The sequence below is a fragment of the Campylobacter sp. BCW_6468 genome, from assembly GCF_001762865.1.
GTDB lineage: Bacteria > Campylobacterota > Campylobacteria > Campylobacterales > Campylobacteraceae > Campylobacter_D > Campylobacter_D jejuni.
Map to the genome: position 1 here is coordinate 1 of NZ_MJXQ01000033.1, position 57,671 is coordinate 57,671.

Genomic DNA, 57,671 nt, shown 5'->3' on the forward strand with positions numbered 1-57,671 from the left:
TACGGTTTGAACTGATTCTTTAACGGCTTGATTGTCTTGTTCTAAGCCTCTTTTAGTAGCAAGAATGTTTTCATTGATAGCATTTGAGATTTGTCCAAATTCATCATTGCTTTTTACTTCTATAGTAGAAACATTTTTTGTTTTATAGTTGATAAAATCAAAGAATGAAGTTAAACCTGTTTGGATAGCTGCAAGTGGGGAGAGGTATTTTGATACGATGAAATAAAGGAGGATGATGCTAATAGATATCATAACAATTAAGGCTATAACTTGAATAAATGCAGCTTTATAAATAGGTTTATTTATAATATCAGCGCTTTCGGTAATACAAGCTGTATAAGCAAAGACTTTAGTACAAGCTCCAAGTCTTTCTTCATTATTTAGCTTATAAGAGAAGAAGTTGTTGTCACCATGAGCTTTATATGCATTTAGAACAGGAGAATGATCAATGGATGGATTTAATAATTCTTTATTGGTTGCTGCAAATATTTTATTTTTTTGATCAAATAAAAAAGTATTTCCAGGAGTGTTTGCAACTAAATTTTGCAAATCTTCTGATGGTATATCGACACCCAGTACTCCTATGATTTTGCCATCTTTATAAATAGCTTTAGAATACGTTATTACATATTGTTTTAAAATTGTATCTAAATATGCTGGTGTAACAAAAATATCATTTGTTTTTAAAGCTTCTTGATACCAATCTTTTGTCTTTATATCTAAATCATCACGTAATTCAGGCATTTTTGCATCATTAGATTTTTGACTAAGTAAAACTTTTCCATTGTTTAAACCTAAATAAACATTTAGTGCATTTATACTATGACGATAATATTTCAATATTGGACCAACATTGTTAATAATATTTTCTTCAGTGATTAAAGATTGATAAGGTAAGTTCGCGATATCTTTTTCTAAAGCTCTAGTAAAAGATTGATTTGTGGAACGGAAATCTTCAACGGTAGATTGTGTGACTTTAAGTAGATCAGTTTGATTTTTAAGAGTGCTTTCATATAGTGAGGTTTTTGTAAAATAAAAACTTACAATACCTAGAACAATTAAGGCAAAAATTGCAATTAAATTTGCAATGAGAGAAAGTTTGATTTTAATACTATTCATTATTTTCCTTTTAATTTTTGTTATTTTTAGTATAAAACTAATAATTTGGCTATTATTTTATCACAAAAAAATAAAAATAAATTTTTATTTTTATTTTAAAAAGGAGAAAATATGGCTTATACTATGAAAAGAGGTAGAAAAAGAAACAAAAATTAGTGCTCATACTTTAAGATTTTGGGCTAAAAAGGTTTGTTTCCTTTTGTTCAAAAAGATGAAAATAGTGTGAAATATTTTTCAAAAAGCGATATAGAATGGGCAAAATGGATAGAATGGTTTCGAATTTCAGGTATGCCAATAGAACAAATCAAACATTATATAAAACTTTGCTCTTTGGGTATAAAAACTGCCAAAGAGAGACAAGAGATGTTAAAGCAAACAAAGAAAAAATTACAAAACCAGATTAAAACATTAAAAGAAAGTGAAAAAGTTTTAAGCAAAAAGATAAAAATTTATGAAGAAATGCTTGCAAATGAAGTCGATGGGTTTAATCTAGAAAGCAAGGACTATCAACCTTGCGATAAGTTTTGTAAAGAATCATGAGGCTTGATTCATTTTTTTAGAATTTAAACTTTTGCCTAATGCCCATTTTACAAGTAAGATAAGTACAGGAACTTCTACTAAGGGGCCTATAATGCTTGCAAAAGCTTGTTCTGAGTGAAGCCCAAAAGTAGCAATACAAATGATTATAGCTAATTCAAAGTTATTTCCACTAGCACTAAAGCATAAAGAACAAGTTTTAGGATAAGAAAGATGATTTTTCTTAGAAATAAACCAAGTTAGAAAAAACATGAAGATAAAATACAAAGTCAAAACAAAGGCTATTTTTAAAGCTTCTAAAGGCAGGTGAAATACTTCATTTGCTTTGTAAGAACACATAATGATAATAGTTGCTAGCAGGGTGATAAGAGTTATAGGGCTGATTTTAGGTAAAAAGGTATTTTCGTACCATCGTTTGCTTTTGTATTTTAAAAGTAGGGTTCTTGTTATAAAGCCCATTAAAAAAGGAATTCCTAAATAAATCAAAACATTTTTACTTAGAGCTGAAAAATCTATATCTAAACTTGTAGCTAAAGTGCTTTGACCTAGTAATTTTGGTAAAAAATCCAGATAAATATAAGCCAAAGTGGAAAAAAATAAAATTTGAAAAATGCTATTCATCGCTACTAAAGCACTGGTGTATTCTCTATCACCTTTTGCTAAATCGCTCCATACCACCACCATTGCGATACATCTTGCCAAGCCGATGATGATAACTCCTTGCATATATAAAGGCTCGTCTTTTAAGAAAATAAAAGCTAAGATAAACATAAGCAAAGGGCCTATAAACCAATTTAAAATCATAGAAAGCAAGATAACTTTTTTAGAATCAAATACCTTTGAAAGCTTTGCATAATCAACCTTAGCCAAAGGCGGATACATCATCAAAATAAGACATAAAGTCAATACTACATTTACAGACTTGTACTCAAATAAATTCCAAAATAAAGCGATATTGGGGAAAATGATACCTAAAATTAAACCCAAAAAAATAGCTAAAAATATCCAAAGCGTGAGAAATCTATCGATAAAACCTAACATGTAAAGTCCTTAAGAGAATTTGTCTTTATGGCTTGTAAAAGAGCTGTTATTTTATAATCTAAAATTTGAATTATTTTCCTAAATTCATCATCATAACTTCCGCTAGGATCTTTTAATCCAAAATCAAAATAATACCTTGATTTTAAGCTAGGACAAGCCACGCCACAACCCATACTTACGACTATGTCTAAATTTTGAGGCAAAGAATCAATGAGTTTAGAATAATGCTTTTTCATATCGATTTGATAAATTTCACGCATAAGTCTTATAGCCTGTGAATTTACACCCTTAGAAGTGTCGCTTCCTGCGGAAAATACTTCGATATCTATGCCCATTTTTTCAGCTTTATGCCTAGCTAGTGCTTCTGCCATTTGAGAACGGCAGCTATTGTGAATACAAATAAATGCAAGTTTCATTTATCGTTCTCGCAAGTGTTTTGTTCTAAAACTATGTTGTCAATATCTAGATTTTTAATATTTTCAAAAAGGTCAGAATGCAGTTTTAAAAGCTCATTGTTGATACCATAATACGCCCAAGTTCCCTTACGCTTGACATATAAAAATCCTGCATCTTTTAAAATTTTTAAATGTCTTGAAAGTCTTGATTGACCCATGTTTAAGAGCTCTTGTAGATCACAAACACAAAGTTCTTTGTATCTTAAAAGATGATGCAAAATCAAAACCCTACTTTCATCATTGATTGCTGAAATAATGGTTAAAAATTTTTGCATTTTATTTCCTTAAATTAAATTAATAAAAATTCCAAAAGATATAGCCACGCCTAAAATAATCATAACAAATAAAAATAAAAATTTTATTTTAAACATTTGTTTGAGTAAAATAAGCTCAGGTAAAGAACATCCAGCACCAGCGATTAAAAAACTCATAATCACTCCTTGGGAAATTCCCATTTGCAAAAGTGCTAAGCCTATAGGAATAATAGTTTCTACTCTTAAATAAAGGAAAATTCCTAAAAAAGCCGCTAATACAATGCTTAAAATTTCATTCCCATTTAGGTATTTTTGTAAAATTTCTTGAGGAATGAAACCATGAATAAAAGCACCGATAAAAACTGCCACAACGATATAGGGTAATAATTTTTTATAATTTTTCAAACTTTCTTTGAATAATTCTTTATAGTTTATCGTTATATTTTTAGGCTTATCTTGAGTATTTGCACAGCATGATTTTTGTTTAAAAATAAAATTGCTAGGATTGTGAGTGGTTTGGGTAAAAATATTTGATTTTGTATTTTTAGGGATATGTTTTAAAAAACTCTCTTCCTTAAATTTGGAAAAAACAAAAGAAACAATAAATATCAAAAATACCAAAAAAACCACATAAGTCAAACTTAACTTTAAACCAAAAGTTATAAAAAGCATGGAAAAAATGATAGGATTAATAAGAGGTGAAGTAAAAAGATAAGCTAAAGCTACGCTAAGTTTTACTTTCGCTTCCAAAAAAGCTCTTAAAAGCGGTATGGTAGAACAGGAACAAAATGGCGTTAAAGCACCTAAAAATATAGCTTTAAAATAACTTGAAATTTTATCACCAGCAAGTTGTTTTTTAAAAATTCCTTCGTATTTTTGATTGATAATAGAAACTAAAAAAGAAATAGCTATAAAAAGTACAGAAAGCTCAGTAAATAGATATAAAAACTCTTTGAAAGTATTTAAAAAAGACTGCATTTTTTATCCTTTTAAAAATATTTCCAAAAATATAACATATATAAATTAATATATCAATATATATTGATATATTAATTTATATATGTTATATTAATTTGTTTCTTAAACGATATTTTATAGCTATTTCCCTAATTCTCAAGACTTTTTAAGATGGATTCTAAACTATTGCCTAAAGATATAAGTAAGTATTCAACTATTGGAGGAATTTCTGCGTAAACTTTGCGTTTGATCAGAAATTTAGAACCAGTATGTTTTATACGCAATAACTCTAAAATGAATGAATTTTTACCTCAAGCTAAAATAGCGCAAAAAGATCTTTTTGAGCTTGATTTTAAAGATCTGATAGATTTTGATATTATTATCGACGCTTTTGGAGAATGGGAAAAATTAAGCTTACATAAAAAGCACATAGAATGCTTGAGTAAAATTTTGCAAGGAAGCAAGGCTAAATTATTTGTTATATGGGGTATTGGAAGTTTGTATATGGATGAAAATCATACTACAAGACTTATGGATATACCTGATTTTCTTAAAGAGTATTTGGATATAGCTAAAGCAAGTGCAGAAGTATTGGAAATTTTTACGTAATGAAAAAGGCTTTAAATGGGTATATGTGAGCACATCTGCTATTTTTCACCAGAACTTCCAAAAACCAATCATTATAAAATCATAGGTGAAAAATTTGAAATTAATGCCAACAATGAAAGTAAAATCAGCTATAGTGATTATGCTAGTGCTATGATAGACATAGTGCTTAATTCTTGCTATGAAAACACACGCATTGGAGTAATAAGCCTATAAATAAAAGATGCTTTATGCTTTTAAGGCATCTTTTATTTCTTTTAAATGCTTATTTTGAAGTTTCAAATTTTTCTAAAGATTTTATTTAATATAGATAAATATTTTTATTTTAGGTTATTGACTTAGACCTACTCTCATCTTTTATACTTTTAAAAATATTAATTGAAAGGATAAAATGAAAAATTTAAATAAAGCTTCAAGTACTCAAATTATTCTAGTATTTTGTTTAGGGGTATTTGGGATTTTGAGCACAGAACTAGGGATGATGGGTATAATTCCTATTGTTTCTCAAAATTTCAGTGTAAGTATTTCAGATGCGGGTTGGTGTGCGAGTATTTTTGCACTCGTGATAACTTTTTGCGCCCCTATTGTCCCGCTGCTTTGTGCAAATTTCAATCCTAAAAAACTTATGCTTATTTGTTTAGCTGTGTTTATCTTAAGCTCGTTAACTTCTGCTTTTGTGAGTGAATTTTGGCAATTGCTTATTTTAAGAGCTATTCCTGCTTTTTTTCATCCTATTTATATAGCTCTTGCTCTAAGTATGGTTGCAAATTTGGTCGAAGATAAGAAAGAAATTCCAAAAGCTACAGCTAAGATTTTTGCAGCAGTTAGTGCTGGAATGGTTTTGGGTGTACCTATGACTAGTTATTTTGGTGGAAATTTTAGTTTTAAAATGGCAATGTTATTTTTTGTATTTTTAAATACCTTATCTTTTATAGCAACTTTATTTTTTGTTCCTGATTTTAAAAAAGTAAATTCTGTAAAAATAAGCAAACAATTGCTTATTTTAAGATACCCACTTTTATGGATTAGCATACTTTGTGTTATTTGTATAAATGCTGGAATTTGGGGTTTTTACTCTTATTTTTCTGATTTCTTACATAGTGTAGGAAAGATGAATTTTACTTTAATTAGTATTGTATTGGCTATTTATGGTTTTTCAAATATTATAGGCAATTATATAGCCGGAAAGACCCTTGTTAAAAACGCAAATTTTACTTTGATTTTAACACCTTTAATTATGATAGGATTTTATATTTTACTTTTTAGTTTTTATAGTGAAATTATACTTATAATATTTGCCTTTATATTAGGAATTTTAGCAGGTGTGATGAATAACGGCACGCATTTTATGATAAGTTATCCCTTTCCAAAGGCTGCTAATTTTAGCAATGGACTTTTTATAAGCGTGGCCAATATAGGATTAAGCACCGGAACTGCTATTTGTGGACTTGTGATTTCTTTGAGCGATACGCGTTATATTATCGTAAATACTATTGTTTTGTTGATTTTATGAATTATCATGATTTTTGTAAGAAGTAGGATAGAAAAAATGAAATTAAGATTTTAAATTTTTACTTGACTTAGAGTAGCTCTCATGTTTTATAATACTAAAAAATGAGGTAAAATGCAAGAATTAGAAAAAGCAGGAATTCATGGAAGTTTTAAAGGTGATAGTAAATTTTTTAGCAAAAATGTAAAAGTTTCTATGATGTTTAAATCAAATGAGTGGAGAAATTTTAGTGGGGCTTTAGTTGAATTTGAAGTCAGTGCTAGAAGTGCATGCCATACTCATCCTCAAGGACAAACCTTAATCGTAACAGAGGGTGAAATCATCACAAAAGTTCCAGGCCAAAAAGCCTTTATAGCTAAAAAAGGCGATGTCATAAGCTGTCCTATAGGAGTAAAGCATTTTCATGGTGCAACTAATACAAGTAGTGGAGCACACATAGCACTTACAGGCGAGAAAGAGGGTAAAAATGTAGAATGGCTTGAGCTTGTTAGCGATGAAGAATATGAAAATGCCTTAAAAGAAGCAAGAGAGTAAAGAAATTTGTAAATAAAACATAAAAATTTTATAAAAACTTTTATGTTTTTTTGGAGTATTTTAAATGCTCTTTTTTCACAAATTTTAAAAACCACAAAGGATAAAACCATGCAATTAAGACAAAAAGCAAGAGAAAATTTTGAAAAACTCTTAGGAGAAGTAAAAAAGGATCAACTTTTTGCAAGTGATGAAAGACACTACTACGCAAGAAAATCGCAAAATAAAAGGTAGGGAAATACAAAATACTATTTTTGGTGAAGCTAATATCACTAAAATGATAGAATCTACCCCAGAAGATAAAGCTTTTATAAATGATTTTTTGAGTGCGAATTGTTTTGGAGACTACTATACACGCATGGGGCTTGATCTAAAAACTAGGGAGCTTTTAACCCTTGTATATCTTATCTCACTTGGTGGGCTAGACAATCAAGTAAAAGCTCACATACAAGGCAATCTTAACATGGGGCAAAGTAGAAAAGATTTGCTAAATATCATTGCAGCTCTTATTCCATATATTGGCTATCCAAAGGCTTTAAATGCCCTAAATTTGCTTGATGATATTAAAAAGTAGAATGCAAGCAATAAATATTTATTGTAAATTGAGCTTAGAAGTTATTTGTAAATTAGTTTTTATCAAAAAACTTGCAATCATTTTAGTATGCTTTTAAGCTCATTTAGATATTCTTGTTGTATTTTTAGATTTTCTTCTAAAGAATTTAAAATCTCTTCACTAGTTTTTAGGATTTTTTCTTCTTTTACATTTGGATTTTTAGCACTTAAATCATAATTTCTTTCTTCAAGCTCTTTTTTGCTAACAAGCCAAGAATTAGCAGTGATTTTTCTTTCTTTGTAGCACTTTAGAAATTCTTTAAAATGTGTGTATTCTAAAGGCTTATTTTTAGTAAGTTTATAAGGTGGTATAAGCTCGTAGTAATAAACTCCATCGCCTTCACAAATACATTTTTTACCTTTAGAGAAAAAAAGCACATTAGTCTTAACAGCACTATAAGGCAAAAATACCCCACTTGGCAAACTCAAAACGCATTCTAAATTAAAATCATCTAGTAAATCTTTTTTTACACTCACAAAGGCATTTGAATTTTGAAAAAGCACACCTTCAGGCACGATGATCGCACATCTTCCATTGTTTTTTAAAGATCTTAAAATGTGTTGCAAAAACAAAAGTTCAGTAGCGTTTGATTTTATAGGAAAATTTTCTTGAATTTGTTCTTTTTCTTTACCTCCAAAAGGTGGATTTGCAAGTATTACTTCGTATTTTTCTTGTTCTGTTATATCTGTGATTTTTTTACTTAAAGTGTTTGTTTTTATGATATTTGGACTTGAAATTTCATGTAATATCATATTCATAACGCCCATTGCATAGCTAAGCGGAGTTTTTTCTTTACCAAAAAGAGCATCATTTTTTAAAAATTCAAGCTCTTCTACGCTTAAATTTGCTTTTTTGCCTTTGGTTCTGTCTTTATATAAAATATGTAAAAAACTCTCAACTAAAAATCCACAACTACCACAAGAAGGATCATAAATTCTTTCTTTTGGTTTAGGATCTATTACTTCCACCATAGCCTTTATCAAAGGACGAGGGGTGTAAAATTCTCCACTATTTCCACCATCGCTACCCATATCTTTTAAAAGCTTTTCATAAACTTCACCTAAGGCAAATACTTCATCTTCTTTATTAAAACTAATCTCATCAATGATATTTATCGCTTCTCTTAAAGTATGTCCATTTGCTATGCGATTGTCTATAAATTCAAAAATTCCACCGATTTTATACTCTATACTTTTAAAATCATCATTATTTTTAAAATTTTTAAGATAAGGAAAAAGCTCTTTATTTACAAATTCAAGCAAATCCGATCCACTTAAAGCATTTTTTACATCAAGTTTGCCATCTTTTTTAGGCGCTGCCCAAACACTCCAGCTAAATTTTTCTTCTAAAATGCTTTTATAATCTTTGCCATCTAAAAACGCTAAATCTTTTAAATTTGTCTCATAATCATCTAAAAATTTTAAAAAAAGTATCCAGCCAATCTGCTCTGTATAGTGCATAGCACCACTTATGCCATCATCTCTTCTTAGAATATCTGTGATTTTATCGATTTTATTTTGCATTTAAAAAATTCCTTTTCTAAAAAGTCTTAAAAGTTCTATATTTATATAATAATTACTTCTACCCATTTTAATACACTCTAATATTCCTAAATTTTCACAAATTTTAAGATATTTTGAAGCACTTTGTCTTGAAATGTCTAATTTTTTTATTAAAAAATCTATCTTTGTATAAGGATGAGAAAACAAAAGCTCCACAAAATCTTTACTATAAAAATTCGTTTTATTTTGTAAAATTTCACCTACATTAGACATCATTTTTTCTATCTTAATGATAGTTTCAATAGTTTTTGCAGCGGTTTGCTCTATGCCTTTAAGTATGTATTCTATCCACTTTAAAATATCCCCTTCATCACGCACTTTTTGCAAAAGCTTATAATACTCATCTTTATTTTTTACTATATAAGCACTAAGATATAAAATAGGAAAATCCAAAAGTCCTTTATATACTAAATAAAGTATATTTATAATCCTACCCGTTCTGCCATTGCCATCATAAAAAGGATGAATGCTTTCAAATTGATAATGTATAATTGCCATCTTTACTAAAAAATCAAATTCATCTAAACTATCATCGTTAATGTATAGTTCTAAATTTCCCATAAGTTCTTGTATATCATTAGGATTTTGGGGTGGTATGTGTTTTATTTCTCCTGTAATAGGATTTTTAAGCATAGTTCCACTTTGTTTTCTAAAACCTGCATTATTTCTTTCTAATCTTTTTTGAATTTCTAAAATATGTGCATTTCTTAATAACTGCTCTTTTTTTAATAACTCATATCCTTTTTTCAAAGCACTTTCATAATCTTTCACTTCTTTTGCTGCTCTTGTGAGTTTGTTTTCATCAACATCAGATAAAAAAAGTTCATCATGTGTTGTGATGATATTTTCTATCTCACTCGAATCTTTTGCTTCTTGCAAAATCAAAGCATTGATTAAAATACTTGGATTTGGTATGCTTTTACTAAGTCCATTTAACTCTGCTAATTTTCTAGAAGCTTTAATGATAAGACTATAAATATTTGCATTTAATTCTATATTTAAAGGCAATTTTTGAGGTATAAATTCTTTCATAATTTTCCAATATGTTAATTTTTTCTAAAAATTTTAACATTATAAAAAAAATATGTTAAAAAAATCAAAAATTTTTAACATATCAAGCCAATGTGTTAAAATTTGGCAAATTTTTTAACATTATAATTCTCCCTTAAAAGCTTTATCAAGCAAGGATTGCTTAAGCTCTTCATAATCTTTTAGTTCTTTAGTGTAAAGCTCTTTTAAAGCCTTTGTCTTTTCAAAGACAGAATCTAAATGCGAAGCGATTTGCTCTTGCTCTTTGAGTGGGGGTAGTGCAACAGGGCATTTTTCTAAAATATTTAAATTTAATTTTGCAGTATGTGTTCCACCACCAACTTTGTTATTATTAATCCACCCTTCAATAAAATAAGAATTTAAAAAATAAACTAAATAATCACTTATAATTTTAACTTTTGGTTTTAAAAGTCCTAAGCTAACGAAAATACTAAATTCAAATTCTAAAGAAATTTTTATAGCTTTTCCTAAAGTTCCAATACGACAAATTAAAATATCTCCAAATTCAGGTTTAGCTCTTTTTATGAGCTTGTTATGCTCTTCTAGTGAAATGTATTTGACATCGCTTAAATCAAAAAAACCTTTAGAAATATTTTTAACGGATAAAAAAGGAATTCCTGTTTCTATATAGTTGGGTGTTTTATGTGTCCCATCTGTAATAAAACATATTTCTCCTAAACCTTTCCATTTCCAAGATTGTGGGAGTTGATAATTTTCTTTAGTATTATCGTTAAGTGGATTAAAGGCTTTTTGTAAAGCACTTTGCATAAGCTCATCAATATTTGCTAAATTTTCTTTTGCTTTTTTGATATTTTCATCAATCTTACTAAAAGCAAAATCCAAAATCCCCACTATCCTTTCTTGCTCTTTGAGCGGCGGTAACGGAATTTCGATTTGTTTAAGAATTTTTACACTAGCTATATTTTTGATTGCTGAACCTAAGGTGGATTCTAAAATTTTCTCTTGCATTATTGGAGAATTAAAATAATAAATAAAATAACTATTTAAGATTTTTATATTATTAAGCCTTATTTTTAAAAGTGCTTGATTTATAATCCCCATTTCTGTATCTTTGGGTAATTCTACTATTTTTCCCAAAGTTCCAGAACAGCTAATTAGTAGGTCGCCTTCTGTTGCCTTAAACGCTTCTAATTCTTGAAATTTTTCATGCGAAATAAAATATCTTTTCCAATGTGGATCATTGTTTATAGGATTATATTGTTCAAAAATTCTAATACCCTTTTCTACAAAAAAGCTTTTTTTTAAAGCACTTCCAAATGGCCCTCTTTTTATAGAGTATTTATCACTTGATAATATTTCACCAAGTGTTTCCATTTTCCAACCCTGCGGTAAATTTGTCATTTTATTTTCCATGTTCATACAAAGTATAATCATAATCAATACATACAAGATAAAAAGTACTATTTTTTCTATATCCACATGCTCTATAATCTTTAAAACGAAAAATATACATTGTTTTTTGATTTAGATCATTAAAGGTTGTATAAACATTCTGTCTTAAATTACGTAACTTATCTATTTTAACGATTTCAAATCCATAATTTATATTATGTCTTAAATTATTTATTTCTTGCCAAGTTTTTTTACATAAAAAATCAAAAAGTTTTAGCAATTCAGTATTATAATATTTTTGATTTATTTCATTGTATTTATCATGTTTGTCAGTTAGACATAACCCGTATGTATCACATTTAATAACTTTTTGAAGAGAAATCAATACAAGATCACTATCTGTTTCCGAAATTTTTTTTAAATTAGCAAGACTTGAATTAGTATTTTTAATTTTCTTCTTCATCTTCTATATAATTTTTGAAATATTTTCTTATTTTTTCTTTAGAAATAATGTTCTTTTGTTCATCAGTTTTATATTTTTCATCATATGTTTCAAGCCAAGGTAATTCATTATGAGTTTTATCTCTTAATTTCCAAGCAGAATATTGCCCCATTAACTCATAAACTTCATCAATAATTTCTTTTTCTTCCAAAGACATATTTTTTAACTCTTGCTCGTTAAGAGTATTTTCTTCATTAAAATGTATTGTATTACCTTCAAGATTTTTAAAATGATCATAAACTTCTTTTACTACAGGACCATGCTCCCAAGCTCTTATTTCTTCATCAAATAATGGTTTATCATAAATAGCTGAATAATATCCTTGCGAATAATATAATAATTTTTGTAATTTTAGTTTTGACAAACTATTACTTTCATCTTTGTTTTTTTGCTCATTTATAGTGATAAGATATTTCGCTACATCTATTGCTTTCATTGTAAGTCCTCTATAAAATTTATATATTATAATAAACTTACCATTATTTATCCTTTAATTTAAATAAATCTCCCTTTGTAAATCATCAAAGCTTTGTTTTAGAATTTCTAAGCCACCAAATTCATCGGCCAATTCTCTTACATTGCCTAAAGAACTAAGCTCTATAAGCGGTTTTAAGCCATCATCAAAATCTTTTATACCGTATTCTTGATATCTATTTAGTAAAAATTCTATAAATTTTATAGCCTTTTCTTTTTGAAAGCGTTTTAAAAACTCACCATTTTCTACTTGTAAAACACGCTCTTGCCTTGTTTTTATCTCGGCATTAAAGCTTAAATGCGCTAAAACATCATATATATCACAATCTTTTTGAAAAATTTCTCTTAGATCTTTTAAAGCATCTTCATCTACTCCATCATTTGCAAGGGCTTTTAAAAATCTTTCTCTATTTTTTTGATCACTCCAAATTTCACGCAATTTTGCTTCATCATCATAATACTCACCAAGCTTTCCTATCAAAAATTCCAAAAACTCCTTAGTGCTAAGTGGCTTACCTTGTGCTCCTATATAAGTAGTTGTGATATCTAAAACCTTAAGTTTTGTGCCTTTTAAGTGTATGGTTACGCTCTTTTTTTCTCTACTTTCTTCTTTTGTTTGTTTTATATGCTCTTTAGTGATTTTTTCTTTTTCATCTTGCTCTTTTAATTCTTCTATTTTTTCACCATCCCATTTTGGATCATAAAAAAGTTTAGTCGCACCGACAAAATCAAGTATAGTAAAAAAGTCTTTACCTTCATAAACCCTAGTGCCACGCCCGATAATTTGCTTAAATTCAACCATAGAACCTATATTTGCTAGCAATACTATATTTCGCACATTTTTTGCATCCACTCCAGTTGTGAGCATTTTAGAGCTAGTAAGTATGACAGGATAGCTTTTATCATTATCTTGAAACAATTTTAGATAATCAAGCCCTATTTTACCTTCATCACTCGTAACTCTTACACAATAATCATCTCTTTTAACGCTTTTATATTTATCTATAGCTCTTTTTACTTCATTTGCATGAGCTTGATTTGCACAAAAAATTATGGTTTTATCCATAGGATTTATAAACTCTAAAATTTTCTTAGCGATAAAGTCATTATAGTTTGGTAAAAAAATATTTTTTTCAAATTCACTTTGTTTATAAAAGCCTTTTTCAAGCTCACCTTGTATCAAATCATCAGGATTATAGGTATAACCATCACTCAAAGTTGTTTTTATGAGTTTGACTTTATAAGGGGTTAAAAATCCATCTTCAATACCACTTTTAAGACTATAATCATAAACACTCTCACCAAAATACTCATAAGTGTCTATATTTTCTTCTTTTTTTGGAGTAGCGGTTAAACCAAGCTGAGTCGCATAAGAAAAATACTCAAGTACAGCTCTCCAGCTTCCTTCTTCGTTTGCTCCACCTCTGTGGCACTCATCTATGATGATAAGATCAAAAAAATCTTTTGGGTATTGAAGATAAAATTTGCTCTCTTGTTCTTCTTGGGTGTTTTCTTGTTCTTTTGAATTTGCAGCTAAGCTTTGATAAATTCCAAAGAAAATATTTGCATTTGTTATGATTTTTCCATCATTTTTCTTTATTTCTTCAGCACTAATTGCCTTACAATCACTTTCTATAGGATTAAATTCTCCTAAGGCTTGATCTCTTAAGCTTACTCTATCACATAAAAATAGTATTTTAGGCTTTTGATCTTTGTTTTCTTTATTCCATCTTGCCTCTAACAAACGATAGCATAAATTAAAAGCTATGGTTGTTTTTCCTGTACCTGTAGCAAGAGTGAGTAAAATTCTATTTTTGTTATTTATAATGGCTTCTATGACTTTATCTATTGCTATTTTTTGATAATATCTTAATTCTTTTTGCGGTATATACATTGGCTTTTGTGTTAAAAGTCTATATTGCCATTCTTTTAAATTACCAAAAATTCTATCAAAAAGTTCTTTAGGACTTGGAAATTTATCTATGTATTCACCACTATGACTTCTCATATCGTATTCATAAATTTTTTCTCCATTGCTACTATATACAAAAGGCACATTTAAAATTTTTACATATTCTATGCCTTGAGATAAACCATCTAAAGGATCTTTACTAAATTTTTTAGCTTCTATTATAGCAAGGTTGTTTCCTTCATATCTAAGCAAATAATCTGCAAATTTTCTTTGTGCTCTTTTACCACCTAAAAGCTTTCTACCATCTGTAAAATAATAATTTCTTTTTATATTTTCTTCATTCCAAGAACTATCATAAAGCTTTGCATCTATAAATTTTACTCTAGTATCATCTTCTGAATACAAATTTTGCATTTTTACCCCAAAGTGAAATTAAATTTTATAATTATAGCATTTATACTAATTTTTAAAAAATTATTTTCACTCTTGACTTATAGCTACTCTAATGTTTTATAATTATAAAAAATCAAAAAAGGAGCAAAAATGCAATACAAAATTTTAGAAAACAATCGCATCGCAAGTAAAGGCTATGCAATGCTTAGCAAGGATGCGAAATTCACAGCCTTTGAATTTAGCCGCCACGCTATTGGTGATAATGATATTTTGATTAAAATCCTATATGCAGGTATTTGTCATAGCGATATTCACACCGCAAGAAGCGAGTGGGGAGAAGCTACTTATCCTTGCGTGCCTGGGCATGAGATAGCAGGAGAAGTTATCGCTGTGGGTAAAAATGTAAGCAAATTTAAAGTAGGAGATTACACAGGGGTTGGTTGTATGGTAAATTCATGCGGTGAGTGCGATGCTTGCAAACGCTCACAAGAGCAGTTTTGCGAAAATGGCAAAACCATCTTTACTTACAATAGTTGTGATGTATTTCATGGCAATGAAAACACTTATGGGGGCTACTCAAACAACATAGTTGTAAGTGAAAAATTTGCCGTTTGTGTGCCAAAAGATGCACCGATGGAAAAAGTCGCGCCTTTGCTTTGTGCAGGAATTACCACTTATTCTCCGCTTAAATTTTCAAATATCAAAGAAGGCTCAAGCGTAGCAGTAGCGGGATTTGGCGGACTTGGTATGATGGCGGTTAAATATGCTGTTAAAATGGGTGCAAAGGTTAGCGTTTTTGCTAGAAATGAAAACAAAAAAGCCGATGCTTTGGCTATGGGCGTGAGTTCTTTTTATACAAGCACAGATAAAAATGCTGTAAAAGAACGCTTTGATCTTATCATCTCTACCATCCCAACTCCTTATGATCCTAGTACTTATATGGATTTGCTTAAATTTGGCGGTGAAATGGCGATAGTGGGTTTGCCACCTCACGAAGTTGCTCCAAGTATCAGCGTGATAACCTTTGTACATAAAGCGGGTAAAAAAGTCTATGGTTCGCTAATCGGCGGGATCGCAGAAACTCAAGAAATGCTTGATTTTTCTTTAAAACATGAAATTTATCCAGAAACCGAGCTTATCACCCCACAAGAAATCGATAAAGCTTATGAAAATCTAACCTCAGGAAAGGCTAAATTTCGCTATGTCATTGATATGACAAAAGAATAATTTAATACTTATCAAAAACCACATCGCTAATGTCAAATCCCCTTTTTGCTTAGCGATGTTTAAAAGCTCTTTTATATTTTTTTCATCTATTATATTTCTTGCTAAAATCCAAAGATATTTTTTATCAGGACTACCCACAATGGCAACTTTATACTCGCTATCAACAAAAATGATTTCATAATTTACTTTATTAAAAAGGTTCATAAAGATGTTAAATCTCACTGCTAATTGCCTATTTGAAACGATTTTTGCCTTACCCTTTATACTTGAAATTTCATTTTTTTACTGCAAAAATTCTCAATTTCTACATAAGGAATGCCATTTTTGTATTTAAGCTCGTATTTTGCCTTTGAATTTAGGCAAGATTTTTGAAAAAAGGCCGGTTTTCTAGCCATTTCAAGCCATTCTCCCATATAATTTTGCAAAGAAAGTTCGCCAATTAATTCAAGCATTTTTTCCCTTTTTTGTCTTTCTTGCCCCATTTGCTCATAGCTTGTAAAATGGGAATTAAACTTTGTCCACGTTTGGATAAGCTATATTCTACCTTGGGTGGAATTTGAGCGTATTCTTTTCTGATAATTAAACCATCGTTTTCTAGTTCTCTTAAGGTATTGGTTAAAGTTTTAAAAGATATGGAGCTTAAAAAGCGTTTGAGTTCATTATAACGTACGATTTCATAGCGAAATAAGCAGTATAAAATACTCATTTTATATTTTCCATTAATTAATGCTAGAGTATAGTTAAATCCACATTCTTCGAAATTGCACTGAGAATTCTCTTTAGTCATTTAACATTCCTTTAGTATAGTATATTACTTTATTTTCTGTATTGAAAATGATATTATGCTAAGTTATAATTGTATCATAAAATTTAAAAAAGGATAAAAATGAAAAATATACTCTTGCTTAATGGTGCTAAAGAATTTGGAAGTTCAAAAGGACAGCTTAATTTGACATTGCATAATCATGCTTTAGAAATTTTAAAAACATTAGGATACGAAGTAGATCAAACTCACATAGATCAAGGATATGATCCTAAAGAAGAGATACAAAAATTTATAAAAGCTGATGCTGTGATCTATCAAATGCCAGCTTGGTGGATGGGCGAGCCTTGGATAGTTAAAAAATATATCGATGAAGTGTTTGGTTTGGGTGCTGGAGTGCTTTTTAAAAATGATGGAAGAACTCATGAAAATCCTAGTAAAAACTACGGAAAAGGTGGTTTAGATCATGGTAAAAAATACATGTTTTCTCTCACTTGGAATGCACCTCTTGAAGCCTTTAATGATAAAAATGAATTTTTTGAAGGAAAGGGTGTAGATATGGTGTATTGGCATTTGCATAAGGCTCATGAATTTATAGGTATGAAAGCTTTACCAACTTTTATGTGTAATGATGTGGTAAAAAATCCTCAAGTGGAAAAATATCTAAACGAGTATGAACTACACTTGAAAAAAATTTTTTAAAAAATTTGACTTAAAAATTTCAAGGTGTAACATTGACTCGAACAAAGTATTTGTATATCTTGCTTGTTATTGCTATGTTTTTATGGGGCTCATCTTGGCCAACATCTAAGATTTTAGTAAATTATACGGATACTTCTATTATTACCTTTTGGCGTTTTTTCTTTGTTGTATTGGGTTCATTTTTTGTTTTAAACTTCTTAAAAATTCCTCTTAAAATCGAAAAAACTGCCTTAAAATGGGTATTGATAGCAGGAGTTTTAAATGGGCTTTATGCCTTTGTATTTTTTATCGCTATAAAGCACGGCTTGGCAGGCAAAGGAGGAGTTTTAGTAACCACTATGATTCCTATTTTTTCTTATTTGATATTTATGATAGCGATATTTTTTCAAAAAAACAAAAAATCAACTCACAAGATCACAAAGAGTGAAATTCTAGGCTTATTTTTAGGTTTATTATCTGGATTTTGTTTGCTAAATTTAGGGAGTTTAGAAGATTTATTTGGTAAATTTAATATTTTATTTTTAACTTGTTCTTTTATTTGGGCTTTGATAGCAGTGTTTAATCATAAAGCCAAAGGAGCTCACCCTTTGGCGATTAACTTTTATATCAACCTTATGTCGTTATTGATGTTTTCATGGGTGTTGTTTGATCTTAAAAGTTATGAGATCTTTCAATTTGATTTTAAATTTTGGATCAATCTTTTTGTGGTGGCTTTTTTATCTACGGTGGTAGGTACGAGTATATATTATTATGGAATTCACATTTTAGGAAGCGTAAAAGCAAATTCTTTTGTTTTAATCACTCCTGCTAGTGCTTTAATTTGCAGTTATTTTATACTAGACGAGGTGCCAAATGCACTTACCTTGTTAGGTTGTGCCTTGGCTATAGGTGCTATATATTTTATCAATATTTATGGTAAAAAAGCTTAGATTAAATTTTCAAAATCAAGATTGATTTTTTGATCCATAGCTTTAAATTTCATTTCTCTTTGTTTATAAAGTTCTAAGGCTTCTTGCATGCTAATGCTTTGAAATTTAAAGCTAGAACCTAACTTAGCTTGTGCGAGTAAGCTTAGATCATTTTCTATAACCGTGGCTATTTTTGTATAGCCTCCTGTGCTTTGTCTTCCTGCCATTAAAATGATAGGAATACCACTTTTTGGCACTTGTATACTTCCAAAAACCGCAGGATCTGAGATGATATCTGCTGAGTTTTTATGCTCTATACTTTCACTAGATTCTGCATAAATTGCCATTCTATCGCTTTTTAAACCTACTTTATAAGTAGTATTTAAAAAGGTTTCTATGCCTTTTTGGGTAAAAGCATCTTCATTTGTTCCTAAAATAACGCGTATAATAGGCTCTTTAGGGCTTTTAAAAAGAGGGTTTTCACATTCTCTAGCTTCTAAATTAAAAGGTATAAAAGTATTATGAGTATTTAAAATATCATCTTTTTGCAAAGCTCTTCCTTCAAAAACTCCAGCTCCCATTTTAGCATCACTGGATTTAGAGTTTAAAAAACTTTTTACTTCAAAGCCACCCGCTACGCATAAATACCCACGAAAACCTATTTTTGCTAAATCAAGTTCTAAAATATCGCCTTTATTTGCTTGATATACTTTGCAAGTTTTGATTTTTTGATTATCAAGCTTTGCCTCAAATTCAGCTCCACTTAAAACAAAATAATTCTCATCTAAAAATTCGTATTTTCCACCCTTTAAACAAAGCTCAATTCCTGCTTCATCTTGTTTGTTTCCAAGCAAGATATTTGCCATTCTTAAAGCATCTTCATCCATAGCTCCACTTCTTGCTATGCCAAATTTAGCAAATTTTTTTCTACCAAAGTCTTGCAAACTTGAATTTATAGACGCTTCAATGATTTTTATACTCATAAATTTCCTTTTGATAGACTTTTTTAGCAACTTGCTCTTGGATATCGAAAAATTCATCTTTTGAAATGGCTTTAAATTTTAAAAACATACCCGCTTTTAAAAGAGTGGGATTTTTTTCATCTTCTTTATCAAAAAATTCCAAAGGTGTTCTAGCAATGATTTGCCAACCCCCTGGGCTTGATATAGGATAAACTCCTGTTTGCTTATCAGCTATGCCTACACTTCCAGCTTCTATTTTTGCTCTAGGGCTTGAAAGGCGTGGGGTAAAAAGTCTTTCATCTAAACCTCCAAGATAAGGAAAACCTGCCATAAAACCTAGCATAAAAACAAGATAATAAGGTTTAGTGTGAAGAGATATAAGCTCTTCTTTTGAAATTTGATTGTGTTTGCACACAAATTCTAAATCCAGCCCAAATTCTTCATCATAACAAAGTGGAACTTCTATACAAAGACTTGAGTTTTGCTCCGTAAGTTTGATATCCTTTTTAATTTTTTCCAAAAAATCAAGCAAAGAATTTAAAGAAAGCACGCAAGGATTAAAGTATATCAACAAACTTGCATAAGTACTTACCAACTCATCAATACCATAAATTTCACCTTCTTTTAGGGCTTTTTGTATCCTTTGTTCTGTGCTTAAAACATAGGCATTGATTTGAGGTGAAATTTCTTGCTCAAAACGCAAAAGCAAAGCTTTACTTCCACTAAAATGCACACTAAACATTGCTAAAACTTATATAAAATTTTCCAAAGCACAAATTTGAATTTGCTCTTTTTTTAAATTTTCTTTGATTTTTTTAACAAATTCTAAAGCTTTTGCATTATCCCCATGAACACAAATACTATCGGCTTTTAAATCAATTTCTTTGCCATTTATGCTTGTAACTTTGCTTTCTTTTATCATTTTTATCACGCGTTTGATAGCTAAATTTTCATCGTGTATTAACGCCCCTTCTAATTTTCTTGAAACTAAAGTGCCATCATCATTATAGGCACGATCCGCAAAAACTTCATTAGCATATCTTAAACCCTTTTTCTTAGCTGCTTCATTCATAGCAGAATTACTAAGCCCTAGAAAAATAATATTTTCATCAAAACTCGCCACTGCCTCACAAAGTGCTAAGGCTAAATTTTCATCAATAGCTGCCATATTATAAAGCGCCCCATGGGCTTTAAAATGCTGTATTTTCATACCTTTTGCCTTAGCAAAGCCAAATAAAGCTCCTAGTTGATACAAGGCATAGTTTTTAGCCTCTTCAAAGCTTATTTGCATATTGCGTCTTCCAAAACCCAAAAGATCAGGATAAGATGGATGTGCTCCTATGCAAACACCATTTTGCTTGGCTAAATTTAAGGTTTCATCCATCACACAAGGATCACCCGCATGAAAGCCACAAGCGACATTTACTGAACTTACAAATTTTAAAATTTCTTCATCCATTCCCATTTTATAGGCGCCAAAACTTTCCCCTAAATCACTATTTAAATCCACTTTGAACATTATTTGACCTTGTATATTTAATTATTGATTTTATTATATCTAAAGAAGAATTTTAAATAAACTAAAAGTTTTGAAAAATAAATAAAAAAGTTACAATAAGTAAAAAATGATATTTTAAGCAGGTTAAAACCTGCTTAATTTTTAGTCTTTTCTTGTTTTTGCATCAATTACAAATAAAGGTTTATTAAGAAGTTTAAAATCAGCAATGAAATTTAAAGTCTTATCACTTGTTACCCATTTGATAAATTTACTAGCTTCTGTATAATTTACATTTTTACAATGCTTAGGATTTGTCGCTATAACAGAATAAAAATTTTTAAGACTATCATCGCCTTCATTTACAATGACTAAGTTTGGTTTGCCTTTTTCATTGGCTTCATATTTGATATAAGTACCACGATCGGTTAAAATCACACCTTTTTTTTCTTCAGCGATTTTAATGCTTGCTAACATACCTTGTCCGCTTTGTTGATACCAGCTTTGCTTTTCAGGAACACCGCCAAGATTTTTCCAAAGGCTTTTTTCTTTATTGTCAGTGCCTGATTTATCGCCTCTTGAGATGAAAGTAAGCTTTTCATTTTTGATAAGTTCTAAGCTTTCTTTTAAATTTTTACCTTTAAATTTAGAAGCTAAAGATTTATCTGCGATGATGATAAAATCATTATACATCACAGGAGTTCTATCTACACCAAAGCCTTTTTTCATAAATTCTTTTTCAGCCTTTGGAGAATGCACAAAAAGCACATCAGCATTGCAATCTTCACCCATTTTTAAAGCCGCACCTGTTCCTACGGCAACCCATTTTAAGGTATTGCCACTTTCTTTTTCATAAAGAGGTTTTAGAGCATCTAAAAGTCCTGTATTGTCAGTGCTTGTTGTAGTTGCCATTTTAAGTTCTGCTGCACTTGCACTTAAAGCTAAAGCAAGGGCTAAAGAAATGATTTTTTTCATTTTTTTTCCTTATAAATTTACATAAAAAAATATTTTAGCATAATTATGCTAAAATTACTTATTTTAAAAAGGATATTTTTGGATTATATTTTTGATGGTTTTAAACAGGCTTTATTTTTACTTTTCAATGCTGATGAAAGCGTAATTTCAGCTATAAAAACTACACTTTTAAGCTCAAGTATTTCTATAGTTTTAGCTTTGCTTATAGGTTTTCCTTTGGGATTTATCTTAGGTTTTTTTGATTTTAAATTCAAATGCTTTATAAAACTTATCATAGATACTAGCCTTTCTTTTCCAACAGTTGCAGTAGGACTTATACTTTATGCACTGATTTCAAGTCGAGGACCTTTGGGAGAATTTGGACTGCTTTTTACTATAAAGGCTTTAATTTTAGGGCAGTTTATCTTAGCGCTTCCTATAGTGATCGCACTTTTTTCAAATTTGATAGAAAATATGAATAAAAAACATTTTTTACTTATAAAATCTTTTCACCTAAGTCCTTTAAAACTTGTTTTAACGATGATTTATGAATTACGCTTTGCTTTGATTAGCGTCATTGCACTAGCTTATGGACGCATTGTAGCAGAAGTAGGAGTAGCGATGATAGTAGGTGGAAATATCAAATACGACACTAGAACCATAACCACAGCTATTTCTCTTGAAACAAACAAAGGCGAATTTGCTAGCGGTATAGCTTTGGCTTTGGTTTTAATTCTCATTGCCTTTTGTTTAAATTTCATCACGCACAAACTCAAAAGAACATAAAATGATAGAAATTTCTAATCTTTTTTTCAACTATCAAAACAAAGAAGTTTTAAAAATCAAAAATTTAAAACTTGATACAAGTAAAATTAGCATCTTAATGGGAGCGAATGGAAGTGGAAAATCTACATTTTTAAGAATATTAAAATTTTTAGAAGGAGATTTTTCAAAAAATATTTCTTATTTTGGAAATTTTAAACCTAATAATAAACAAAAGCGTGAAATTTATTTGCTTTTTCCAGAGCCTATTTTGTTAAATCGTAGTGTAAGGGCAAATTTTTTATTTACCTTAAAAACTTATGGGATTAAAGAAGATATTGAAGAACGCATAAAAGAAAGTTTGATGTTTTTAAATTTAGATGAAAGTCTTTTAAGTAAACATCCTAATGAACTTTCATCAGGACAAAGTCAAAAAATAGCTTTTGCTATAGCTTTAAGCGTAAGAGCGAAGTATTATTTACTTGATGAACCAAGTGCTTTTTTGGATAAAAATACTACACTTTTATTTAAAAAAGCTATTCTTAAAATGCATGAAAATTTCAATATAGGTTTTTTAATCGCAAGTCATGATAAACATTTTTTAGATTCTTTGGCGCAAAAAAAACTTTATTTGCACAGTGGAGAAATTTTAGAATTTGAAAATACTAATGTTTTTGAACTAGAAAATCAAGGTGTGAAATTTTGTAATTTTATAGATTTTAGTAATTGTAAAAAATATAAAGATTTTAAAAAACCTCCAAGTAAAATTGCTATTGATCCTTATAAAATTTCTTTTTTTAATTCTAAAAATATTCCAAAAAATAATTATGATTTTATTTTAGAAAAATGTTATATTATAGCACTTAGAAGTAGGAAAAGTGATGTTTTTATAAGGGTAAGTTGTATGGATAAAATTTTAGAATTTGCCTTGGAAAAACAAGAATTTTTAAGATTCGATTTAAAATTATACGAAGAACTCAGTCTTTATTTTTATGAAGATGCAATATGTTTCTTAAATTAACATACATTATAAAATTTAAATAAAATATTACAAATATTCCCATTTTTTATAAAATTTATCTTAATTATTTTTTAAATTTGTATTTCATGCAAATAAACTCTTATATAATGTTTAAAAATAACCATATAAGGAGTTTTTATGCTTAATCAAAATAATCAAGAGCTTTTTAAGCCAAGTAAAGAATTTTCTCGTAATGCTCGTATAAAAAATTTATGTGAATACTATGATTTATGCGATGAAGCCAAGGAAGATTTTGAAGGTTTTTGGAAAAGACAAGCATTTGAGAAGATTGAGTGGTTTTCGCCTTTTTCAAGAGTGCTAAATGAGGATAAAGCTCCATTTTATAAATGGTTTGAAGGTGGAACTTTAAATGTAAGTTATCAATGTCTTGATCGTCATATGAAAACAAGACGCAATAAAGCTGCTTTGATTTTTGAAGGTGAAATAGGGGATTATGAAGTTTATACTTATAGAAGATTATTGCATGAAACTTGCAAGGCGGCCAATTTGCTTAAAAAATTCGGAGTAAAAAAAGGCGATAGGGTTGTAATTTATATGCCTATGATTCCAGAAACAGCTATAGTAATGTTAGCTTGTGCAAGGATTGGGGCTATTCATAGTGTAGTATTTGGAGGGTTTTCTCCTGAAGCCTTAAGAGATAGAATTATAGATGCAGGAGCTAAACTTGTAGTAACGGCTGATGGTGCTTTTCGTCGTGGCAAACCTTATATGTTAAAACCTGCAGTAGATAAGGCTTTAAGTGAAGGGTGTGAAAGTGTAGAAAAAGTACTTATAGTTATACGCAATAATGAACCTATAGAATATATTAAAGGAAGGGACTATGTTTATAACGAACTTGTGAAAAATGAGTCTTATAAGTGTGAACCCGAAATTATGGATAGTGAGGATTTGTTGTTTTTGCTTTACACTTCAGGATCAACGGGCAAGCCAAAAGGAGTTATGCATGCAAGTGCAGGATATATACTTTGGGCACAAATGACTATGGAATGGGTTTTTGATATTAAAGATTATGATAATTATTGGTGTAGTGCTGATGTGGGTTGGATTACAGGACATACTTATGTAGTTTATGGGCCTTTAGCATGTGGAGCAACGACTATAATGCATGAAGGAACTCCTACTTATCCAAATTCTGGGCGTTGGTGGAGAATGATAGAAGAGTATCAAATAAGCAAATTCTACACTTCGCCAACTGCCATAAGAATGCTTCATGCTGATGCACCTAATGAGCCAAGAAAATATGATTTAAGTACGCTTGAAGTGCTTGGAACGGTTGGAGAGCCTATCAATCCTAGTGCTTGGAAGTGGTTTTATGATGAAATAGGGGGAACTAAAAGTCCTATAGTCGATACTTGGTGGCAAACAGAAACAGGTGGGCATATGATCACGCCTTTACCAGGCGCCACTCCTTTAAAACCAGGTTGTGCCACCTTGCCTTTGCCAGGGATTTTTGCAGAAGTTATTGATGAAGAAGGCAATAAAAAAGATGAAGGTGAAGATGGGTTGCTTTGTATAACTAAACCTTGGCCTTCGATGATTCGTGGAATTTGGGGCAATGATGAACGCTATATAGAAAGTTATTTTTCTCAAGCTAAAAAAGATGGAAAAGCTGTATATTTTAGTGGCGATGGTGCTTTTTATGATAAAAATGGTTATATTACCATCACAGGAAGAACAGATGATGTGGTTAATGTTGCAGGACATCGTATAGGAACGGCTGAAATTGAAAGCGCTATTGCTAAACATCCAAGTGTAGCAGAATCAGCTGTAGTGAGTATTTTGGATACGATTAAGGGCGAGTCATTGTTTGCTTTTGTGGTTTTAAGTCCTGCATCCAGTTGTGATCTTGGCGGAGCTATAGAAACTTTAAAAGAACTTAATGACATTTTAAGAGTAGAAATAGGACCTATAGCTAAAATAGAAAAAATTCTTTATACTCCAGGTTTGCCAAAAACTAGAAGTGGTAAAATAATGAGAAGAATTTTAAGAACTATAGCAAGAGGCGAAGAAATCAAACAGGATATTTCAACACTTGAAGATTCTAAAGTAGTAGAAACCATTGTTAAATTAGCTAAGGCAGAGTTTGAATAACAAGGCAAAAAGAACTTTGCCTTGTTGCATGAAAATTCATAAAAATAAGCTATAATGATAAAAAAATAAAAGGAAATTTTTATGCTTCAAACTTGTATTTTCCCTGCGGCAGGTTATGGGACGAGATTTTTACCTGCAACAAAAACTTTACCTAAAGAGATGTTACCTATCTTAACCAAGCCTTTGATCCATTATGGAGTTGATGAAGCTTTAGAAGCAGGAATGGAAAATATGGGATTTGTCACAGGGCGTGGAAAAAGAGCTTTGGAGGATTATTTTGATATTTCTTATGAACTTGAACATCAAATTTCAGGTACAAAAAAAGAATACTTACTTGATGAAATTCGCTCTTTGATCAATCGTTGTACCTTTACTTTTACAAGACAAAATCAAATGAAAGGCTTAGGTGATGCGGTTTTAAAAGGTAGACCTTTGGTTGGCGATGAAGCTTTTGGCGTAATTTTGGCTGATGATTTGTGTGTTAATGAAGAAGGCTTAAATGTTATGGCTCAAATGGTAAAAATTTATGAAAAATATCGCTGCACCATCATAGCTGTGATGGAAGTACCAAAAGAGCAAGTTTCAAACTATGGAGTAATTTCTGGAAATTTTGTAGAAGAAAATCTTATCATGGTTAATTCTATGATAGAAAAACCAAGTCCTGATGAAGCTCCAAGTAATCTTGCTATCATAGGAAGATATATTTTAACTCCTGATATTTTTGGAATTTTAGAAAATACTAAAGCGGGAAAAAATGGTGAAGTCCAACTTACCGACGCGCTTTTAACTCAAGCAACCAATGGTATGGTTTTAGCTTATAAATTTCAAGGAAAACGCTTTGATTGTGGAAGTGTAGAAGGCTTTGTAGAAGCGACAAATTATTTTTACGAGAAAAGTAAATGTTAAACAATACACTTTTTTTTAAGCAAAGTGAAATTCACACTATAAGTTCTTATGCAAATCGTATTAATGATGAGGTAAAAAGTGGAGATATAGGGTATTATCATCTTATTGATACAAGTTTGAATTTAATCGATGAGAGTTTGGCTTTTATCAAAGACAAAGAACACATAAAAAATATCGTTTTAGTGGGAATGGGTGGTTCAAGTTGTGGTGTAAAAGCCTTGCGTGATATGCTTTTTAATGAAAAAAGCAACCAAAGAGAACTTTTTATACTCGATAACACAAGTTCACATTCTTTTAATAAGACTTTAGAAAAAATCAAGCTTGAGGAAAGTTTGTTTTTAATCATCAGCAAAACAGGTAGTACTATAGAAGTTGTATCGCTTTTTAAACTTCTTATTGAACATTTTAAACTTGATATGCAAGAATTAAAAAAATACTTTGTTTTTATTACCGATAAGGATTCAAAACTTCATCAAGAAGGTGAAAATTTAGGTATTAAATGCTTTTTTATCCCTGCAAATGTAGGAGGTCGTTTTAGCATACTTTCAGCCGTAGGTATAGTTCCGCTTTGTTTTTGTGGCTATAATGCCAAAGCTCTTTTAGAAGGAGCTAAAGCTTGTTTTGAAGATTTTTTTACTCATAAAAAAGATGAAATTTTACAAAAAGCCTATCATTATTGCACACACAAAAATGCCAATATCAATGTACTTTTTTCATATAGTGATGCTTTTAAAGGCTTTAATGAATGGTATATCCAGCTTATTGCTGAAAGTTTAGGTAAAAAGCAAGGCTATAAACGTATAGGTTTAACTCCTATTGCACTCATTGGAGCAAGAGATCAGCATAGTTTTTTACAACTCATTATGGATGGACCTAAAAATAAAACTGTAACTTTTTTAAAAATCAAAGACGCTCAAAAAGCACCTATTATTCCTGATATTCATTTTAAATTTTTAGATTCTTTAAGTAATAAAGTCAATCTTCACGAACTTTTAAACGCTCAATGTAATGCAACTATGCATGCTTTAATCGCTGAAAATTTGAGTGTTGATGTGATAGAACTTGAAAAACTTGATGCTTGGCATGCGGGATATTTGATGTATTATTATGAACTTTTTACTTCAACTTGCGGTGTTATGCTAGGGATTAACACCTATGATCAACCTGGTGTGGAAGTTGGAAAGTTGATCTTAAAAAATATATTACATTCTTAATCAAAATTCATTAAAAAAGAGTATAATAATTTTTAAGTTAAAATTATAATAAAAATTTTTAATTAATAATAATTATTATTTAAGAATTTTATGTTATAATTTTAAAAATTAAAAAAAGGAGTTAATCATGTCAGTTACAAAACAATTATTACAAATGCAAGCAGATGCTCATCATCTATGGGTTAAATTTCATAATTATCACTGGAATGTAAAAGGTTTGCAATTTTTTTCTATACACGAGTACACAGAAAAAGCTTATGAAGAAATGGCAGAACTTTTTGATAGTTGTGCTGAAAGAGTTTTACAACTTGGCGAAAAAGCTATCACTTGCCAAAAAGTTTTAATGGAAAATGCAAAAAGTCCAAAAGTTGCAAAAGATTGCTTTACTCCGCTTGAAGTCATAGAACTGATCAAACAAGATTATGAATATCTTTTAGCAGAATTTAAAAAACTCAATGAAGCAGCAGAAAAAGAAAGTGATACCACAACAGCTGCTTTTGCGCAAGAAAATATCGCAAAATATGAAAAAAGTCTTTGGATGATAGGCGCTACTTTACAAGGTGCTTGCAAAATGTAATTTAAGGGGCTTTATGCCCCAATTATACAAACTAGGTTATAATATCCTTTTTTAAAGGATAAAATTGAAAGTACTTAATTTTTTTTATGAAAATCACCCTAAATTTGAAGTAAGTTATGAAAGAAAAAATCAAATTTCAAAACCAAATATTATCATAAAAGGCCCACGATTTTGTGGTAAAAAAACACTTATTTTTAATTTTTTATCTCAATTTAAAGCAAGTGAAATTTTGTTTTTAGATTTATATGATACACGCTTTGAAAAACAAAGTTTAGAAAGACTTGCTGATTTTTTGAATGAAAATTTACAAATTAAAATTCTTTGCCTTTATAATTTGGATTTTATCCCTAATTTAGAAAAAATTAAAATTCCCATCATCTTAAGTACAAATATAAAAGATTTAAATATAAATGGGTTTGAAGAACTTGAACTTGATTATTTTGATTTTGAAGAATTTATTAGTGTAAGTAAGAAAAATTTACCTATAAATAATTTAGTAGGTCTTTTTTTGCAAAGTGGACGCAGTAAATTTGGAGAAAAAAACATACTTCTAAGACAAAGCTTTACTCTTTTAGAATTAGAAATTTTAAAGTATTTAGCTTTAAATTTGGGTCAGCAAATCAGTATTTCTAAGATATTTATAGAACTTAAAAAAATATTAAAAACTTCAAAAGATAGTGTTTATCAAGCTATAAAAAAATTAGAAAATACTTATGTGATCTATACTTTAAAACATGATGAAAAAAAACTTCAAAAGATTTATTTTAAAGATTTTGGCCTAAGAAATAATCTTTGTATTTCAAAGGATTTTTCGCATTTATTTGAAAATTTAGTTTTAAGCGAGTTGTTTAAATTTAAAGAAGATTTTTTTTATAACAAATACTTTAACTTTTATAGCCAAATATCTAAAATTGCTTATATTTCAAGTCCAACTTTAGATATTGATTTGATTAAATTACGTGCTAAGAAAATTTTACCAAAGGCTTTAGAACTTGGAATTTTTCATGTGATTTTTATCACTCTTTCAAGCGAGGATAGTTTTTTTGAGCAAGGGGTTAAATTTGAAGTCATATCTTTTGATAAATTTTCACTTGGATTTTAGGTGTTGTTTGAGTTTGTATCGTATTTTTCAAGGTTGTATCGTTTGATGATTTTTGTAATAAGATTGATATAATATCCCTTGCGTTCAGAATAAGAATCTAAAGTTTTAATAGCCTCTAGTCCTGTTATCTCTTTGCCTTCGCTTGCAAATTTAGCTCTTGCATCGCGAAACTTTTCATAAGCAAAATGACGATTTAAATTTAAAACATAAGAGTAAACACTATCTTGCAGACTATCAAAAATCTTAATTTTATGTTTTTTATCTGGATGTCTTAAATCAGGAATTAAACCTTTCTCACCCCAAGTCCATTCTCCAAAAAGATTATTTGCTTCTCTTGCGAAGCGACTTGTACCTGTAGCACTTTCAACTAAAGCTTGGGCTATACCCATGGATTTTGGAATTTTTTGAATACGTTTTTTATATTCTGCAAAATCATAAAGATTTTCAATGCGATATTTGTTTTTTATCGTGATAAGTTTTTCAAGATTTGTTTGATTTGAAGTCCTAAAGCCTGTTTTGTAAGCATCTTTAAAAAAGGCTTCGATAAAAGCTCTTTCTTGTTCAATTTTTTTAAAGCTTTGATCAAACATTTCATTCATTTTTATAAAAAAAATTTGTCTTTTTTGATCTATATCAAGTTTGTAATATTCCTCTCCAAAGCCATTTTTTAGATCATCAGCAAAAAGTGGGATTAGAAAAAGACTAAGAAAAATTATAATTGGCTTCAAAACAATACTTTACCTTTCCTTCAAAAAACAATTCTTCATTTTTATATGTAAACCCAACCTCTTCACCACTTTTAGGAGTTATTTTAACTTTATTTTGTACTTTTTTATTTAAAAATGCCAGATAAAAACAAGCCCCCATTCCTGTGCCACAAGCTAAGGTTTCATCTTCAACTCCGCGTTCATAGGTACGAACTTTTAAATGATTTTCATCTAAAATTTTTACAAAATTAACATTGGCATTATATTTTTGTCTCATTTTTTGACAAAGTATTGTATCAAATTCATCTAAATTTTGACAAAAATGCACTAGATGTGGAACTCCAGTGTCGCAAAGTTGCCAAGTTTTTCCTAATTCTTCAAAAGTATTTTGCACGCTTTTTATTTTGCCTAAAGATACTTCAACTTTATCTTGATTTATCTTTGCTTTTATTATTCCTGCACCGGTTAAAAAACTCATGTTAGGATTTATTTTGTTAATATGATGTGCAAAATGTGCCGCAGCCCTTGAGCCATTGCCACACATAGCAGCCCTTGAGCCATCGTTATTATAAAATTCCCATTCAAAGTCGTATTTTTCATGAGGCAATATCACGATAAAGCCATCCCCACCTATGCCCTCATAACGATTGCAAAGTTCTTTAGCTAAAGCACTTCTATCTTCTTTTCTATCAGCATTTGTTATGACAAAATCATTCCCACTTGCACAATATTTATAAAATTTCACATTTTTCCTTTAGAAATTTCTTGTATTACTTTAACACATTCTTGCCTAAAATCGACATAAGAATTAGTATTTTTAATGATAAAATCTGCTTTTTTAAGTTTTTCTTCAATATCTATTTGAGAATCAAGTCTCACTTTTGCAGCTTCTAAGCTGAGCTTATCTCTTTGCATGATTCTTTTAAGGCTTAATTCTTTAGGTGTGTAAATTACAATGACTTTGCCTAAATTTTCATAAGCACCGCTTTCAAAAAAAAGAGGAATTTCTACAAAAAAAGCTTTATTTTCTTTATCTAGAATTTGCATTTGTTCTAAAATTTTAGCTCGAATTTTAGGATGAGTGAAATTTTCTAAGGTTTTTTTAGCTTCTTTGTTGTTAAAAACAATTTCTCCAAGGATTTTTCTATCGATTTTCTTTTCTTTTGTGAGTAAATTTTTTAAGTTAAAGGGAGAAAAAATCTTTTCAAGTTCTAAAGCATTTTCATCTAAAATTTTATGAGCAATTTTATCTGCGCTAATGCTTTTAAAGCCTAAAGAATTCGCTATTTCTATAAAAGTGCTTTTACCACAAGCAATTGAAGCGGTTACAAAAAAAGCATTTTTCATCTTATGCCTTATTAAAACTTTTTTCGTTAAAATACCTTTTTAGTTCTTAAAGGAAAATAAATGAAAATTTCATATGAAGATGCAGGCGTAAGTATAGATAATGGAAATGCCTTTGTAGAGGCTATAAAACCTTTGGTTAAAGAAACTTTTAATGATAATGTTGTAGGCGGAATTGGTTCTTTTGCTGGTGCTTTTAGAATGCCAAGTGGTTTTAAAAAGCCTGTGATTTTAGGTGCAACAGATGGTGTTGGTACCAAGCTTCGCTTGGCAATTGATGCTAAAAAATATGATACTATAGGGCAAGATTTAGTAGCAATGTGTGTGAATGATTTGATTTGTAATTTTGCTACGCCTTTGTTTTTCCTAGATTATTATGCTACAGCCAAGCTCGAAGTAGAAGTAGCAAAGGCTGTTGTATCAGGCATTGCCAAGGGATGTAAGATGGCAAATTGTGCATTAATCGGCGGAGAAACTGCTGAAATGCCTGGAATGTATGCAAAAGATGATTTTGATCTTGCGGGTTTTGCAGTGGGTATGGCTGAAGAAGATGAGATCGATAGAAGTAAATTTGTTAAAAATGGTGATATTTTATTGGCACTTCCTAGTTCAGGACTTCATTCAAATGGTTATTCTTTAGCTAGAAAAGTACTTTTTGAAAGTTTAAAATTAAAATTTGATGACAAGATAGGGGATAAAAATTTAATTGATATTTTATTAGAGCCTACAAGGATTTATGTGCGTGATTTTCTTACATTAAAGCCTTATATTAGTGCTCTAGCTCATATTACAGGGGGTGGTTTAGTAGAAAATTTACCACGCGTTTTGCCTCGTGGTATGGGTGCAACTATACGCAAACATCATCTTAAAACTCCTGAAATTTTTTATACTATAGGACAGGCTGTAGAAGAAAGCGAAATGTATAGAAGCTTTAACATGGGAGTGGGTTTAGTAATGGTTGTAGATCCTTCTAATGTAAGTAAGGTTTTAGAAAATTCAGATGCCTTTATTATCGGCGAAATTTGCATTAATGAAGGTATTGTTTTAGAGTGAAAACAAATTATTATGATTATTTATGTGCTAAAATGTATGTAATTTTGCCCATAAAAGCCCATAAAGACAAACTAAAATTTTATCTTTCTTATGTAAATAAGAAAGATAAAATTTTTAGAGTTAATGTGTGGAAGTGGGCGGTTTTGATAAAAATTGCCAAAGATGATAAAACGAAATATTTTTGTTCGAATGTATTAAATAAAGGGTAAAATGCACAATTTAAATGAAGCTTTGTTTCAAAAAAAGATAAAAGAAATTCGCTTAAAAGCAATAGCGAGTATTATTTGTGGGTTTTTAGGTATCATTCCTTATCTTGGAGTTTTATTTGTTCTTGCGAGTTGGATTTTATTTTTTATTGTGCTTTATGATTTAAAAATCTATGGTGGTGCTAAAAATTTGTTTAAGAATTTCCTTATTAGTGTAGGGATTGGATTTTTTGGTATTCTTGTTAATACAAGTATTTTATTTGCAATGCTAAAGCCTAGAACTGGCATTTTTGGTGGGCTTTATTTTAATCAAGATAATATTTTTATGGCTATTGCTATATTTTTAGTATTACATTTTGCTATTTTGGCTTTAATTTTTCCTTTTTTGAAAGCTTTTTACTATGAAATTGCTAGAACAACAAAGCAAAAGTATTTCACTTATGCTTTTAATACCTTTTATTTAGGGCTTCTTACTTTGATTATCGGCATAGGCTTGGTGTTTTTGCTAGCAAGTTTGGTTTTTTGGATTTTAGCGTGGGTCAAATTTAAAGAATTTGATGAGCAAGAACTTTCAAATTTAGAAGAAAGATTGGCAAAAGCACAAAAAAAGGTTTTTGATTTTGATTTAAAATGGATTAAAATCACAATGGCTTCATTTATAATTTTAAACTTGCTCGTTTTAACATTTTCGTTTATATTAGAAGTTATTAGCTTTGAAGATTTTAGGTTTTACTACACAAAAAAAACTTTATTTTACACAGCCATAATCCTAGCTTTGCTTAGTGTGTTTTTGTTTTGTAAAAAGATAAAAAATTACAAACTTTTTATTTATTTTTTCATATGGCAAGGTTTAAGTGTTTTTGGTAGTCATCTTCTTTTTATTCCTGATTTTATGGTAGATCAACCACCAGAAATTATATATGGAAGTTTAAACATAATATTAAGTCTATGCTATATTATTTTTGCTTTTTTATTTTTTAAAATTTTGATTCAAATTACAAAGGAAAAACTTTTTTATCTTATTTTTGCATTTTATGTTTGCATAAAAATTTTGATAATATTAATTTTCTTTATTTTTATGATGGTTGATAACTATTATATATTTACAAAAAGTCCTATAAAGATGCTCATAGATAATTATAAATTACTTTTTCAAGTTGTTTATTTCGTTTCATTTTTAATTGTTTGGCTTATGCTTAAAGGACAAAAAAATGTAAAAATATGTTAGAATGATGAAAAAATACTATTTTACGTAGATGTTTATTAGGATATATTCGTATGTCTTAAAGCTCTTTATGGGGTGTTAAGTAATTATAATATTTAAAAATTAAAAAATATATAGTTTATCCACATCTTCTAAAAATTTGATCATCTCTTTTTTCATTTTTTAGAGCTAGAAAACATATGAGTGAAATTGCTTTAAAGTTAGTTAGAGCAGTTGATACTAAATATTTTGATAAGAAATTTAAATAGATTGATTTTACTTAAATTAAAGACTTTTTGCCTCGTGATACAAAATTAAGTGATGAATTTTTAGTTAAATTGATATTAAATATGAAAAAATTATAAATATTAATACTTTTTCAAATTAATAGTAAATATAGAGGGTTTGATTTTTTCACAAAAGATTTGGATAGAACTTGCAAAAAACTTTCTTCAATATTTATACTTTTAAATTTTGATGCAAATCCTATTCAATATAGCATTGGCAAAATAAACTAAAAAGCTTAAAATAGCTATACTCAAAAGAATTCCAAACCATGCAAAATTTCCTGTTCCAAGATTTGAAACCGCGTTAGCAAGGATATTAACTCCACCAAGTGCTTTAATGCCTTTAGCACATACTCCAGCGGCGATGATTATGCTTACGACTGAGATAAAAATTTCAGCCATAGCCTTTTAAAATCACCATCATATCTTCGCCTAATTTTCTAACATTTCTGTGTCTTGCAAATTCAACAAGAAAAACTAAAGAAATTCTTACAAAATTTGCTATCACAACATCGAGCTTGATAGTAAAAAAATACGCTATAAATAAAAATATAACAGGTAACCAAGGAAAGAGTGTGTAAAAAGTAGGGCATTTAGGATCAATGATTTGCGGAATTTCAACTTCATCATTTAAAACACCTTTTTCTTTATCTCTTTTATCAATCCAAGCAAAATAAAAAGGAATCAAGATGGCAATAATTACAACATAGGTAATCACACTATAAATTTGGTAATTTAAAAAAGCCTTACGACATTATCACTTTGTCCTACCATATCTGCCATATTGATTGAATTTCCATCTTTTGGATCATAATCAAGTGCAATTAAAGAAAGCGCACATACAGTTGTAATAGGACGGATTTTAAGTGAGATTAAAACAGGATACATACATGCTAACAAAAGCAAAAGCAATTCAGCATAGCTAGAAATGACGATTTTTAAAGCCATTCCAACAACAAAAGTTCCACTTAAAATTAAGTATTTATTTTTTGATTTTTCCTGAGGGTTTATTTGCTAAAAAAGCAAGTTTTGCCGAAGCATTGATATGTTTCATGTAAGCAGTAAAGCCTGCCACACTCATGATAATAAGCCCTGCTCCAGAAAGCTGACTTTTAAAAGTTGCTGTGATAAAAGATAACTATCAAGTAAAACATTTAAAAGCTTGTATGTTCTCTACTTGGAGCTTTTGGTATAGGTGTTCCTGTGATATAAAAAGCAAAAATAAGCAAGATAATACCTGAAAGAAAAAATACAAAAATGGGATTGTATTTTTTGAGTATATCATAAAAATTAGCATAGGGTCTCTTGAATTTACAATAAATTGGATTTTATCTAAATTTTTAAATAAAAAATATTTTTTATTTAAAAATTACTTGTTTTTTGTATTATAAAATTAACATATATAGTTTGGTTACTGAAAAGTTTATGTTTGTTTAAAAAAATGATTTTTGTATTATAATTATACACAAATCATAAATATTAAAAAGGATCTAGTGTGGCAAGAATTTTGGCATTTGATATAGGAATAAGCTCTATTGGCTGGGCATTTAGTGAAAATGATGAGTTAAAAGATTGTGGAGTTAGGATTTTTACAAAGGCTGAAAATCCCAAAACAGGAGAATCCTTAGCCTTGCCAAGACGCCTTGCAAGAAGTGCTAGAAAACGCCTTGCTAGACGCAAAGCAAGGCTAAATCACTTAAAACATTTAATCGCAAATGAATTTAAGTTAAATTACGAAGATTATCAAAGCTTTGATGAAAGTTTAGCCAAGGCTTATAAAGGATCTTTAATTAGCCCTTATGAGTTAAGATTTAGAGCTTTAAACGAGCTTTTAAGTAAGCAAGATTTTGCAAGAGTGATTTTACATATTGCAAAAAGGCGTGGCTATGATGATATTAAAAATAGTGATGATAAAGAAAAAGGTGCGATTTTAAAAGCTATCAAGCAAAATGAAGAAAAACTAGCAAATTATCAAAGTGTGGGCGAGTATCTTTATAAAGAGTATTTTCAAAAATTCAAAGAAAATTCCAAAGAATTTACAAATGTTAGAAATAAAAAAGAAAGTTATGAACGCTGCATAGCGCAAAGTTTTTTAAAAGATGAATTAAAGCTTATTTTTAAAAAACAAAGAGAATTTGGCTTTTCTTTTTCAAAAAAATTTGAAGAAGAGGTGCTTAGTGTAGCATTTTATAAAAGGGCTTTAAAAGATTTTTCTCATTTGGTGGGAAATTGTAGTTTTTTTACCGATGAAAAAAGAGCGCCAAAAAATTCGCCCTTAGCTTTTATGTTTGTAGCACTTACAAGAATTATCAATCTTTTAAACAATCTTAAAAATACTGAAGGAATTTTATATACAAAAGATGATTTAAACGCCCTTTTGAATGAAGTTTTAAAAAACGGCACTCTAACTTATAAACAAACAAAAAAGCTTTTGGGCTTAAGCGATGATTATGAATTTAAAGGGGAAAAAGGAACTTATTTTATTGAGTTTAAAAAATATAAAGAATTTATAAAAGCCCTAGGTGATCATAGTTTAAGCCAAGATGATTTAAATGAAATAGCAAAAGATATTACCCTTATAAAAGATGAGATTAAGCTTAAAAAGGCTTTAGCAAAATATGATTTAAATCAAAATCAAATTGATAGTTTAAGCAAATTGGAATTTAAAGACCATTTAAATATAAGTTTTAAAGCCTTAAAACTTATCACTCCTTTAATGCTTGAAGGTAAAAAATACGATGAAGCTTGTAATGAGCTTAATTTAAAAGTAGCAATCAATGAAGATAAAAAAGATTTTTTACCCGCATTTAATGAAACTTATTATAAAGATGAGGTAACTAATCCTGTGGTTTTAAGAGCGATTAAAGAATACAGAAAGGTCTTAAATGCTTTACTTAAAAAATACGGCAAAGTGCATAAAATAAACATTGAATTAGCAAGAGAAGTAGGTAAAAATTACAGCCAAAGAGCTAAAATAGAAAAAGAGCAAAATGAAAACTACAAGGCCAAAAAAGACGCCGAACTTGAATGTGAAAAACTAGGCTTAAAAATAAATAGCAAAAATATTTTAAAATTAAGATTATTTAAAGAACAAAAAGAATTTTGTGCTTATAGTGGAGAAAAGATTAAAATTAGTGATTTGCAAGATGAAAAAATGCTTGAAATTGATCACATTTACCCTTATTCTAGAAGTTTTGATGATTCTTATATGAATAAAGTTTTAGTTTTTACCAAGCAAAATCAAGAAAAACTTAATCAAACCCCCTTTGAAGCCTTTGGCAATGATAGTGCAAAATGGCAGAAAATTGAAGTTTTAGCAAAAAATTTACCTACTAAAAAGCAAAAAAGAATTTTAGATAAAAATTACAAAGACAAAGAGCAAAAAGACTTTAAAGATAGAAATCTAAACGATACTCGCTACATCGCAAGGCTTGTTTTAAACTACACTAAAGATTATTTAGATTTTTTACCTTTAAGCGATGATGAAAATACAAAGTTAAACGACACACAAAAAGGCTCAAAAGTGCATGTAGAAGCAAAAAGCGGTATGCTTACATCGGCTTTAAGACACACTTGGGGCTTTAGCGCTAAGGATAGAAATAACCATCTTCATCACGCCATCGATGCAGTAATTATTGCTTATGCAAACAACTCTATCGTAAAGGCTTTTTCAGATTTTAAAAAAGAGCAAGAAAGCAACAGTGCAGAACTTTATGCAAAAAAAATTAGTGAATTAGATTATAAAAACAAAAGGAAGTTTTTTGAGCCTTTTAGTGGTTTTAGGCAAAAGGTTTTAGATAAAATTGATGAAATTTTTGTCTCAAAACCTGAGAGAAAAAAGCCAAGCGGAGCCTTACATGAAGAAACATTTAGAAAAGAAGAAGAATTCTATCAATCATACGGCGGAAAAGAAGGAGTTTTAAAAGCCCTAGAGCTTGGTAAAATCCGCAAAGTAAATGGTAAAATTGTTAAAAATGGCGATATGTTTAGAGTGGATATTTTTAAACACAAAAAGACAAATAAATTTTATGCTGTGCCAATTTATACTATGGATTTTGCTTTAAAAGTATTACCAAATAAAGCTGTAGCACGAAGTAAAAAAGGTGAGATAAAAGACTGGATTTTAATGGATGAAAATTATGAGTTTTGCTTTTCTTTATACAAAGATAGTTTGATTTTAATTCAAACTAAAGATATGCAAGAGCCAGAACTTGTTTATTTTAATGCTTTTACAAGCTCTACTGTTAGTTTGATTGTTTCAAAACACGATAATAAATTTGAAACGCTAAGCAAAAATCAAAAAATATTGTTTAAAAATGCAAATGAAAAAGAAGTAATCGCAAAAAGCATAGGAATTCAAAATCTAAAAGTATTTGAAAAATACATAGTTTCAGCACTTGGAGAAGTGACAAAGGCTGAGTTTAGACAAAGAGAAGATTTTAAAAATGAGTTACGATGAAGCTTTTAAAACACTGCTTATTAGCTCTAATGCCAAGCTAAATTTAGAGCTAAATCATCTTGTGATTAAGCAAGATGAAAATATAGCCAAATTGTTTTTAAAAGATATAAATATCATCGTTTTAGAAAGCTTACAAGCAAGCCTTAGTTCCGCACTTTTTAATGCCTTTGCAAGGCATAAAATCATCTTGCTAACCTGCGATGAAACTCATAGTATAAATGGTATTTTTACTCCTTTTTTAGGGCATTTTCAAAGTGCAAAAATCGCAAAAGAACAAATAAATGTAAGTGCTCAAAAAAAGGCTATTTTATGGCAAAAAATCATTAAAAATAAAATCCTAAATCAAGCCTTTGTTTTGAAAAAACACAATAAAATAGAGCAAAGCAATGAGCTTATAAATTTGGCCAAAAAAGTAAGCTTAAATGATAGTAAAAATATCGAAGCTGTTGCAGCGGCGCTTTATTTTAAAACTTTGTTTGGGACTTCTTTTTCAAGAGATGAGCTTTGCTTTAAAAATTCTGCTTTAAATTATGGCTATGCAATCATTAGGGCTTGTATTATTAGAGCAGTTTGTATAAGTGGGCTTTTGCCTTGGCTTGGCATTAAGCACGATAATATTTATAATTCTTTTGCGCTTTGTGATGATTTGATAGAAGTGTTTAGGGCTAGTGTTGATGATTGTGTTTTAAAGCTTAAGGGTGAAAGTGAGTTTTTAAGCAAAGATGACAAAAGAGCGTTGATTGGCAATTTACAAAGCAAAATCAATTTTGATGGGCAAAATTATCCTTTAAACAGAGCGATAAATCATTATGTGGCAAATTTTAAAAATGCTTTATTGTATGAAGATGAACTAAAGATAGTGAAATTTGATGATTGAAGATAAATTTATGCGCGTGCTTTTGATGTTTGATGTACCTACTAAAAGTAAAAAAGAGCAAAAACTAGCAAGTAAATTTAGAAACAATCTTATAAAATTAGGTTATTTTATGCTGCAATTTAGCGTTTATATGCGTATTTGCAAGGGTTTAAGTTCTGCAAAAAGTTCTATTGAAAATGTAAAAAAGATTTTGCCACCTTATGGAAATGTAAGGGCTTTAATCATCACTGAAAAGCAATTTGATAAAATGGAGCTTTTGCTTGGTGGCATAGTTTTTAATGAAAAAGTTAATAACGAAACCAATTTAACGCTTTTTGATATAGATAGTCATGGAGAATTTAAATATAAAAATTCAAATAATGAAGAAATTCAAATAAACAAAAAACAAGAAAAATATCATCAGCAAAATTTATTTGAATTTTAAAAGCGGTTTTAGGGGATTGTAACCCCGCAGAGTCCCGCAAACTCTTTATTTTAGTCCCTTTTTAAATTTCTTATGAGATTATAGCATAATTTTTGCTATTTTTCATGAAAAAACCCCGAAATTTTCATTATCTGGTAAATATCTATTTTACCATAAAGAAATTTAAAAAGGGACTAAAACAACCACTACTTTACCATATTGTGAAAAAGTATTTTACCATAAAGAAATTTAAAAAGGGACTAAAACTCCAAAGCGTTTTAAAGCATTTCCTAAAGCATTTTACCATAAAGAAATTTAAAAAGGGACTAAAACCTATATTTTCAAGCCAATTACCATCACTATATTTTACCATAAAGAAATTTAAAAAGGGACTAAAACTAAAGCTATCTTTAAACTTTTTTTTCATTTATTTTACCATAAAGAAATTTAAAAAGGGACTAAAACTAAAGCTATCTTTAAACTTTTTTTTCATTTATTTTACCATAAAGAAATTTAAAAAGGGACTAAAATAAACCCTAGTGGATTGAAACTCCGCTAGGGCTAATTACTCCACTAAAAGGAGGTTGCGAATTTGAAACTTATTGAAATTTAGGGTTGATTAAAATCGAAATAAAATTATTTAAATAATTTTAAGGCATAAAGATAATATCCACTAAACTTTCATTTTCTAAAATTTCACATTCTTTTGGCGCCACCATAAGGGCAGCTTTATTGTTAAGATTGTTTATAATCGCACTAGAGCCTTCTTTTTTGCCTTCAAGATTGGCTAAAATGCGTCCATTTTCAAACTTTATGTTACAAGCGACAAATTCCAAATAAGGTGTTTTTTTCTTGTAACTTCCTTGTAAAAAGGCTTTGCAAATATAGTCTTTAGGCTGAAGTAACCAAGAGTTTAAAATCTCTCTTGCGTAAAGATTAAACATTACCATAGCCGAGTAAGGAAAACCTGGTAAGGCGATGATGAATTTTTCATTAGCCTTAGCTATTTTGATATGTCTACCTGGTTTTATGTCGGCTTTATCGATGATGATTTCGTATTCTTTGATGGCTTTTTTTAAAAAGTCAAAATCTCCCATAGAAACCCCGCCCGTTGTAACCAAAATATCACAACTTTGCAAAGCACTTTCAAGGGTGGAAAAAGTGGCTTTCTCATCATCTTTTAAAAGAGGAAAAACCCTTGTATCGCAATTTAAATTTTTAGCTAAATTAGCTATGGCGATATGATTTGAAGAGCGGATTTGAGCAGGATTTTCCAAGGCTTCTCCTAGATCTTTGATCTCACTTCCACTACTTAAAACCCCTACAATAGGCTTTATAAACACACTAATGTGAAAAAATCCAAGTTCAGCTAAAAGAGCTATCTCGCTATAATTTAACTTTGTGCCTTTTTTGAGTAAAATTTCATCTTTTTTATAGTTTTCTCCTACCGCACGCACGGCAAAAGCTTGGGGAACTTTTTTTTCTATAAAAAGAGTATCATTTTCTATGCATATATTTTCAACAGGGACTAAAGTATCGCTTCCTTCGCTCATGAGTGAGCCTGTAAAGGTTTTTACACAAGTGCCATTTTGCACGCTAAATTGTGGCATAGTACCCGCAGGTGTGATACCTAAAATTTTTAAAGGCTTATCTTGATCTTCAAATTTGATCGCATAACCATCCATAGCCGAAGTTGGAAATTCGGGCTGATTTTTAGGGGCTTTTATGTCTTGAGCTAAAATGCGTCCTAAACACTCTGTAAGAGCTATTTTTTCAATCTTTTCATAAGTTTTAATATGAGAATGTAAAATTTTTAAACTTTCTTCATAAGACATTAACATTTTTTATCCTTTTAAAAGTCCTGCACCGCAAAGTTTGGTTGATCTTTCTTTGGCATAAATTCTTTCTTTGTTTATCACATCATACTTCCAAATGGGCGCACTTGCTTTAAAATCTTCAACAAATTCATTAAGAAGTTTAAGTCCTAATTTTCTTTGTTTGCTTAAAATTCCTGCAAAATACGAGCTTTCATGTATCGCTACATCGCCTATAGAGTGAGCAAAAAGCAAGCTAATACCATCAAAATCTACTCTTTTTTGCCACTCATCAAACCATTTTTTTAAAAGCGGTTCATAAATATCAAAACTAAGTGCCTCAATACCTCCTTCTTCACGCACAATACCACAAAAAGTCAGTAAAGCACCGCAGTTTTTATCCTTGGAAAATTCATACCATTGGCTATAAATTTTAGGAATATCTAAAGAACCTTGATAAAGTGTAAAATGTTTCATTTAGCCTCCACAAACTGGCGGTAAAAGTGCTATTTTATCACCATCTTTTAACTTGGTGTTTTCATCAAAAATGATTTCATCATTTAAAGATACAGCACAAAGTTCTAGCCATTCTTTTAAACTCTCATCTTTTTGCAAAATTTCTTTTAATTCTTTTAAATTTTTTACTTCAAGTTCTAAATTTTCTTTATTTATGGGGCCTAAAAATTCCACTTTTACCATTTTATTCCTTTACTTCTAAATTTCCCATCATTCCTAAATCTTCATGTTCTAAAATATGGCAATGATACATTCTAAGTCCTTTAAAATCTTGTTTCATTCTAAGTCTTAATTCTTCATTAGGACGCACATTTATAGTATCTCTGAAGGCTCTAAATTCGGCTTTTTGAACTTTGCCATTGAGTTTTGATGAGATGAGTTCAAATTGCGTGCCGTGTATGTGGAAAGGATGATCCATGTGAGATTTGTTTATCACTATCCAGTCTTCAACTACTCCAAGCTTGGAGCTTAAATCAATGCGTTTTAAATCATAGCTTTTGCCATTGATTAAAAACATAGACGCAAGAGCGATTTTTAATTCGCTTTCACTTTTTCCCATCATACCATGCATTTGCATATGATCTTCACTCATGATTATTTCTTTAAATTCCTTAGGTTCTTCTGAAGGTTTGAAAATTTTTAAATTTTTTGGAAGTTCTACATTTTCTTTTTTTAGACTAATATTAGCTAAAAATAGGGTATTAGGTTCTTCTTTTACCATCATTTTATCCCTATCATAATAAGCACTTTCTAGCTTAAAATTCCCATCTTTTGGAGCGTCGATTAAAACTTCTACACGAGAAGCAGGACTTAAGAAAAGTTCTTCTTTATAAATAGTTTTTTCTATAAGTCCACCATCAGTACCAACAAGTATAAACTTAGCTCCTTGTATGCGTAAATTTAAATATCTTGCCGCAGTAGCATTATAAATGCGTATGCGTTCGTTTGTGGCGAGTTTGATTTGAGGTTTAAATTGTCCATTAATGAGTACAAATTCTCCTTCTCTACCATTTAGCCAATCATTTAGGTTGTTGTTCGGAATTTGAGCGTTTTCATCAAGACGCAAATCGCTAATCATCAAATCTCTTTCTTTTAAATGACTTAAAGCATCTTTTTTTGCTTTGATCACAAAAGCCCCTGCTAAACCCATAAAAACTTGTTTAGAAGCGGTATAATGAGGGTGTGGATGATACCAGTAAGTTCCTGCGCTATCTTGAGGAATTTTAAAACGATATATTCTTTCTTCTCCTGCTAAAATAGGATCATGTGGGCTTCCATCTTGATCAGGCGGCACAGGAACGCCATGCCAATGTATAGTTGTAGCTTCTTTGAGTTTGTTTTTGACTAAAATTTCAAGTTTATCTCCTTCAAAAACTTCTATTTTTGGAGCAGGCACGAGGCCATTGTAAGTATAAAATAAGGTTTTTTTACCTTTGATAAGCTCTATATGATTTTCTTTGATTTCTAGGGTAGCACGAAAAATATTTTTTTCTTTACTTTCATTTTTGAGTAAAGGCAAGGCTTTTAAAATTTCTCCTTGGGGGAATTGTTTTGGATCTAAAAGTTTTAAATTTTTTGGAGCAAAGTTGATAAAAGAAGTATCTAAGTCATGATTTATAGAATGATTTTTATGCATGGAGTGCATATCGTGCATAGGATTTGCATAGGCTACACCCATACTTGCTAGAGTGAGTGCATTAAATTTTAAAAAATTTCTTCTATTCATTAGTTTTTCCTTTTGCTTGATTTTTTGTATTATAGTCATTATTTTTTTAACTTTAGTAAATATTTATTTTGAAAATTTGGTTTAATTTTGTTATGATTTTAGCAATTTAATCAAGGAAAAATAATGTTTTATGAAAAAATTCAAACTCCAGCTTATATTTTAGAAGAAGATAAATTAAGAAAAAATTGTGAGCTTTTAGCAAGTGTTGGTGAAAAAAGTGGTGCTAAAGTGCTTTTAGCTTTAAAAGGTTTTGCTTTTTCAGGAGCGATGAAAATTGTTGGAGAATACCTAAAAGGTTGTACTTGTAGCGGACTTTGGGAAGCAAAATTTGCTAAAGAATACATGGATAAAGAAATTCATACTTATTCACCTGCTTTTAAAGAAGATGAAATAGGTGAAATAGCCAGTTTATCTCATCATATAGTGTTTAACTCTTTAGCCCAATTTCATAAATTTCAAGCTAAAACACAAAAAAATTCCTTAGGTCTTCGTTGTAATGTTGAATTTTCTCTAGCCCCAAAAGAACTTTACAATCCTTGTGGAAGATACTCAAGACTTGGAATTCGTGCTAAAGATTTTGAAAATGTGGATTTAAATGCTATAGAAGGACTTCATTTTCACGCACTTTGTGAAGAAAGTGCTGATGCTTTAGAAGCAGTTTTAAAGGCTTTTGAAGAGAAATTTGGCAAATGGATAGGGCAAATGAAATGGGTGAATTTTGGAGGAGGACATCACATCACTAAAAAAGGCTATGATGTTGAAAAACTTATTGCTTTGTGTAAAAATTTCAGTGATAAATATGGCGTGCAAGTTTATCTTGAACCAGGCGAAGCGGTGGGTTGGCAAACAGGAAATTTGGTGGCTAGTGTAGTAGATATCATAGAAAATGAAAAACAAATTGCTATTTTAGATACTTCAAGCGAAGCACATATGCCAGATACTATCATCATGCCTTATACAAGTGAAGTTTTAAATGCTAGAATTTTGGCCACAAGAGAAAATGAAAAAATTTCAGACTTAAAAGAAAGCGAATTTTCCTATTTGCTTACTGGAAATACTTGTTTAGCAGGTGATGTAATGGGAGAATACGCCTTTGATAAAAAGCTTAAAATCGGCGATAAAATTGTTTTTTTAGATCAAATTCATTACACCATTGTGAAAAACACAACTTTTAATGGTATAAGACTTCCAAATCTCATGCTTTTAGACCGTAAAAATGAACTTCAAATGATAAGAGAATTTTCTTATAAGGATTATTCTTTAAGAAATTAGTATTATTTATAATTTGCATAAAATGTTAATTTTACTCGGAAGAGAATCAAAGATGTAAATTTTATGCAAAGTATTTTATTTTTTCAAATATAAAATCAACTCAAATATCTAATTTTCAATACTTTGGTATGATTTTTTAATATTTTAAATCCTTGTGGAATTTTATTGAAATTCAGTGATTTTTAAATCAAATAGTATTAAGATAAATCGATTTAAAAATCGGCTTTAAAATGAATATTAGGTATATTTTGCATAATATTCATTCAAGCAAAATTTAAAGCTATTTTTGAAAATTTTGAATGCATGGGAGCTTTAATGGATTTGGAAAAATTAAGATTAGCTAGAAGTCTTTATTATCAATGTCTAGGAGAGCTTTTTGTTTTTTCATTTTCTGAAGAAAGATTGTCAAAATTACAAGAGTATTTAAAGACAATGCAAGAATGTTTATTTGATGAAAATTTAAAATCAAATTTTGATATCTTGCTTAAGCATTTAGATGATGAAAATTCTATACAAGCATTTTTTAAAGAATATGATTTGCTTTTTTTAAGTCTTAAAAATAGCATTCCAACGACTTTTTCTTACATAGAAGAAGGTTTTGAAAATTCAAATCCTTTACTTTGCGTGCGTCAAATTTTAGTCAAAAGTAAAATAAGACGCAATGAAAAATTTTTTAAAGAAAGTGAAGATAGTGTTGGATTTTGTTTATTGTTGATGAGTGAATTTTTAAGGCAAAATGAAGATGATTTAGCCAAAGAGCTTTTTGAAAAAGTGATCAATAAAAGCATTGATGAGTTTTTAGGCGATGTTTTCATGAATAAAAATGCGAATTTATATAAGGAAATTGCAAGTATTGCATCGGCTTTTATGGAATTTGAAAGACTTTGCTTTGAAGTGGAAAAACCTGCAAAAATAAATTCTAAAAAAGTGCAAAACGATCTATCGCGTTCAGAATTTTTAAGAAGAGAAGCAAATAAACAAAGGAGGACTCGTGAAAAATCGCAGGGAATTTCTTAAAAAATCCGCTTTTGCCTTAGGGGCTGCTGGAGTGCTTGGTAGCACGACTTTAGCTCTAGCTAAAGATGAAGAAAGAAAAGATTTGGTTAAAGGTAAAAGTAAGAAAAAAGAAGTGCTTTTTCAAAGAAGTGCTAATTGGGAAAAATATTATATAAAGGCTGAGTAATGTCAAGTGTAGGTGAAAATATCAAGCTTACGCGTCGTTCTTTTCTTAAAATGGCAGCACTTTCAAGCCTAGCAACACCGTTGCTTGCTAGAAGTGAAACTTTAAGAGAAGCGAGTGCTGATGAGCTTAAAGAAGCGTATGAAGGTAGTAAAAAAGTAAAAACAGTTTGTACAGCCTGTTCTGTAGGCTGTGGGATTATTGCAGAAGTGCAAAATGGTGTTTGGGTGCGTCAAGAAATTGCTCAAGATCATCCTGTGAGTTCAGGTGGACATTGCTGCAAGGGATCTGATATGATCGATATGGTGCGTTCACATGTGCGTTTAAAATATCCTATGAAAAAAGAAAATGGAGAATGGAAACGCATAAGTTATGAGCAAGCTTTAAGTGAGATCGGAGAAAAACTAGCTGCTTATCGTAAAGAAAATCCTGAAAGTGTTATGTTTTTAGGTTCTGCAAAACTTAATAATGAACAAGCTTATTATATAAGAAAATTTGCAGCATTTTTTGGAACGAACAATGTAGATCATCAAGCTAGAATTTGACACAGCGCAACAGTCGCCGGTGTGGCGAATACATTTGGTTATGGCGCTATGACAAACCATCTTGGAGACATTCAAAGAAGTAAATGTATCATTATCATTGGAGCAAATCCAGCGGTAAATCACCCTGTGGGTTTTAGACATTTCTTAAAAGCAAAAGAAAAAGGTGCAAAGCTTATCGTTGTAGATCCTAGATTTACAAAAAGTGCAGCAAAAGCGGATATTTATGCAAGAATTCGTCCAGGAACTGACATTGCTTTCATGTATGGAATGTTAAAAATCATTTTTGATGAAGGCTTGGAAGATACAAAATATCTTGATGAAAGAGTTTTTGGAATTGATAAAATTCGTGAAGAAGCAGCAAAATGGACAGCTGAAGAAGTGGAAAATGTTACAGGGATCTCTAAAGAACTTTTGGTGCAAATCACTCACGAAGTAGCTAAAAACAAACCAACTACGCTTATTTGGGCTATGGGTTTAACTCAACATACTGTAGGAACTTCAAATACACGTTTAGCACCTATTGTGCAAATGGTACTTGGAAATATAGGTAAATTTGGTGGTGGAGTTAATATCTTACGCGGACACGATAATGTTCAAGGTGCTTCAGATATGGCTTGTTTGAGCGAAAATTTACCAGGTTATTATCCTTTAAATGAAGCGACTTGGAGATACTATGCCAAAATTTGGGGTGTGGATTATGAGTGGCTTTTAGGAAATTTTGTAAGCAAAGATTGGATGCATAAAACTGGGCTTTCACTTGCTAGATGGTGGGCAGCGGCTTTAAATGGAAAAGATGGAAATGATGCTATCGATAATGCAGGAACGCCTTTAAAAGCTTTAGTAGTTATGGGAAATGGTATTACTTCGACTGCACAACAAGTAAAAGTTAAAGAAGGTTTGGAAGCTTTAGAGCTTTTAGTTTTAGCCGATCCTTTTGTAAATGAAGCAGGGATTATTGCAGAAAGAAAAGATGGAATTTATCTTTTACCTGCAGCAACACAGTTTGAAACAAGCGGAAGTGTAACAGCAACAAATCGTAGCGGACAATGGAGATTTAAAGTTGTAGATCCACTTTATGAAAGCATGGAAGATCAAGAAATTTTATTTGAGCTTGCTAAAAAATTAGGTTTTTATGAAGACTTTACCAAGACTTTACGCGATGAAAAAGGTGAGATTGTTTGGCCTGAAAATGCAACAAGAGAAATTGCAAAAGCAGTTAGAAGTATAGGGCTTAATGGTTGGAGTCCTGAAAGGCTTAAAAAGCATACTTTATACTGGGATAAATTTGATGAGGTAACTTTAGAAGGAAAAGACGAAGTTGCTGGCGAGTATTACGGGCTTCCTTGGCCTTGTTGGAGTGATAAGCACCCAGGTTCTCCTGTGCTTTATAATACCGACATTGAAGTAGCAAAAGGTGGTATGGGCTTTAGAAACAATTTTGGACTTGAATATGAAGGAGAGAGTTTACTTGCTAAAAATGCACCTTTAAATTCACCTATTGATACAGGTTATCCACAAATTACTAAAGATAATATAGAAAAAGTTTTAGGTATTACTTTAAGTGCTCAAGAAAAAGAAAAAATGGGATCAACTTGGTCTTATGATGATAGCAATATCATAGCAACTAAATGTATAGAAAAAGGCATAGTTCCTTATGGAAATGCTAAAGCTAGAGCTGTAGTTTGGACTTTTAAAGATAAAATTCCACTCCACCGTGAGCCTTTACATTCTCCAAGAAACGATTTGGTGCAAAAATATCCAAGTTTTGAAGATCAAAAAGCGCTTTACCGCGTGGATACTAAATTTGTTTCTGTGCAACAAGCTAAGGATTATTCTAAAGAATTCCCGCTTAATCTTGTTACTGCAAGACTTGTGAATTTAAATGGTGCAGGTATGGAAAATAGAGCATCTATGTATCTAACGCGTTTAACACCTGAAATGTTTTGTGAGATCAATCCTCAATTAGCAAAAGAGCAAGACATTAAAGCAGGAGATATGATTTGGGTGCATTCTCCAGAAGGTACTAAAATTCATGTAAGAGTGAAGGTTAATCCAGGTGTAGCAAAAGATATGATTTTCTTGCCTTTCCATTTTACAGGAGTTATGCAAGGCGTGGATTTAACGCACAATTTCCCAGAAGGAACTAAGCCTTATGCAAGCGGAGAAAGTGCTAATACGGTAACAAATTATGGTTATGATATCATGTGTCAGATTCCAGAGACTAAAGGTGGACTTTGTAGAATCAGTAAGGATGGAAAATGAGTAAGGTAAATTTTGCAAATTTAGAAAAAGAACGCTTGAAATTCTTTTGTGATAATGAGCGTTGTATTGATTGTAATGGTTGCGCGGTAGCTTGTGATGAAGCACATGAGCTTCCTATTCATATTCGCCGCCGCCGTGTGATTACTTTAAATGAAGGAATTCAAGGAAAAGAAGTTTCAACTTCTATTTCTTGTATGCATTGTGATGATGCTCCTTGTTCTATCGTTTGTCCTGTGGATTGTTTTTACATCCGTGCTGATGGTATTGTTTTGCATGATAAAGAAATTTGCATAGGTTGTGGATATTGTCTTTATGCTTGTCCTTTTGGTGCACCACAATTTCCAAAAGATAGTGTTTTTGGAAATAAAGGCATTATGGATAAATGTACTATGTGTGCAGGTGGCCCTGAAGCAACGAATTCAGAAAAAGAAAGAGAACTTTATGGTCAAAATCGTATCGCAGAAGGAAAAGTCCCTGTATGTGCTGCGATGTGTTCGACAAAAGCACTTTTAGTAGGTGAAAGTTCTAAAATAGAAGAGATTTATCATAATAGACTTATGAATAGAAATTATGGCATTCCAAATCCTTCGGAAAGTTTGGAATGGAAGATTGCTTACACAGGAAAGGAACGCTTATGAGAAAAGTATTTGTAACGCTTTTATTAAGCGTAGTGAGTTTATTTGCTTATGGTAGCGAGAGAATGGGACAAGATACTCAAATTTGGGATTTTCATCGTATTACAAATATCCCAAATTATGATACTTTTGGCAAACTTTGGACAACTTTGCAAGGTGAATATATAGCTACTATAGCTTTAATCGCTGTTATTGCGGTATTGTCTGCATTTGCTTTGCATTATATGGTTATAGGACCTAAGCAATTTTCACACGATGGAAAGAAAATTTATGCTTTTACATTATTTGAAAGACTTTTTCATTTTATCGCAGCGATTTCTTGGGTGATTTTAGTGCCAACTGGTTTTGTGATGATGTTTGGAGAAGTTTTTGGGGGTGGAGTTTTTGTAAGGGTTTGTAAAAATTTACACGCTTTTGCAACGATTTTGTTTATCATCTCTATAATCCCTATGTTTTTATGCTGGATTAAAAGAATGCTTCCTGCAAGTTATGATATCAGATGGATGATGATAGTAGGTGGTTATTTAAGTAAAATCAAACGTCCTGTACCTGCAGGTAAGTTTAATTTTGGTCAAAAATCTTGGTATTATATAGCTGTATTTGGTGGATTTTTGATGATAATTACAGGTGGATTTATGTATTTTCTTGATTTTAATTCCACGGCAATTCAAGGTCTTTTTGGTTTAACTCAAATTGAACTTTTGAGAATTTCAGCTATAGTGCATAATTTCTTGGGTATAGTGTGTGCAGTGTTTTTTGGTGTGCATATTTATATGGCAGTATTTGCAATCAAAGGCAGTATCCATTCTATGATTAGTGGTTATAAAGAAGAAGAAGAGGTTTATATTTTACATTCTTATTGGTATAAAGAATTAAGCAATAAAAAGCAAATTGAACCTAGTTTTTCTTATGATCCTAATGTAAAAATTTAATCTTTAACCGCTATGTTATTACATAGCGGTAGTTTTAAGCTTTTTTGAAATAAATAGAACGAATTTTCTTTTATAAGTTGAATCTAAAATCTATTTTTCCATATATAAATTTGTTATTTATGTTTTTTTGATATAATATTATTTAAAGATATTTAAAGGATAAGGTATGGATCCGTTATTTACAACTCAAATTTTAAAATATAAAGGTGATGAATCTTTTACATGCAATGATACTTTAGTGCGTGAAATTAAGCTTGAAATTTTTATTAATGATGAAAAAGTAGGTGCTTTAATGGCAACTCCTGTAGATGAACAGGCATTAGCAATAGGATATTTAATGAGTGAAAATATCATTGCGAAAGTAAGCGATATTGAGAGCATAGAAACAAAAGATGATGGTATGAGTGTGCATATTAAAGCAAAGATTGATAAAGAAAATTTAGCAAAGCTTAATGCTGAAGGTGTAGTTATAAGTGGTTGCGGTAGAGCACATACTGCCAATATCGATCCAGAAGCTATTGAAGCGAGTAAAATTAGTTCTGATGCAAAATTTAGCAAAGATGAAATTTTAAAACAAATGAGTACTTTTTATACTCAATGCGAGCTTTACGAGAAAACAGGCTGTGTGCATACGGCTAAGCTTTTTGTAGATGAGAAAACTTTTTTTATAGGTGAAGATATAGCTCAACATAATACCATAGATAAAGCTTTAGGAAAAGCACGTTTAGCTGGGGTTGATTTAAGTCAATGTTTTTTAATGGTTAGTGGAAGGCTAAGTTCTGAAATGGTAGCTAAAGCAGTTATGCATAAAATTCCAGTGCTTGTTTCACGCACGGCTCCTACTTGTTTAGGGGTTATGATAGCAAGAAAATTTGATTTAACGCTTTGTGGTTTTGCTAGAGAAAATAAGATCAATATTTATAGTGGAGAATTTAGAATTCATGGATAAAAATCAAGAAAAAGAAATCATCTCATATATGAGAGAATTGTTAAATAGCAATGAAAAATTAGATTGTGGTACGGCTTTTAAAATTGCAAAGAAATTTAATATAAATATAGAAAAAATCGGACAATTAGCCGATGAAAATCACATGAGAATTGATAATTGCGAGTTGGGGCAATTTGGACATTTAGATTTTGAAAAAGCAAAGATTGAAGTGCTTAAAAAAATAGAACCTAGTTTAGATGAAAAGCGTAGAATTTTTTGTAAAGATGCAAGAGATATTGCTAAAGAAGGTTGTGGACTTAAAAGTATGCGTTCAGCTTTAAAAACTTATAAGGTTGATGTAAAGTATTGTCAACTTGGTTGTTTTAAAGAAAAAAAAGGTAAGCAATTTATAGTAAGAACAAAAACTTGGATTGAAAATGCGGATGGAGATTTGCTTTTTGGTCGAGGAAAAACAGAACTTTTAGAACTTATCGGACAAACAGGTAGTTTATTACATGCTTCTAAACTTATGGGGATTAATTATAAAAAAGCTTGGATGCATTTACAAACCTTACAAAAAAATTCTCAAGAAATTTTAGTTAGCACAAGACAAGGACGCTCTAAAGAATCAGGAACAAAACTTACTCCTAGAGCTATGGAATTGATGGAAAATTACTCTATTTTGCAAAAAGACATAGAAGAATACGCTAATAAACGCTTTAAAGAATTGTTTTTAAAAGGAAAAAAATAAATCTTCTATCAAAAAATACTAATACATAATTTTTTTATAATTAATTAATATTATTTTTTTAAAAATATGTTAAAATTAGAATCTAAATTTTTTATTTTTTAGGAGTTATAAGATGTTTAAATCTTTAAATATAGGTTTAAAACTTATTTTTTCTGTGGCAGCTGTTGTTGTTATTGGACTTGTTATTTTAATTTCATTAATCACAAAACAAGTAAGTCAAAATATTACCAAAAATACAGAAGATATTCTTGCTTCTATCACGAAAGAATATGCTACTCAAACTCAAGGAATTTTTGGGGAAATGATCGCTTTAAATAAAAGTATTTCAGGTACTTTAACAGAAATGTTTAGATCAACCTCTAAAGAAGATTTAGATATAGACAATATAACAAATATTATAACCAATACTTTTGATAATAGTGCTTATTCTAATTTTACTTATTTATATCTTATTGATCCGCCAGAATACTTTAAAGAAGAGAGTAAATTTTTTAATACTCAAAGTGGAAAATTTGTTATGCTTTACGCTGATGAAGAAAAGGATAATAAAGGCGGAATAAAAGCAATACAAGCTAGTGATGAAATAGCTAATCTGCAAGTTGTGCAAGATATATTAAAAAAAGCAAAATATGGGGAAAATAAAGTATATATAGGCCGTCCTATTAAGATGAATTTAGAAGGTCAAGATTTTGATGCTGTAAATGTTGCTATGCCTATTTTTGATCGAAAAAATCAAGTTGTAGGTGTCATAGGCATGACTTTAGATTTTTCAGATATTGCTACTTATCTTTTAGACCCTAAAGGTCAAAAATATGATGGTGAATTAAGAGTTCTTTTAAATTCAGATGGTTTTATGGCGATACATCCAAATAAAAATCTAGTTTTAAAAAATTTAAAAGATATCAATCCTAATAAAGGTGCACAAGAAACTTATAAGGCCATAAGTGAAGGAAAAAATGGAGTTTTTAACTATATAGCTTCTGATGGTGATGATTCTTATGCTGCGATTAATAGTTTTAAAGTGCAAGATAGTTCTTGGGCAGTTTTGGTAACTGCTCCTAAATATTCAGTATTTAAACCCTTAAAAAAATTACAATTAATTATTCTTGGTGCATCTTTTATTTTTATTTTTGTTGTTTTAGGAGTGGTTTATTATTGCGTAAGAAAAATTGTCGCATCTAGATTGCCTGTGATTCTTAGTTCTTTAGAATCATTTTTCCGTTTTTTAAATCATGAAAAAATTGAACCTAAGGCTATTGAAATTCGTGCTAATGATGAGCTAGGAGCAATGGGAAGAATCATAAATGAAAATATTGAAAAGATTCAAATATCTTTAGAACAAGATCAAAATGCTGTAGATGAATCGGTGCAAACTGCTAGAGAAATCGAAAAGGGTAATTTAACTGCAAGAATTACTAAAAATCCTATAAATCCTCAATTAGTAGAACTTAAAAATGTTCTTAATAGGATGCTTGATGTTTTACAAAGTAAAATTGGTTCTAATATGAATGAAATTAATAGAGTTTTTGATAGTTATAAGGCTCTTGATTTTAGTACAGAAGTATTTAATGCTAAAGGTGAAGTTGAGATTACAACTAATATTTTAGGCAAAGAAATTAAAAAGATGCTTTTGGCTTCTTCAAATTTTGCTAAAGATTTAGCCAATCAGTCAAAAGAGTTAAAAAATTCTATGCAAAAACTTGCTGATGGCTCTAATGCACAAGCGAGTTCTTTAGAACAATCGGCTGTAGCCGTAGAGGAGATTAATTCTTCTATGCAAAATGTAAGTGGAAAAACAGTTGAGGTTGCTTCACAAGCTGATGATATAAAAAATATTGTCAATGTGATTAAAGATATCGCTGAGCAAACGAATCTTCTTGCTTTAAATGCAGCTATTGAAGCTGCACGTGCTGGAGAACATGGGCGTGGTTTTGCAGTTGTTGCAGATGAGGTAAGACAGCTTGCGGAAAGAACAGGAAAATCCTTATCTGAAATCGAGGCAAATATTAATATACTTGTTCAAAGCGTAAATGAAGTAGCAGAATCTGTAAAAGAACAAACAGCAGGAATCACACAGATTAACGATGCTATAGCACAACTTGAAACTGTAACTAAGGAAAATGTCGAAGTTGCAAATGTCACCAATAATATAACAAATGAAGTCAATCAAATTGCTGCGGCAATTCTTGAAGATGTGAATAAAAAAAGATTTTAAAAAAGCTCATTTTTGAGCTTTTAAATTTTTTCTATATTATTTAAAATTTTTAAACACAAAACAAGTAATAAAATAATATTATTTTTCAAAGCTAATATCAAGGAAAAATAATGAAAATTGATTGTCGCAATCTATCTTGTCCTCAGCCTATAGTTGAAACAAAAAACGCTCTTGAAAAACTTCAAGAAAATGAAATTTTAGAAATTGTTTTAAATTCTATTATTTCAAAAAATAATGTTGTAAAATTTCTTAACTCTTTAAATTTAAACCCTGTTGTAGATGAAAATGCACAAGAGTTTTGCATCAAAGTACAAAAAAAGAATTTTGATTCTAGTAAAGTAAATATTCACGATTATAATGTTTTATTTTTAAAAACCGACAAAGTGGGTGAGGGTGAATTGGGACAAAATTTACTTGTAGGATTTTTAAGTACCTTAAAAAATTTAGATCATGCTCCAAGTAAAATTCTTTGCGTAAATGAAAGTGTTTTAATCAATGTTGATGAAAATCATAAAGCACATTTAGCTATGAAAGAACTTGAAAATTTAGGTATTGAGATCATAAGTTGTGGAGCTTGTCTAGAATTTTTTAATAAAAGCAAAGAACTTAAAATAGGAAATATAGGCAATGCTTATGAAATTTTAAACGAGCTTTTTGGTAAAGCAAAAATCATTACTCTATAAGGAAAAACACTGCAATATAAAAATCAAAATTTAACGCATTTTGTTAAAGCAGCAGGCTGAGCAGCGAAATTAAGCCCGGGTGGTCTTAAAACAATTTTAAATTTCATGCAAAAAACTCCTGCTTTACTTAGTGATATCGGAAATAATGAAGATGCAAGCGTATATCAAATCAGTCCCGATTTAGCTTTGGTGCAAACGCTTGATTTTATCACTCCTATAGTAGATAGTGCTTATCATTTTGGTGCTATTGCTGCAGCAAATGCTTTAAGCGATGTTTTTGCTATGGGTGCAGAGGTAATTAATGCCTTAAATATAGTAGGTTTTGATACTTGCAATCATGATTTAAACATCTTAAAAGAGCTTTTAGAAGGTGCAAATGATAAAGTTAAAGAATGTAATGCTTTAGTCGTGGGTGGCCATACTATAGAAAGCACCGAGCTTTTTTTTGGACTTAGTGTTACAGGAAAAGTACATCCTAGTAAATTTATTGCTAATAATACTTCTAAAATCGGAGATTGTATCATTTTAACCAAGCCTTTAGGAACAGGAATTTTAAGTACAGCTTTAAAGGCGCAAATGTTAAATCAAAAACATTTAGATATAATGCTTAAAAACATGATGGAGTTAAATTATAAAGCCAGTCAAATTGCTCTTAAATTTCATCCAAGTGCCATGAGTGATGTTACAGGTTTTGGACTTTTAGGACATTTAAAAGAAATGCTAAATAAAAATATTTCTTTTGAAATTTTTGAAAGTGAACTTCCTTTTTTAGATGGAGTAAAAGAGTATTTTAATATGGGTTTAATTCCTGCTGGAGCTTATAAAAATTTAGAATTTATAAAAGAACTTACCCCTGATTTAAATGAAGAAAAATTATTACTTTGTGATCCACAAACTTCAGGAGGACTTTTAATTTCTATAAGTGAAAAAGATTCCTTAGAATGTTTAAAAAAACTAGAAGATGAAAATATTCAAGCTAAAATTATTGCTAAGGTTGTAAATAAGCAAGAAAATGATATTATCATTTCTTAATTTTTGTTACTTATATACCCATTAAAATTTTTTTTTATCATTTTTTATACATTTTCTATGATTTAAAATATTATTTTTTATCTTATTTATATATTATTTATTAAAATTTATTTTATCTTAGGAGATACGAAATGATACAAAAAGCTTTGGTTTTAGCAGAAGAATTGCAAGGAAAAATAGAAGCCAATATTTCAAATTCTGAAAAAGAATTTCATGCTAAAATGCAAAAACTTCTTAATAATCCCAAAAATAAAGTTATGCTTATAGAGCTTTTAGATCGTTCTTTTAGATGTAAAGATAAAAATGCAAGTTTTGAGCTTATAGAATATACTTTGAGTAAATACGGCATAGCGGATTTTTTTAGCACTTTTGAAAAATTCCTACTTTTTAGCTTTTTAAATTTTGGCAAATTTGCTCCTAATTTAAGTGTACCTTTTTTTGTCAAACATTTAAGAGAAGATACTAAAGCTATGGTTCTAGATGCAAATCCTAGTGTTTTAGAACCACATATTAAGAAAAGAAAAGAGCAAGATAAAATTACCTTAAATGTGAATTTAATCGGCGAAGAGGTTTTAGGTGAAGCTGAGAGTAAATATCGTATGCAAAAATACGAAGAAGCCTTAAAATCAAGCTATATCACTTATATTTCCATAAAAATTACTACTATTTTTTCACAAATTAATATTATAGATTTTAATTATTCTAAAGAAGAGGTCGTAAAAAGACTAGATTATCTTTATGCTTTAGCCTTAGAAGAAGAGAAAAAACAAGGTGTATCTAAATTTATCAATCTTGATATGGAAGAATTTAGGGATTTAGAGCTCACCGTTGCAGCTTTTATGGAAAGTGTGGCTAAATTTGATATTAAAGCAGGGATTGTTTTGCAAGCTTATATTCCTGATTCTTATAAGTATCTTAAAAAACTTTTTGCTTTTTCAAAAGAGAGGGTTTTAAAAGGTATGAAGCCTATTAAGATCCGTTTTGTTAAGGGTGCTAATATGGAAAGTGAAGAAACCATTGCGTCTCAAAGGGGTTGGGAGCTTCCTACTTTTTACAAAAAAATAGA

Annotated in this window: 53 protein-coding genes, 6 pseudogenes and 1 CRISPR repeat array (1 of these 60 running past the window's edge); of the genes and pseudogenes, 33 read left to right on the forward strand and 26 right to left on the reverse strand. The window is 30.0% G+C overall.

The genetic code is table 11. The annotated features are described in order from the left end of the window. The coding region (locus tag AJ889_RS04550; protein ID WP_186821002.1) for a cache domain-containing protein at positions 1-1,152 on the reverse strand (1,152 nt) is incomplete at its 3' end. A 78-nt stretch (positions 1,153-1,230) separates the two neighbouring features. Between AJ889_RS04550 and AJ889_RS04555 the strand changes: the two are divergent. Beyond that, positions 1,231-1,659 (forward strand): annotated as a pseudogene (locus AJ889_RS04555) (MerR family transcriptional regulator). Here AJ889_RS04555 and acr3 read toward each other — a convergent pair. The 5 genes and pseudogenes from acr3 to AJ889_RS04580 form a co-directional block, all read right to left on the reverse strand. Beyond that, entirely contained in the window at positions 1,654-2,697 is a 1,044-nt protein-coding gene (gene acr3 / locus AJ889_RS04560) for an arsenite efflux transporter Acr3 (RefSeq protein ID WP_002858915.1), read from the reverse strand. The pseudogene AJ889_RS04555 and the gene acr3 overlap by 6 nt on opposite strands. Further along, positions 2,691-3,113: a low molecular weight phosphatase family protein gene (locus AJ889_RS04565; protein WP_002787630.1), complete on the reverse strand. Its 423-nt coding sequence runs from the start codon at positions 3,111-3,113 to the stop codon at positions 2,691-2,693. The genes acr3 and AJ889_RS04565 overlap by 7 nt, the downstream gene beginning before the upstream one ends. Beyond that, positions 3,110-3,427, reverse strand: a complete 318-nt coding sequence (locus tag AJ889_RS04570) for a metalloregulator ArsR/SmtB family transcription factor (protein WP_002858914.1) — start codon at positions 3,425-3,427, stop codon at positions 3,110-3,112. The genes AJ889_RS04565 and AJ889_RS04570 overlap by 4 nt, the downstream gene beginning before the upstream one ends. Positions 3,428-3,436: 9 nt before the next feature. Then, positions 3,437-4,384 (reverse strand): organoarsenical efflux permease ArsP, encoded by a 948-nt coding sequence (arsP, locus tag AJ889_RS04575; RefSeq protein ID WP_002867862.1) that lies wholly within the window; start codon positions 4,382-4,384, stop codon positions 3,437-3,439. 128 nt (positions 4,385-4,512) lie between these two features. Continuing rightward, positions 4,513-4,617 (reverse strand): annotated as a pseudogene (locus tag AJ889_RS04580) (winged helix-turn-helix transcriptional regulator); the annotation flags it as partial. Here AJ889_RS04580 and AJ889_RS04585 point away from each other — a divergent pair. The 5 genes and pseudogenes from AJ889_RS04585 to AJ889_RS04600 all read left to right on the forward strand — a co-directional run. Next, a pseudogene (locus AJ889_RS04585) lies at positions 4,604-5,185 on the forward strand (NAD(P)-dependent oxidoreductase). The pseudogenes AJ889_RS04580 and AJ889_RS04585 overlap by 14 nt on opposite strands. A 175-nt stretch (positions 5,186-5,360) precedes the next feature. Further along, positions 5,361-6,482 carry an MFS transporter gene (locus AJ889_RS04590; protein WP_050457997.1) on the forward strand — a complete coding sequence of 374 codons (1,122 nt, stop codon included), beginning with the start codon at positions 5,361-5,363 and terminating at the stop codon, positions 6,480-6,482. Positions 6,483-6,593: 111 nt separating this feature from the next. Beyond that, entirely contained in the window at positions 6,594-7,013 is a 420-nt protein-coding gene (locus AJ889_RS04595; protein ID WP_002901921.1) for a cupin domain-containing protein, read from the forward strand. A gap of 42 nt (positions 7,014-7,055) precedes the next feature. Next, a complete protein-coding gene (locus AJ889_RS09420; RefSeq protein ID WP_032584596.1) occupies positions 7,056-7,244 on the forward strand; it encodes a hypothetical protein in 189 nt (62 codons plus the stop codon). Beyond that, positions 7,207-7,584 (forward strand): annotated as a pseudogene (locus tag AJ889_RS04600) (carboxymuconolactone decarboxylase family protein); the annotation flags it as partial. The gene AJ889_RS09420 and the pseudogene AJ889_RS04600, both read left to right, overlap by 38 nt. A gap of 77 nt (positions 7,585-7,661) precedes the next feature. Here AJ889_RS04600 and AJ889_RS04605 read toward each other — a convergent pair. The 6 genes from AJ889_RS04605 to hsdR all read right to left on the reverse strand — a co-directional run bounded on the left by AJ889_RS04605 (position 7,662) and on the right by hsdR (position 14,890). After that, positions 7,662-9,146: a class I SAM-dependent DNA methyltransferase gene (locus tag AJ889_RS04605; protein ID WP_032584594.1), complete on the reverse strand. Its 1,485-nt coding sequence runs from the start codon at positions 9,144-9,146 to the stop codon at positions 7,662-7,664. Continuing rightward, a complete protein-coding gene (locus AJ889_RS04610; protein ID WP_002860668.1) occupies positions 9,147-10,217 on the reverse strand; it encodes a Fic family protein in 1,071 nt (356 codons plus the stop codon). It abuts the gene before it with no gap. A gap of 120 nt (positions 10,218-10,337) precedes the next feature. Beyond that, on the reverse strand, positions 10,338-11,597 hold the full coding sequence (locus tag AJ889_RS04615; protein ID WP_070293274.1) for a restriction endonuclease subunit S: 1,260 nt from the start codon (positions 11,595-11,597) through the stop codon (positions 10,338-10,340). 1 nt (position 11,598) lies between these two features. Further along, complete coding sequence (locus AJ889_RS04620; protein WP_057035402.1) at positions 11,599-12,051, reverse strand: hypothetical protein; 453 nt, start codon at positions 12,049-12,051, stop codon at positions 11,599-11,601. Beyond that, positions 12,035-12,526 (reverse strand): Panacea domain-containing protein, encoded by a 492-nt coding sequence (locus tag AJ889_RS04625; protein ID WP_058001724.1) that lies wholly within the window; start codon positions 12,524-12,526, stop codon positions 12,035-12,037. Before AJ889_RS04625 ends, AJ889_RS04620 begins: the two co-directional genes overlap by 17 nt. Before the next feature lie 54 nt (positions 12,527-12,580). Beyond that, positions 12,581-14,890, reverse strand: coding sequence for an EcoAI/FtnUII family type I restriction enzme subunit R (gene hsdR, locus AJ889_RS04630; protein ID WP_070293275.1), 2,310 nt, complete (start codon positions 14,888-14,890; stop codon positions 12,581-12,583). Between the two features lie 129 nt (positions 14,891-15,019). On the opposite strand from hsdR, the gene AJ889_RS04635 reads away from it, so the two are divergent. Further along, positions 15,020-16,096 carry an NAD(P)-dependent alcohol dehydrogenase gene (locus AJ889_RS04635; RefSeq protein WP_070293276.1) on the forward strand — a complete coding sequence of 359 codons (1,077 nt, stop codon included), beginning with the start codon at positions 15,020-15,022 and terminating at the stop codon, positions 16,094-16,096. A gap of 1 nt (position 16,097) precedes the next feature. Here AJ889_RS04635 and AJ889_RS09185 read toward each other — a convergent pair. Together AJ889_RS09185 and rrpA are read right to left on the reverse strand one after the other, a co-directional pair. Beyond that, positions 16,098-16,548, reverse strand: a pseudogene (locus tag AJ889_RS09185) (lipocalin family protein). Beyond that, positions 16,536-16,883, reverse strand: a complete 348-nt coding sequence (rrpA, locus tag AJ889_RS04650) for a MarR family transcription factor RrpA (protein WP_002867871.1) — start codon at positions 16,881-16,883, stop codon at positions 16,536-16,538. Before rrpA ends, AJ889_RS09185 begins: the two are co-directional and overlap by 13 nt. Positions 16,884-16,982: 99 nt before the next feature. Between rrpA and AJ889_RS04655 the strand changes: the two genes are divergently transcribed. Beyond that, positions 16,983-17,561: an NAD(P)H-dependent oxidoreductase gene (locus AJ889_RS04655; RefSeq protein WP_002867872.1), complete on the forward strand. Its 579-nt coding sequence runs from the start codon at positions 16,983-16,985 to the stop codon at positions 17,559-17,561. Between the two features lie 32 nt (positions 17,562-17,593). Next, entirely contained in the window at positions 17,594-18,490 is an 897-nt protein-coding gene (locus AJ889_RS04660) for a DMT family transporter (RefSeq protein WP_032584589.1), read from the forward strand. On the opposite strand, the gene AJ889_RS04665 is transcribed toward AJ889_RS04660, so the two are convergent. The 4 genes from AJ889_RS04665 to tupA all read right to left on the reverse strand — a co-directional run bounded on the left by AJ889_RS04665 (position 18,487) and on the right by tupA (position 21,901). Further along, a complete protein-coding gene (locus AJ889_RS04665; protein ID WP_002858255.1) occupies positions 18,487-19,452 on the reverse strand; it encodes a biotin-dependent carboxyltransferase family protein in 966 nt (321 codons plus the stop codon). The genes AJ889_RS04660 and AJ889_RS04665 overlap by 4 nt on opposite strands. Beyond that, positions 19,433-20,173, reverse strand: a complete 741-nt coding sequence (pxpB, locus tag AJ889_RS04670) for a 5-oxoprolinase subunit PxpB (RefSeq protein ID WP_002867874.1) — start codon at positions 20,171-20,173, stop codon at positions 19,433-19,435. Before pxpB ends, AJ889_RS04665 begins: the two co-directional genes overlap by 20 nt. A 9-nt stretch (positions 20,174-20,182) precedes the next feature. Then, on the reverse strand, positions 20,183-20,950 hold the full coding sequence (locus AJ889_RS04675; protein WP_002851457.1) for a LamB/YcsF family protein: 768 nt from the start codon (positions 20,948-20,950) through the stop codon (positions 20,183-20,185). 141 nt (positions 20,951-21,091) lie between these two features. Further along, complete coding sequence (tupA, locus tag AJ889_RS04680) at positions 21,092-21,901, reverse strand: tungstate ABC transporter substrate-binding protein TupA (RefSeq protein WP_002851335.1); 810 nt, start codon at positions 21,899-21,901, stop codon at positions 21,092-21,094. Between the two features lie 78 nt (positions 21,902-21,979). Between tupA and tupB the strand changes: the two genes are divergently transcribed. The 7 genes from tupB to AJ889_RS04715 all read left to right on the forward strand — a co-directional run bounded on the left by tupB (position 21,980) and on the right by AJ889_RS04715 (position 29,574). After that, a complete protein-coding gene (tupB, locus tag AJ889_RS04685) occupies positions 21,980-22,666 on the forward strand; it encodes a tungstate ABC transporter permease TupB (protein ID WP_002935655.1) in 687 nt (228 codons plus the stop codon). A gap of 1 nt (position 22,667) precedes the next feature. Then, positions 22,668-23,663, forward strand: a complete 996-nt coding sequence (gene tupC, locus AJ889_RS04690) for a tungstate ABC transporter ATP-binding protein TupC (protein ID WP_002935656.1) — start codon at positions 22,668-22,670, stop codon at positions 23,661-23,663. 138 nt (positions 23,664-23,801) lie between these two features. Next, positions 23,802-25,775 carry an acetate--CoA ligase gene (gene acs, locus AJ889_RS04695; RefSeq protein ID WP_070293278.1) on the forward strand — a complete coding sequence of 658 codons (1,974 nt, stop codon included), beginning with the start codon at positions 23,802-23,804 and terminating at the stop codon, positions 25,773-25,775. Between the two features lie 81 nt (positions 25,776-25,856). Next, complete coding sequence (gene galU / locus AJ889_RS04700; protein ID WP_002860681.1) at positions 25,857-26,681, forward strand: UTP--glucose-1-phosphate uridylyltransferase GalU; 825 nt, start codon at positions 25,857-25,859, stop codon at positions 26,679-26,681. Next, positions 26,675-27,895, forward strand: a complete 1,221-nt coding sequence (locus AJ889_RS04705) for a glucose-6-phosphate isomerase (protein WP_044258108.1) — start codon at positions 26,675-26,677, stop codon at positions 27,893-27,895. Before galU ends, AJ889_RS04705 begins: the two co-directional genes overlap by 7 nt. A gap of 127 nt (positions 27,896-28,022) precedes the next feature. Continuing rightward, complete coding sequence (locus AJ889_RS04710; RefSeq protein ID WP_002851546.1) at positions 28,023-28,472, forward strand: DNA starvation/stationary phase protection protein; 450 nt, start codon at positions 28,023-28,025, stop codon at positions 28,470-28,472. A gap of 64 nt (positions 28,473-28,536) precedes the next feature. Beyond that, positions 28,537-29,574 (forward strand): DUF4143 domain-containing protein, encoded by a 1,038-nt coding sequence (locus AJ889_RS04715; protein WP_002898615.1) that lies wholly within the window; start codon positions 28,537-28,539, stop codon positions 29,572-29,574. Here AJ889_RS04715 and AJ889_RS04720 read toward each other — a convergent pair. Genes AJ889_RS04720 through coaE form a run of 3 tightly spaced genes read right to left on the reverse strand, consistent with a single transcriptional unit; the run spans position 29,571 to position 31,628 of the window. After that, on the reverse strand, positions 29,571-30,302 hold the full coding sequence (locus tag AJ889_RS04720; RefSeq protein WP_002855377.1) for a glucosaminidase domain-containing protein: 732 nt from the start codon (positions 30,300-30,302) through the stop codon (positions 29,571-29,573). The genes AJ889_RS04715 and AJ889_RS04720 overlap by 4 nt on opposite strands. Beyond that, positions 30,277-31,026 (reverse strand): diaminopimelate epimerase, encoded by a 750-nt coding sequence (gene dapF / locus AJ889_RS04725; RefSeq protein WP_070293279.1) that lies wholly within the window; start codon positions 31,024-31,026, stop codon positions 30,277-30,279. Before dapF ends, AJ889_RS04720 begins: the two co-directional genes overlap by 26 nt. Then, positions 31,023-31,628, reverse strand: a complete 606-nt coding sequence (coaE, locus tag AJ889_RS04730; RefSeq protein ID WP_002860686.1) for a dephospho-CoA kinase — start codon at positions 31,626-31,628, stop codon at positions 31,023-31,025. The genes dapF and coaE overlap by 4 nt, the downstream gene beginning before the upstream one ends. A gap of 60 nt (positions 31,629-31,688) precedes the next feature. Between coaE and purM the strand changes: the two genes are divergently transcribed. Both purM and AJ889_RS04745 read left to right on the forward strand, forming a co-directional pair. Then, positions 31,689-32,678, forward strand: a complete 990-nt coding sequence (gene purM, locus AJ889_RS04735; RefSeq protein WP_002860687.1) for a phosphoribosylformylglycinamidine cyclo-ligase — start codon at positions 31,689-31,691, stop codon at positions 32,676-32,678. A 210-nt stretch (positions 32,679-32,888) separates the two neighbouring features. Continuing rightward, positions 32,889-34,112, forward strand: coding sequence for a hypothetical protein (locus tag AJ889_RS04745; RefSeq protein WP_032584584.1), 1,224 nt, complete (start codon positions 32,889-32,891; stop codon positions 34,110-34,112). Between the two features lie 467 nt (positions 34,113-34,579). Here AJ889_RS04745 and dcuC read toward each other — a convergent pair. After that, positions 34,580-35,697: pseudogene (gene dcuC / locus AJ889_RS09425) on the reverse strand (C4-dicarboxylate transporter DcuC); the annotation flags it as partial. Between the two features lie 173 nt (positions 35,698-35,870). Here dcuC and cas9 point away from each other — a divergent pair. The 3 genes from cas9 to cas2 are packed head-to-tail and all read left to right on the forward strand — an operon-like array spanning position 35,871 to position 40,135. Next, the gene (gene cas9 / locus AJ889_RS04765) at positions 35,871-38,834 is read left to right on the forward strand and encodes a type II CRISPR RNA-guided endonuclease Cas9 (protein WP_032584577.1); all 2,964 of its coding nucleotides are present in this window, start codon (positions 35,871-35,873) and stop codon (positions 38,832-38,834) included. After that, positions 38,821-39,711: a type II CRISPR-associated endonuclease Cas1 gene (gene cas1 / locus AJ889_RS04770; RefSeq protein WP_032584575.1), complete on the forward strand. Its 891-nt coding sequence runs from the start codon at positions 38,821-38,823 to the stop codon at positions 39,709-39,711. The genes cas9 and cas1 overlap by 14 nt, the downstream gene beginning before the upstream one ends. Next, positions 39,704-40,135 carry a CRISPR-associated endonuclease Cas2 gene (cas2, locus tag AJ889_RS04775; protein ID WP_002797817.1) on the forward strand — a complete coding sequence of 144 codons (432 nt, stop codon included), beginning with the start codon at positions 39,704-39,706 and terminating at the stop codon, positions 40,133-40,135. The genes cas1 and cas2 overlap by 8 nt, the downstream gene beginning before the upstream one ends. 144 nt (positions 40,136-40,279) lie before the next feature. After that, a CRISPR array of direct repeats spans positions 40,280-40,645; the repeat unit is 36 nt; unit sequence ATTTTACCATAAAGAAATTTAAAAAGGGACTAAAAC. Positions 40,646-40,764: 119 nt separating this feature from the next. Here cas2 and AJ889_RS04780 read toward each other — a convergent pair. Genes AJ889_RS04780 through cueO form a run of 4 tightly spaced genes read right to left on the reverse strand, consistent with a single transcriptional unit; the run spans position 40,765 to position 44,170 of the window. Then, on the reverse strand, positions 40,765-41,955 hold the full coding sequence (locus tag AJ889_RS04780) for a molybdopterin molybdotransferase MoeA (protein WP_002887719.1): 1,191 nt from the start codon (positions 41,953-41,955) through the stop codon (positions 40,765-40,767). 3 nt (positions 41,956-41,958) lie between these two features. Next, positions 41,959-42,405 (reverse strand): molybdenum cofactor biosynthesis protein MoaE, encoded by a 447-nt coding sequence (locus tag AJ889_RS04785; protein WP_002858889.1) that lies wholly within the window; start codon positions 42,403-42,405, stop codon positions 41,959-41,961. Then, the gene (locus AJ889_RS04790; protein WP_002779488.1) at positions 42,406-42,627 is read right to left on the reverse strand and encodes a MoaD/ThiS family protein; all 222 of its coding nucleotides are present in this window, start codon (positions 42,625-42,627) and stop codon (positions 42,406-42,408) included. Between the two features lies 1 nt (position 42,628). After that, complete coding sequence (gene cueO / locus AJ889_RS04795; RefSeq protein WP_070293280.1) at positions 42,629-44,170, reverse strand: multicopper oxidase CueO; 1,542 nt, start codon at positions 44,168-44,170, stop codon at positions 42,629-42,631. Between the two features lie 123 nt (positions 44,171-44,293). Here cueO and nspC point away from each other — a divergent pair, with 123 nt between their 5' ends. The 12 genes from nspC to AJ889_RS04860 form a co-directional block, all read left to right on the forward strand. Continuing rightward, a complete protein-coding gene (gene nspC, locus AJ889_RS04800; protein WP_002858888.1) occupies positions 44,294-45,442 on the forward strand; it encodes a carboxynorspermidine decarboxylase in 1,149 nt (382 codons plus the stop codon). A gap of 303 nt (positions 45,443-45,745) precedes the next feature. After that, on the forward strand, positions 45,746-46,459 hold the full coding sequence (locus tag AJ889_RS04805; protein ID WP_002851502.1) for a molecular chaperone: 714 nt from the start codon (positions 45,746-45,748) through the stop codon (positions 46,457-46,459). Next, positions 46,434-46,625 carry a twin-arginine translocation signal domain-containing protein gene (locus AJ889_RS04810; protein WP_002803269.1) on the forward strand — a complete coding sequence of 64 codons (192 nt, stop codon included), beginning with the start codon at positions 46,434-46,436 and terminating at the stop codon, positions 46,623-46,625. Before AJ889_RS04805 ends, AJ889_RS04810 begins: the two co-directional genes overlap by 26 nt. Beyond that, positions 46,625-49,429, forward strand: coding sequence for a formate dehydrogenase subunit alpha (locus AJ889_RS04820; protein WP_079263690.1), 2,805 nt, complete (start codon positions 46,625-46,627; stop codon positions 49,427-49,429). Before AJ889_RS04810 ends, AJ889_RS04820 begins: the two co-directional genes overlap by 1 nt. Next, the gene (fdh3B, locus tag AJ889_RS04825; protein ID WP_002851264.1) at positions 49,426-50,067 is read left to right on the forward strand and encodes a formate dehydrogenase FDH3 subunit beta; all 642 of its coding nucleotides are present in this window, start codon (positions 49,426-49,428) and stop codon (positions 50,065-50,067) included. The genes AJ889_RS04820 and fdh3B overlap by 4 nt, the downstream gene beginning before the upstream one ends. Beyond that, positions 50,064-50,996 (forward strand): formate dehydrogenase subunit gamma, encoded by a 933-nt coding sequence (locus tag AJ889_RS04830; RefSeq protein ID WP_002851174.1) that lies wholly within the window; start codon positions 50,064-50,066, stop codon positions 50,994-50,996. Before fdh3B ends, AJ889_RS04830 begins: the two co-directional genes overlap by 4 nt. 166 nt (positions 50,997-51,162) lie before the next feature. Beyond that, positions 51,163-51,945 (forward strand): formate dehydrogenase accessory sulfurtransferase FdhD, encoded by a 783-nt coding sequence (gene fdhD, locus AJ889_RS04835; protein ID WP_002858885.1) that lies wholly within the window; start codon positions 51,163-51,165, stop codon positions 51,943-51,945. Continuing rightward, positions 51,938-52,675, forward strand: coding sequence for a winged helix-turn-helix domain-containing protein (locus tag AJ889_RS04840; RefSeq protein WP_002822570.1), 738 nt, complete (start codon positions 51,938-51,940; stop codon positions 52,673-52,675). The genes fdhD and AJ889_RS04840 overlap by 8 nt, the downstream gene beginning before the upstream one ends. Before the next feature lie 112 nt (positions 52,676-52,787). Beyond that, positions 52,788-54,890 (forward strand): aspartate chemotaxis receptor CcaA, encoded by a 2,103-nt coding sequence (ccaA, locus tag AJ889_RS04845; RefSeq protein WP_032584569.1) that lies wholly within the window; start codon positions 52,788-52,790, stop codon positions 54,888-54,890. A gap of 110 nt (positions 54,891-55,000) precedes the next feature. Then, on the forward strand, positions 55,001-55,573 hold the full coding sequence (gene yedF / locus AJ889_RS04850) for a sulfurtransferase-like selenium metabolism protein YedF (RefSeq protein WP_002860696.1): 573 nt from the start codon (positions 55,001-55,003) through the stop codon (positions 55,571-55,573). A gap of 9 nt (positions 55,574-55,582) precedes the next feature. Then, complete coding sequence (gene selD / locus AJ889_RS04855) at positions 55,583-56,605, forward strand: selenide, water dikinase SelD (RefSeq protein ID WP_079254328.1); 1,023 nt, start codon at positions 55,583-55,585, stop codon at positions 56,603-56,605. Positions 56,606-56,736: 131 nt separating this feature from the next. Then, positions 56,737-57,671 carry the beginning of a proline dehydrogenase family protein gene (locus tag AJ889_RS04860; RefSeq protein WP_032584567.1) on the forward strand. It continues 2,554 nt past the right edge of the window, so only the first 935 of its 3,489 coding nucleotides appear in the window; the start codon lies at positions 56,737-56,739; its stop codon lies off the right edge, out of view.

What these genes read in the sequence shown, in the direction of transcription:
- ccaA (WP_032584569.1), top strand. Translation starts at nt 52,788, where the DNA reads ATGTTTAAATCTTTAAATATAGGTTTAAAACTTATTTTTTCTGTGGCA.
- AJ889_RS04780 (WP_002887719.1), bottom strand. Translation starts at nt 41,955, where the DNA reads ATGTTAATGTCTTATGAAGAAAGTTTAAAAATTTTACATTCTCATATT.
- acr3 (WP_002858915.1), bottom strand. Translation starts at nt 2,697, where the DNA reads ATGTTAGGTTTTATCGATAGATTTCTCACGCTTTGGATATTTTTAGCT.
- purM (WP_002860687.1), top strand. Translation starts at nt 31,689, where the DNA reads ATGAAAATTTCATATGAAGATGCAGGCGTAAGTATAGATAATGGAAAT.
- AJ889_RS04595 (WP_002901921.1), top strand. Translation starts at nt 6,594, where the DNA reads ATGCAAGAATTAGAAAAAGCAGGAATTCATGGAAGTTTTAAAGGTGAT.
- fdhD (WP_002858885.1), top strand. Translation starts at nt 51,163, where the DNA reads ATGGATCCGTTATTTACAACTCAAATTTTAAAATATAAAGGTGATGAA.
- tupC (WP_002935656.1), top strand. Translation starts at nt 22,668, where the DNA reads ATGATAGAAATTTCTAATCTTTTTTTCAACTATCAAAACAAAGAAGTT.
- AJ889_RS04675 (WP_002851457.1), bottom strand. Translation starts at nt 20,950, where the DNA reads ATGTTCAAAGTGGATTTAAATAGTGATTTAGGGGAAAGTTTTGGCGCC.
- AJ889_RS04830 (WP_002851174.1), top strand. Translation starts at nt 50,064, where the DNA reads ATGAGAAAAGTATTTGTAACGCTTTTATTAAGCGTAGTGAGTTTATTT.
- arsP (WP_002867862.1), bottom strand. Translation starts at nt 4,384, where the DNA reads ATGCAGTCTTTTTTAAATACTTTCAAAGAGTTTTTATATCTATTTACT.
- AJ889_RS04635 (WP_070293276.1), top strand. Translation starts at nt 15,020, where the DNA reads ATGCAATACAAAATTTTAGAAAACAATCGCATCGCAAGTAAAGGCTAT.
- acs (WP_070293278.1), top strand. Translation starts at nt 23,802, where the DNA reads ATGCTTAATCAAAATAATCAAGAGCTTTTTAAGCCAAGTAAAGAATTT.
- AJ889_RS04805 (WP_002851502.1), top strand. Translation starts at nt 45,746, where the DNA reads ATGGGAGCTTTAATGGATTTGGAAAAATTAAGATTAGCTAGAAGTCTT.
- AJ889_RS04625 (WP_058001724.1), bottom strand. Translation starts at nt 12,526, where the DNA reads ATGAAAGCAATAGATGTAGCGAAATATCTTATCACTATAAATGAGCAA.
- AJ889_RS04665 (WP_002858255.1), bottom strand. Translation starts at nt 19,452, where the DNA reads ATGAGTATAAAAATCATTGAAGCGTCTATAAATTCAAGTTTGCAAGAC.
- AJ889_RS04565 (WP_002787630.1), bottom strand. Translation starts at nt 3,113, where the DNA reads ATGAAACTTGCATTTATTTGTATTCACAATAGCTGCCGTTCTCAAATG.
- cas2 (WP_002797817.1), top strand. Translation starts at nt 39,704, where the DNA reads ATGATTGAAGATAAATTTATGCGCGTGCTTTTGATGTTTGATGTACCT.
- fdh3B (WP_002851264.1), top strand. Translation starts at nt 49,426, where the DNA reads ATGAGTAAGGTAAATTTTGCAAATTTAGAAAAAGAACGCTTGAAATTC.
- galU (WP_002860681.1), top strand. Translation starts at nt 25,857, where the DNA reads ATGCTTCAAACTTGTATTTTCCCTGCGGCAGGTTATGGGACGAGATTT.
- coaE (WP_002860686.1), bottom strand. Translation starts at nt 31,628, where the DNA reads ATGAAAAATGCTTTTTTTGTAACCGCTTCAATTGCTTGTGGTAAAAGC.
- cas1 (WP_032584575.1), top strand. Translation starts at nt 38,821, where the DNA reads ATGAGTTACGATGAAGCTTTTAAAACACTGCTTATTAGCTCTAATGCC.
- AJ889_RS04705 (WP_044258108.1), top strand. Translation starts at nt 26,675, where the DNA reads ATGTTAAACAATACACTTTTTTTTAAGCAAAGTGAAATTCACACTATA.
- AJ889_RS04605 (WP_032584594.1), bottom strand. Translation starts at nt 9,146, where the DNA reads ATGCAAAATAAAATCGATAAAATCACAGATATTCTAAGAAGAGATGAT.
- cueO (WP_070293280.1), bottom strand. Translation starts at nt 44,170, where the DNA reads ATGAATAGAAGAAATTTTTTAAAATTTAATGCACTCACTCTAGCAAGT.
- AJ889_RS09420 (WP_032584596.1), top strand. Translation starts at nt 7,056, where the DNA reads ATGTTTTTTTGGAGTATTTTAAATGCTCTTTTTTCACAAATTTTAAAA.
- yedF (WP_002860696.1), top strand. Translation starts at nt 55,001, where the DNA reads ATGAAAATTGATTGTCGCAATCTATCTTGTCCTCAGCCTATAGTTGAA.
- tupA (WP_002851335.1), bottom strand. Translation starts at nt 21,901, where the DNA reads ATGAAAAAAATCATTTCTTTAGCCCTTGCTTTAGCTTTAAGTGCAAGT.
- pxpB (WP_002867874.1), bottom strand. Translation starts at nt 20,173, where the DNA reads ATGTTTAGTGTGCATTTTAGTGGAAGTAAAGCTTTGCTTTTGCGTTTT.
- AJ889_RS04570 (WP_002858914.1), bottom strand. Translation starts at nt 3,427, where the DNA reads ATGCAAAAATTTTTAACCATTATTTCAGCAATCAATGATGAAAGTAGG.
- AJ889_RS04615 (WP_070293274.1), bottom strand. Translation starts at nt 11,597, where the DNA reads ATGACAAATTTACCGCAGGGTTGGAAAATGGAAACACTTGGTGAAATA.
- AJ889_RS04745 (WP_032584584.1), top strand. Translation starts at nt 32,889, where the DNA reads ATGCACAATTTAAATGAAGCTTTGTTTCAAAAAAAGATAAAAGAAATT.
- AJ889_RS04590 (WP_050457997.1), top strand. Translation starts at nt 5,361, where the DNA reads ATGAAAAATTTAAATAAAGCTTCAAGTACTCAAATTATTCTAGTATTT.
- AJ889_RS04785 (WP_002858889.1), bottom strand. Translation starts at nt 42,405, where the DNA reads ATGAAACATTTTACACTTTATCAAGGTTCTTTAGATATTCCTAAAATT.
- AJ889_RS04840 (WP_002822570.1), top strand. Translation starts at nt 51,938, where the DNA reads ATGGATAAAAATCAAGAAAAAGAAATCATCTCATATATGAGAGAATTG.
- AJ889_RS04790 (WP_002779488.1), bottom strand. Translation starts at nt 42,627, where the DNA reads ATGGTAAAAGTGGAATTTTTAGGCCCCATAAATAAAGAAAATTTAGAA.
- rrpA (WP_002867871.1), bottom strand. Translation starts at nt 16,883, where the DNA reads ATGACTAAAGAGAATTCTCAGTGCAATTTCGAAGAATGTGGATTTAAC.
- AJ889_RS04620 (WP_057035402.1), bottom strand. Translation starts at nt 12,051, where the DNA reads ATGAAGAAGAAAATTAAAAATACTAATTCAAGTCTTGCTAATTTAAAA.
- AJ889_RS04655 (WP_002867872.1), top strand. Translation starts at nt 16,983, where the DNA reads ATGAAAAATATACTCTTGCTTAATGGTGCTAAAGAATTTGGAAGTTCA.
- hsdR (WP_070293275.1), bottom strand. Translation starts at nt 14,890, where the DNA reads ATGCAAAATTTGTATTCAGAAGATGATACTAGAGTAAAATTTATAGAT.
- AJ889_RS04710 (WP_002851546.1), top strand. Translation starts at nt 28,023, where the DNA reads ATGTCAGTTACAAAACAATTATTACAAATGCAAGCAGATGCTCATCAT.
- AJ889_RS04610 (WP_002860668.1), bottom strand. Translation starts at nt 10,217, where the DNA reads ATGAAAGAATTTATACCTCAAAAATTGCCTTTAAATATAGAATTAAAT.
- nspC (WP_002858888.1), top strand. Translation starts at nt 44,294, where the DNA reads ATGTTTTATGAAAAAATTCAAACTCCAGCTTATATTTTAGAAGAAGAT.